Raw genomic sequence first — 57,671 nt, 5'->3', positions numbered from 1 at the left:
TTTAAACTAGCGTTTATAGATTCGTATAGTTTAAGTGTTAAAATACAAAATTCCTCAAAGTTATACAAACAAGGAATTTCCATGTCTAAGCTTTTTGTTTTACTATTTTTTTTCGTATACTGTAATAGCGCTTACTCTGTTAGTATTATTAGAGATAGTGAAGTGGAAGCGGTAGTTAAGGATCTAGCGCAACCTTTATTTTCTGCTGCGGGTATTGATAATGATAAAATAAAAGTTTTTATAGTTGATGATAGATCGATTAATGCTTTTGTAATTAACAATAATAGCATTTTCATTCATTTAGGGCTTTTACAATATTCGACTGAACCTTATGTCTTACTTGGTATATTAGCACATGAAATTGCTCATATATCTGCTGGTCATGTATTACAAATGAGTAGTGCTGTAGGTTATTTTCAATCAATAGCAATGATTAGTTATATGGTAGGATTAGTTTCTAGTATTGTCATTAACCCTCAGGTTGCGAGTGCAATCTTGCTTAGTGGTGTAACGCTTAGTTCAAGGTTGTTTTTTAACTATTCTCAAGAGCAAGAGAGTGTAGCAGATAGCTATGCTTTAAGATACCTAGATGAATCTGGCTATGATAATTTGGGTATGAAAGAGATTTTTGACTATTTTAAGAGTATTGAGCATGAAAACACTGAAGAGTATTTCCGCACTCACCCACTTAGTGATAAGCGTATATTTGCTGTACAGAATTATAAGGTTAAAAACAATATAAAACCAATCCTTGCAGATAAATTGCTGAAGTTTGAGCGTATGGTTGCAAAGCTAGACTCTTTCTTTGCTCCTATTCATGTGTTATCTAATAAATATGAAGGTAGTTCTAAGTATGTAAATGCTGTAATTCATTATAGGCAAGGAAAGATAGAAGAGGCTATTACTAAAGTTAATTCATTGATTCAAGAGTCACGCAATGATCCTTATTTATATGAATTAAAAGCGGAGATGTTATACAAAGCTGGAAATTTAAGTGAAGCAATAAAAATGTATGAAGAATCACTTAGATATTTATCTGAGAAGAATAACTATTTAGTGAAACTTGCGTTATCTCATACTTTATTATTACACGGTGAAATAGAGAAGGCAATTTTTTACCTAGAGCAGGTTGCAAACGTAGAAACAAATAACGCCTTTGTCTGGAAGTATTTAAGTATTGCATATAAACGTAGCGCTGATATGGCAATGTATTATTTTGCTTTGACGAAAAAGGCTTGTATTGAAGGTAATTTAGAGAAATTTATGAAATACGCCGATTTAGCTGTTAAAAGCTTACCAAAAGACAGCTCTTACTTGCTACAAATTGAAGATATGAAACAACAATACACACAAAAACACGCTTACTTTTAGGATTATTTTCCACACTTATCCAACATATCTTTTACTTCAGTACTTATATTGGGTATAATTTTCATTATAATCGTTTTGGCGCCAAAAAATACACCACAAAACATACCTAAGGCAAAGAGAGCTGGCCATGGCATTCTACCAAATATTGCAAGCAAAGCTGCACCTATTATGACTACAGTCATAAGTGGTCCGCCTATTCCCCAAACGTAACCAATAATGTTGCATATTACTTGGGCAGTTGTATCTTCTATGTCGCTAGCAGCACTTGCGTAATCTGAAAAAGAGAGAAACAGCACTATACATAAAGCATTAAAAAATTTTTTTATTATATAGCTCATTCTTTTGCCTCCAAGTAATAAACTAGTGTGAATCTAAATTTATATATATTTATTTTAAGGTAAAACTCATAGTTTGTCCATAAATAAGTGTTGCTACATAAATAGCCCACCATTGATGTTAAGCACATGCCCCGTTATATATCTTGCTTCGTCGCTTGCTAAAAACAATACCCCTGCTGCTATTTCTTCTCCTGTTCCCATTCTTTTCATTGGAATATTATCTAATATTTTTTCTTTTTGTTTTTCATTTAAAACTTCAGTCATCTTAGTATCTATAAACCCAGGAGCAATGCAATTTACTGTTACACCGCGACTTGCAACTTCTTTTGCTATAGATTTGCTCATAGCTATTATTCCAGCTTTTGATGCTGCATAATTTACTTGCCCGGCATTTCCTGTCAATCCTACTATTGAGGAAATATTTATGATTCTTCCCCAGTTGTTTTTAATTAATTTTCTGCATGCTTCTCTATTTAGTTTAAATGTAGAGTTCAAATTAATATCAATTACCTTTTGCCATGCTTCATCTGTCATTCTCAACAATAAGCTGTCTTGTGTAATTCCTGCATTGCATATGAGTCCATCAAAGCCTTTCATCAACTCACTTGCTTTATTTATTAGTTGATTTACCTCTTCAGGATTTGATAAGTCGCAAGGAAGTACGTGAATGTTTTTTTCATATTTTTTAGCAACTTCTTCGAGTACTTCTTTTTTTGTACTAGAAATACATAAAGTTGCTCTGGCCTTATGCATAATTTCTACAATTGCTTGCCCTATCCCGCCTGATGCACCAGTAATCAGAAATTTCCTGTCTTCTAATCCGAACATGATAATTTTTATATTATCCCAGCTCTTAACAGAATATTAAAAGACTTGCAATAGATTTTTTTCATAACTTTCATTTAATAGAAGCTTCTTGACAAATCTTGTGTTTATTGGCGAAATTATGGCGGCTGCATGCCTTTTTTTATTTTTTTCTATTCAGCCTAAACACGCTTCGTTTAAGTGTTAGCACATTATCAATTACAGTAATAAAATCAGCACCATGTGGATTCTTTTGCCTTTTTTTTGATTGGTAAATTTCTTAACACTTATAGCTAAAGTAATTTAAGAGAGCCAGCGCGTGACTAGTTCTTATTACTTGATCAGTCTTCTGGATCCCAGTACTGGAATGACAGGAGTGTGAGATAAGGCTACATTCATACTCCAACAGGTATGACATCATAGAGGTCATTGAGATGACAGGAAAGAATACTTGAATGACAATAGGGACACTAGAATGAAAGGAAAAGAGGCTATTTAATTGTGCTGAATTTTACAAAATTTATTACTCCTGCCTGACAAATTCATTAGAATAGTATGTATAGTATGTTTATTAGTGAAAATCCGAAAAAAATGCAAGAAAAGTTAATATATTACTTTAGCCAAAGCAACTGTGAAGGTAATGCAGCAATGAGAAATCTACTAGGAGGGAAGGGAGCAAATCTGGCAGAGATGTGTAACATTGGCATTCCTGTTCCACCTGGTTTTACAATTTCCACTGCTGTTTGTCAGGCCTATTGTCAAGATAATGAATTGTCTTGTGATCTACGTAACGAGATAAAAAACTACATGGCGATGCTCGAAAGTGACATCGGTTGTAAATTCGGGGATGCAAATAATCCTTTATTAGTTTCCATACGCTCTGGTAGTGTGAATTCAATGCCGGGCATGCTCGATACAGTCCTAAATGTTGGCCTAAATGATGCAACCGTTGTTGGTCTTGCAAAAAAAAGTGGAGAACGTTTTGCCTATGATAGCTACTGTCGTTTCATCATGATGTACTCGAGTGTTGTACTACAGCTTGACCATCACTTATTTCAAGACATTGTTGATAGTGAACAGCAAAAAAGTGGAGCAAAAAGCTTAGCTAATCTTAATGTTGATGTTTTAAAGAAAATTGTTAATGATTTCAAAGAGATAGTATATGAAAAAACTGGAAAGCATTTCCCGCAGAACGTTGAAGAGCAATTGTTAAACTCGGTTAATGCAGTATTTGCCTCTTGGAAAAACGATAGGGCTGTTTCCTATAGAAGAATACATAGTATTTCTGAAAACCTTGGAACTGCAGTTAATGTACAAGCAATGGTTTTTGGCAATCTGAACGATAATTCTGCAACCGGCGTGATATTTACACGTAATCCTTCAACTGGAGAAAAAAAGCTTTTTGGTGAGTTTTTAGTTAATGCTCAGGGTGAGGATGTGGTTTCTGGTGTTTATACTCCTATGCCAGTTAACGGCGAGCAAGAAAACACCATAGAGAAGTTGCTACCAAGCATCTACCGAGAATTATGCGCGGTATGTGAAAAACTTGAAAGGCATAATAAGGACATGCAGGATATCGAATTTACTGTACAAGACGGTAAGTTATGGATTTTGCAGACTAGGTCTGGCAAGCGCACAGCCGAAGCTGCTATTCGCATAATAGTTGATATGGTAAACGAAGGAGTGATTACAAAAGAGGAAGGAATATTGAGAATTGATCCAAAAACCTTTGACAATTTATTACATCCAGTTCTTGATGTTAAAATTGATCAAGAAGTAGTAGGAAGAGGGTTACCAGCTTCTCCAGGTGTTGCTTCTGGATATGTAGTATTCAGTGCAAGTGATGCTGAAAAAGCTGCAGAGCAGGGTAAAAAAGTAATTTTGGTAAGATCAGAGACGAGCCCTGAAGATATTAATGGAATGAATGCTGCAAGTGGAATAGTAACAGCGAGGGGAGGTATGACCTCCCATGCCGCTGTTGTAACTCGTGGGATGGGTAAACCATGCATTTGTAGTCTAAATGGACTTTATATTGATAAAGATGAAAAATTTCTTTCTATGGGGGATATAAAAGTAAATAAAGGTGAATCAATCACCATCAATGGAGGAACAGGAGAGGTTATGCTTGGTATTCTTCCTACAATTTTGCCTGAATTATCTCAAGAATTCAAAACGATAATTAACTGGGTAGATGAAATCAAAACAGTGAAGGTGAGAGCGAATGCTGATACTCCAAAAGATGCAAAAATTGCAAAAGAATTCGGTTCAGAAGGTATAGGATTATGTCGCACAGAACATATGTTTTTTGCTAGTGATAGAATCGAATTCATTCAAAAATTGATAATAGCTGATGATGAAAATGAAAGGGCAAATGCATTAAATAAACTCGAAGAAATGCAAAAGTCTGATTTCAAAGAAATATTTTCTATTATGGAGGGCAGGGAGGTTACTATACGTTTGCTTGATCCACCTCTACATGAGTTTTTGCCCCACAATCAATCTATTATAGAGAAAATTGCCAAATCACTGAATAAGTCAGTTGAATCAGTAAAAAATAAAATAGCACAGTTATCAGAAAAAAATCCAATGCTTGGCCATCGAGGTTGTAGACTTGCCATTTCTCATCCTGAAATATATGGCATGCAAATTAGGGCAATACTCAGTGCTGCAAGTGAATTAAGGAAAGAAAAGAAGATAGAAGTGAAACCTGAAATCATGATTCCTTTTATCATGAGTGAGAAAGAGTTTATTCTGATATGCGAGTTAATAAAGAAAGAAGCCGAAAATTTCGATGTGAACTATTCAATCGGAACGATGATAGAACTGCCACGAGCAGCACTGATTGCTGATAAATTGGCAAAACACGCAGAATTTTTTAGTTTTGGCACTAATGATTTAACACAAACAACTATGGGACTTTCACGAGATGATTCAGTTAATTTCCTCGATTCTTATAAGGAAAGCAACATATTTGAAAACGATCCATTTGAAGTGCTAGATGTTGAAGGGGTAGGGGAATTAATCAGAATAGCTATCGAAAGGGGCAAAAAAACCAGAAAAGAAATTAAACTTGGTATATGTGGAGAGCATGGAGCGAATCCACAGTCCATAGAGTTTTTCATCAAATCAGGGGTTGATTATGTGTCATGCTCGCCCTATAGAGTACCGGTTGCAAAGTTAGTGGCAGCACAGTTTAGCATAAGTTTGTTGGGTAGCACAACTGTACGAACATAGATTTCGCTAACAAGTAGCGGAATGATGATTTTTCAAATTGTCGATAAATCTAAGTCAGTTTAGCTATTTTGCTGCTACTTTTTTTCTTAATATCTTAAGAAAGATTGACTTTTTGTCTAAAATAATATAGGATAAAGTAATAGTGAGTGAGGTAAAAATGTCAATATCAAAAGAACGTAAGGAATATTTACTAGAAAAGTTTAAATATGCTGCCAAAGAATTTGGCAAGTCTGGTACAAAGTCCAATCATCTAGCAGTACCAAAGGAACAGCAACTCTCTATTGATTTAGGTAATAGAAAAGTTTTTGGTATCATAAATAAGATTCTGTATTGGATAGAGAATAATTTTACTTATTTTTTTCCACGATATAATTTGTTTCCAGAAGTTGGAGTTGAAGGAAGAAAAATTCCTGGAACTAATACAAGGGTTAAGTATTTTACTCCAGATGACCAAGCAGAATATACTAAAATTCCTCATGAAGGAAAATTATACGTGGACTTAATGCCAGAAGTGGAAGGTAACAAGTTAAAAGGCTTTAAAGGCAAACTATATGATACAACTGATAAAATTAGTAAGGGTAAAAAAGGTTGTGTAGCTTATGTTATCACGCTTGATGGAAAATTAGTAACTCATGAACATATTAATGTTAACAAAAGCGAATGGGCTTATCGTCATTCAACTCTTGCAGGTGGTAGTCCAGTTTTATGTTCTGGTTTAATGAAAGTGGTAAATGGTAAAATAACTTATATAGACAATAATAGCGGGCATTATAAACCAGAATCAGCAAACTTATACAATGCAGTGAAAAAGTTAGAAGGTCTATTTTCGGAAGATGCAAAAGTTGTTTGCCTACCATATTGGATTAGCTTGAAAAAACAAATTCCGCTTATACGCAAAATTAGTCTAGCCAAACGAGAACCTGTAGAGAAATTCTTGGAAAGGATGAAGAAAAAAGGGAAAGATGGATTGACTCAATATGAAAGACATTTTGAAAAGATAAAGGAATTTAATGAGCAGTATGAACAAAAATTGCTTCTTGCAAACTATAAGTCACCTACAAATGAACTGTCCTACAAACCAACTATACATAAAAAACACAGATTGAAATACTCTGAATATATTAACTTACACCTTAATTTTTTGAAAGAGTTTGATGAAAATCCTGAAGTGCAAAAAATAGCAATAGAACATTCAATAAGAAGGGTTATTGGAGCAAATTATGGCCATAAACCTACAGTTGCGCTTGCTAAGGCACAGGTAATAGATAAAGATGGAAAGCTGCAAGAAACGGACGAAATAGTAGGTATAAATGTTGCTTTTCACCATGAGAATGATCGTGATGGCTTTGCTAAACTTCTAGATTTTAAAAAGTATAGCTATATTTGCGAACCTCATTTGCAAGATAAAAAAAATAGAGCTGATATGGAAAAATTAATGCCCAATAAACATACAGTTTTTATGAGTACAGACCAGGCTAATAAATTTATAAAGGGCACTTTACAAATTAAAATTGATAGTGTTGAACAATTGAGTACCAGTTTGGTGATGGGCTAAAGCTCTGTTTAAATATATATTTAGTTTTGTTACAATATTCTTATTTTCATCATATAATATGATGGAAATTTTATGCACAACTTTTTTATTTGATTAAAAATTGCATTTTTGCAATAAAAACTTATTTATTGTAAGAAAACTTGCTCATATAAAACTATTTATAGAGTGACAATAGCTGTGTTATACTTACACTTCTGATTCGAAAATTTATGCAGTTATTTCTAACAAGATTGGTCAATAAACTTTACTGTTTAAGGATGAGAAACAAAGTAATCATCGTTTCCGGTATTGCTCTTATTCTACTGTTTTTTATCAACAGTACATTTTTAAAAAAAGATCAGGCGGTTCATAGTGATAATCCAATTAGTAGTTTTTCAGTAAAAACTCAGGATTATACTCCACAAAATCGCACTGTATATTTAAATTTTTCTGGTACAGTAAATCCCTTGCATAGGGCAAGCCTTGTCTCAAGAACAAGTGGTCAAGTTATTGCTATTTATTTGTCTGATGGTGAAAAAGTAAAAAGAGGCGATGTAATTTTAAAGATAGAAGATTATGACAGAGTTGCACAAGTTGAGAAAGCCAAAGCTTTGTTAAATCAGCGTGAAATTGAGTATGATTCCTCTAAAAAATTGAATAAAAAAGGCTATGGAGCACAGATAAGAGTGGAAGCAGCTTTTACTGCATTGCAGAGTGCAAAAGCTGACCTAAAAAGGCTAGAGTTGGATTTAGAAAATACTGCGATTAAATCCCCTATTGATGGTTATGTAGATAAGATCAACGTAAATGAAGGGGATTTTGTTAATCTTGGACATAAGATAACTGACATAGTTAATTTTGATCAGGTTCTTGTAGTGTTGTATGTTTCAGAAAATGAAGTAAATAAAATAAAACTGGGTAGTGCAGCGCAAATTAATTTGCTAGACGGAAGGGAATTAGTAGGTGAAGTGAGTTTTATTAGTAAAATTGCTGAGCCTAAAACTGGATCTTATAGAGTGGAGGTCAAGGTAACTGATAATGAAATTATATCCTTGCAAGGACTGACTGCTAGTGTAAGCCTACCTTCAGGTGAAAAATTTGCATATAAAATTCCTTCTTCAGCCTTGAGCTTAAGTGACGATGGTGTTCTTGGAATAAAGATTGTTGATGACAATAATTATGTAGTATTTACACCAATAGAAATTGTTGACCATGAAGAAGATGGGGTTTGGATAGTAGCAAATAACGAAAATAAGCCTATAAATTTAATAACATTGGGTCATCTATCTGTTAAGCCTGGTGATAAGGTATAACTCGAATGTAACATGACAACGAATCCTGTCATCCCAAGGATGTCATTCAAGTAGCTGACACTGAAATCGAGAAAAGAAGGCAGTGTCTGGACACTAACACTATGTTTTTATCTATCTTATTTTGCCACTCTGCTGTGTAAACTTACTCTGCAATAACCTTTTTTTCTTTTAGCAAATTTTGTAACTCACCTTTTTCATACATCTCGCGGGTTATGTCACAGCCACCAACAAACTCTCCCTTTATATATAATTGTGGAATTGTTGGCCAATCAGAGAAACTTTTTATGGACTGACGTATTTCATCATTCTCAAGTACGTTGATGCATTTAAACTTTACATTCAATTTTTTGAGAATTGACACGACGAGTCCAGAGAATCCACATTGAGGAAAGTCAGAGGTGCCTTTCATATACAGCACTACATCGTTTTCTGCTATGTCTTTTTTTATTTGTTCAAAGTTGTTCATAAATATCACCTTAATTTTAAGCTCCAGTTTCTAGTTGCAATGCATGTATAGACTGACCTTCAAGAGCCTTATATACCATTCTGTGTTGTTCTATTTTTGTCTTTCCAGAAAAACACTTGGAAGTTATTTTTAAATGATAATGATCATCATCTCCAGCAAGGTCCTTAATCTTTATATCAGCATCAGGAAATGATTGTTTGATAATTTTCTCTAACTCGTGAATTGTAATAGTCATTGGTTTATTTTAATTATAAGCCTAAAATATGCAATTGATTATTGTGAAGACAATAAATTGAGCGTATTGAGAGCACTAGCAAGACGAGATTTTAGTTGACTTGCATACTCATTCCAGTCCTCTATTTCCTTTCTTGCCACACCTGAGGTAACGGCAGCTTTTGCAACAGCAGGAGATACCATAGAAATTAATCTTGGATCAAATGGAGTAGGTATTATATATTCACGTCCATAGCTCATTTTACGACCGCCATAGGCTGCAGATATCTCATTTGGCACTGATTCGCGGGCAAGCTTTGCTATTGCATCTGCAGCGGCAATTTTCATTTCTTCATTTATTGTCGTTGCATGTACATCAAGTGCTCCTCTGAATATATAAGGAAATCCCATTACGTTATTGACTTGGTTGTTATAGTCTGATCTACCAGTTGCAATTATTGCATCTGGCCTGACAGACTTTGCAAATTCAGGCCTTACTTCTGGATCAGGATTAGCAAGAGCAAAAATGATTGGGTCTTTATCCATGCTTTTTAACATCTCTTCGCTGAGCACATCCTTTGCAGAGAGTCCGATGAATACATCAGCGCCTTTTATGGCATCAAGTAGAGAACGTTCTTTAGTGTCAATTGCATATTTTCCCTTCCACTCATTCATGTCCTCTTTTCTGTCTTTGTGTATTACTCCTTGTTTGTCACATAGTACTATGTTTTTAGCGCCCATGGACTTTAGTATTTCCAAACACGCAATACCAGCTGCTCCAGCTCCATTCATGATGATCTTGACATTCTCTAATTTCTTTTCAGCAATATCGAGGGCATTTTCTATACCAGCTGCAACAACTACTGCAGTTCCATGTTGATCATCGTGAAAAACCGGAATATCCATCAATTCATTTAGACGTTTTTCTATTATGAAACAATCAGGAGATTTTATATCTTCTAAATTTATTCCCCCCCAACTTGGCCCAAGATACCTTACTGCATTGATGAAATTTTCTATATCTTCTGTGTCAACTTCTATATCGACTGCATCAATGTCAGCAAAACGCTTAAATAAAACAGCTTTGCCTTCCATGACGGGTTTGGAAGCAAGAGGACCGATATTGCCAAGTCCCAGCACTGCGGTGCCATTTGAAATGACAGCCACATAATTGCTTTTTGCCGTGTAATCATAAATAGCCTCAGGATTTTTAGCTATTTCAAGGCATGGAGCTGCAACGCCAGGGGAATAAGCAAGTGATAGGTCATGCTGTGTGGATAAGGGTTTTGTTGGTATAACCGATACCTTACCAGGTTTACCACCCCTATTATGATACTTCAGTGCTTCTTGTTTTGTGGTGTTATCTAAATCATTATTCATTCTTATGCTTTGAGCTTATTATTAGTAATTTTTTAAGTATATGGGGTTTTTATGAATGTTCAACTATTAGCTTGTGAACTCTATTGTACTTCTGTATAAATTTATCTACTACGTAGGGTGATGTACATGTTTAAGAAAAACGTGCCTAACTTGCTAACAATTTCTCGTGCGCTCGCAATACCGGCAATAATATCAAGCTTTTATATAGAAAGTAAGTATGCAAGTCTAATAACAATATTGATCTTTATGTTTGCGTGCATTACAGATTTTTTTGATGGTTATTTAGCGCGTGCATGGAAAGTCCAATCGAATTTTGGCAAGTTATTTGATCCAATTGCCGACAAGTTAGTAGTAGCTTCAACAATAATCATGCTAGTTTATAAGCATAAGATAGATGATATTACAATTATACCGTCAGTTATAATTGTTTGTAGGGAGATATTAGTTTCAGGCTTGCGGGAGTTCTTGATAGCTACAAACGTTAGTTTACCTGTGAGTAAGGCTGGGAAAATTAAAACATTTTTGCAGATGGTTGCTATAGTAGCGTTAATAATGAGTGATTATGAAGCAACTAAATATATAGGTGTGGTTTGCTTATGGGCTGCGGCTGTTATGACTATGTGGTCAGGCTATAATTACGTTCTAGCTGGCATCAAACAGATTGACTAAATTGCTTAAGAGTATACAAAGAAAGTTAATAATTTCATAACATTGACTTAGTAATTAAAATCCTATATAATGTATTAGTTCATAAGTTGGTCTGTTCATATGACTAGTATTACAGGCACTAAGTTTTTTTTAAAAAGATCCAAAGGTAAAAAAGGTGCTAAAATGGAAGATTTTTTTCGAGATTTCTGGTCAACAGTTGATGAAGAAGAAAAAAAGAGAAAAAAACTTGAGCAAGAATTATTAATACTTGAAGAAGGAAAAAAAAAGCAGAAGCTGGAACAGGAGTTATTAACGTTAAAAAAAAGAGAGCTAAATAGAAAATGTGTATCATTGGCAACAATGGTTCCATTTGCATTGCTGATGGCAATTGAGCTCGAAAAAACATGTAGCGATCAGGTATTACTTGGCCTTATAAGCGGTGCATTAGGCCATATTATATTACCTTTCACAGTCTTATCTCTTATTTGCACGCTATATTTAATTTATAATAATAGAAAAATAGCAGAAAAAGAACGAGAGTTGGAGAATATTGGAGATGGAGAAAAAGAAAAGAGAGATATTCCTTATACAGTTGATGATTACTTTAACTATGCTGATGCTGCTTTAGTTACATTAGTTATTGTGGCTAACATAGTAAGTGAAGCATTGGAGCAAGGAATAATAGGAGACGTAGCTTTTTCAATTTCTAGTCTATTTTACTTTGTAGCGAGTGCTACTTTCTGCTATCGCGAGTACAAGAAAAGTAAAAAATATGAAGTAGAAAAAGAGCAAGACTTTGATGAGAAATCTGAAAAAAAGATAAGCAATATGTCTTCAGCTAAGTTAATGCTCGCTGGTTCTTCTTTATTACTAATCAGGAAAATAATATTGATTTCTGGAGTAGCATTAGCATCATCTGCTGTTGGGCCTGCTTTAGGTCTGGTAGGTATTGCTCTTTTGATGGTAGGAAGTGGATTGATCACACATTCTTATAGTAGAAAGCTAGAGAACGTAGAAGTGAGTGGAAAGGGTGTTGCAATAGGTGGTGGTGCGAGCAATATAGGTAATGGTGGCCAAGAGCCGCTTTTCGTTCGATGATAATGCCAAAAATTTGTTTATTTAGGTAATATTTAGTCTATACTTTATTTTGATCAAAAAAAATCTTATGTATAAGACTTTAATCATATGCTTTTTTCTTCTGACTTGCCCCTTCACGCAGTTATATGCGAATGATCTTGAACACACTGAAACTGAACTATATGAGGAGGCAGTTAAGCTTTATGATCAGAAAAAATATAAGCAAGCTATTAGAGCATTTCAAAAGATAGAGGATTTGTATCCTTTATCTTATTGGGCAATGAAAGCCAAATTATTGTCTGGGGTTTCTCACTATAATATGGGTAAATACAGCGGTGCTGCAAGTGATATGGATGATTATATATACGTTTATCCAAATGGTGAAGATTTGCCATATGTATATTACTTAAGAGTATTATCTTATTACATGCAAATTAACAAAGTGCAGCTTGGGCAACAAATTGCATATAAAACTTTAGAGCTAGCTACTGAATATATTAATCTTTTTCCGAATAGCGAATATATAGAAGAGATCAAAGAAAAAGAAAAATTAATCACAGAACATATATCAAAAAAAGAGTATTCTATTGGTGAATTTTACCTAAAGCGTGGTGAATATTTAGCAGCAATTAAGCGTTTTCAAGATATGATAAGCAATAAAGATTCTAAATATTCTTCTAGAGTTATTAGTTATTTAATAACAGCTCACTTAGCTCTTGGCCTTGACTTAGAAGCTGAGCAGTATGAAAATATGTTAGTAGAAGGGGTGAATTAGTTTTCTTATGGCTGGTCATTCACAGTTTTCAAATATAAAACATCGAAAAGGTGCTCAGGATGCAAAGCGCTCGCAAAAATTTACGAAGCTCATTAGGGAAATAACAGTTGCTGCAAAACAAGGGCTACCTGATCCCGAGCTTAATCCACGTCTTCGCTCTGCTATCTTTGCTGCGCGAAAGGAAAATCTACCAAAAGATAAAATAGAAACAGCAATAAAAAATGCAGCTGGTAACGTTGCTGGAGAAAGTTATGAAGAAATACAATATGAAGGCTGCGGACCTTCTGGTGCTGCACTTATTGTCCATGCTCTGACAAATAATCGCAACCGAACTGCTTCTGAGATACGTTATATCTTTTCTCGCAAAGGCGGTAATTTGGGAGAAACAGGATGTGTGAGTTACCTTTTCGATCATGTAGGCTTAATTGTCTATAAAGCAGAGGGTATAAATTTTGAAGATTTATTTAACTATGGAATTGAATTAGAAGTATTGAATGTTGAGGAAAATAACAAGGAAGAATTATATGTTATAACTTGTGCAGTAAAAGACTTTGGTAAAGTACGTGACGCTTTCTATACAAAATTTGGAGAACCAGAGCTTGCTCGTCTTTCATGGCAACCAAAGGACCTGATTGAAGTTAGCGACAAAGAATTAATTGATAAATTATCTACATTAGTTGAAGAGCTAGAAGATAATGATGATGTGCAGTATGTTGAAGGTAATTTTATTTTTGCTGATAAACTATGAGGCTGGTAATATTTCTACTGCTTTGTATTTTACCAGCATATGCGACTGAAACATCTGCAGTGCCGCTTCAGCATGGGATCAGGAAAAAAGAGCCAGTGTCAAACAAACAACTGTACGAACATTGTGATATGAGCGCCAAGAAAGATGTCATCCCAGTGCCTAGACACTGGGATCCAGAGAATTCAATTGCAAATGGACACACCAAGCGATTGTATAATAAAGACTGGTCAAGCATTGGAATGACACTAACCCACTCTCCAGTGTTATTCCAAGACGGGATCAGAAAAAAAAAAGCTGCTTTGGTGACAGAAAGTGATAGAAAGTTGTTATTCATATCCAGTGACATAAAATCCTCTTTTTTTGATGCAGGAGGTTTGGCGCCAGATACAATAATGAGATTAATCAGCATATATAAAGATTATGGTGTAGATTTTAAAAAAGACATTGTGCCCAAAAGCAAGTTGGAAGTTCTGTGTGAGAGTGATCAGAAGGCTGAAGAAAAAATTTTATATACTTCACTCACAACAAGCAATAAAGCTATAAGTTTATATTATTATGAGTCACAAAACAGCAAAGAAGAGTATTTTAATAAAGAGGGTGTAAGCTTGAAGAGTAGCGAAATTTTTGTAAGTCCTTTAAACGGAGATTTTCGTATATCCTCGAATTTTGGTAATAGAAATCATCCCATTCATGGTAAAATTGCTTTTCATAAAGGAGTAGATTATGCAGCTAAACTTGGCACTCCTATACACGCCACTGCAGAAGGTATAATAGAATATATAGGAAAGAATGGTGGCTATGGGAATTACATCAAAATAAAGCACAACAATAAATATTCAACTTGTTACGCACATATAAGCAAATTTAGTAGCGATGTAAAGTTAGGCTCTAAAGTAAAGCAGGGACAAATCATTGCTTATGTTGGCAGCACTGGTGTTGCAACAGGACCTCATTTACATTATGAAGTTATATATAATGGTAAACATATTGATCCGCTTACGATAGCTCATGGCAATGAGATAAAGTTGCCTGATCGTGAATTAAGAGAGTTTAAATTATTTGTAAGTAAGGTAGATGAAATAATCAGCAGAGAGGGTGCAAGTGAAAAAGCAATCTGATGAAGACAGTACAGATAAAAATACAATAAATGATAGAAATCTAAGTAAAATTCGGGCTTTTCCTGTACTAATAGCGCTAGGGTTAATTTTATTGGTACTTTTTGTGTATGACAGCACAATTGCACTTGGAGTTGCTGCTGTTTCAATATTGACTTTTTCTCAAGGATTTTTCGTTAATGATCCTAATGAAGCAAGAGTGATAGAGTTTTTTGGTCATTATATTGGAACTTATTTTAAGTCTGGAATATGCGTAACGCTTCCATTTTCGAGTAAATATAGAGTTTCTTTGAAATTTCAGAATATCAATACAGAAAAAATTAAAGTTAATGATGCTAATGGAAGTCCGATAGAGATTTCAGTAGTAATTGTTTGGAGAGTTAGCAGTCCTGCAAAGGCATATTATAATGTTAATAATTATCATGATTTTGTTTTTGTGCAAAGTGACTCGGTAATTAGAGAACTGGCAAGTAATTATCCGTATGATAGCGAAAACGATGAAGAATCTTTGCGTAAAAACTCTGACAAAATTTCAAATGAATTGCGGTCAATGCTACAACAAAGATTGAATATTGCTGGAATTGAAATTGCAGAAGCGAGAATATCGCATTTGGCGTATTCATCTGAGATTGCACAAGCAATGCTGAGACGTCAACAAGCACATGCCATCACCTCTGCAAGAAGGCATATAGTGCAAAATGCAATAGGAATTATCGAAGAAGTAATAGCCCATTTTGAAAAAAATAAAAGCTTACAATTGGATGGAAAACAAAAGGTTCAATTGATAAACAATTTGCTAGTTGCTCTGATCTCTGAGCAGGATGCACAGCCGACTATTAGTTTGGATAATAATTAGCATAGAAGCCGATTGGGTTTCATGAATGCAAGTCACTGTTAATTTCTTGATTAATAGACTAAATGATGTTATAAATTACACGCATTAGGGGTGCTCTAAAAAAGCTGAGAGTACATAAAGTACAACCCTTTGAACCTGATCTTGTTAAAACAAACGTAGGAAAATGTATGTATATAAATATTGAAGAATGCTTTGGCTTCATCGCGTTCATTACATCTCTCATTGGGTTATTGCCTCAAGTATATAGAGCATATATCACAAAACTTACTCGTGACGTATCGATGCTAATGTTGGTGAATTATCTTATTTTTTCATCATCTTGGCTTATTTACGGTATTTGTCAGGGTTTAACTTTTGTGATACTCAGTGATATTGCTGGATTAGTGATCAGTATAATATCAATTGTTCAAAAATGTTACTACGATGCAAAAACTGCACGGAGCGTTTTATAACCATATGCTACATTGTAGCGTGGAGCAAGAATATCGTTCTATTGTAGTACTAAATGGAGAAATACCTGATTCATCGTTTTTTAAACAAGATATACCTGTTATTGCTGTAGATGGAGGAGCAAATAAGCTTCTATCAATTGGCGTAAAACCTGATCTTGTAATAGGAGATTTGGATAGTATAAATCCGAATTTACGTGCTAATTTAAATACAGTATATCTACCTGATCAAGATTATTGCGACTTTTCTAAAGCAATGGTTCACTTAAAAACAGTAAAGTTATTGCCATCAATAGTAACGGGTATTACTGGAGGAGCAATTGATCATATACTACAAAATATCAACATTTTTTCAAGTATAGATAGTATCTTTTATATGCCTTCGCCTCCCATGGTGGGGTACGCCTTACAAAAAGGTATTAGCTATTTTTCCTCTTTGCTAAAAAATACTAAAATATCCTTACTTGGTATACCGAAAGCTCAAATATCAACTAAAGGATTAAAATGGGAACTGTACCTTAGTAACCTTGCTTTTCCAGGAAAGAATTCTTGCTTTAATCGAAGTTTAGGCAATGAGTTATCTATAGAAATACACAGCGGCGTGTGTTTAGCAATGATATATTTAGAAGCAGTAAATGATGATGGTGTGTATTGAGTTAAAACATTAAGAAAAAAAAAGTAGAAAAACCGTGTTAACACTAATTCTAAAAACTGCAGGCGCCTGTTGTTAGCTAAAGTAAAGGTCAAATATCTGGAATTCTGGACATAAAATCCTCCTGTATAAAAAAGATTCAGAATGTACACACAACAGATGTGGCTGAATTTTTATTGAAAAATTGGTTAAAAGGTCTGCAGACCGAGATAGATTTTGAGCTCTCTAAATATCTCTACCATCATTATAATGGCATCTTGAGTATGCGGAAGCAATTTTTTCATTAAAATAAAAAATTTTATTTTACAGCGCGGCTACTTGAATGACAAGAAAAGGCCAGTCGGATGATAAGAAAGGAACCAATGAAAGCAAATAGGTGTTATTCCAGCGTGTGACGATGGAATCCACTCTTTTCGTCATCTCATCAACTTAGGATTACTTTTGTACCTAAAATTTCTGGATCCCAGTGGGCTTTGTTGAATCGCTCAAGTGAAAAGAACTGGCAGTTACTGACAAAATTCATTATAAATAGCCATTTAACTGTTGAAGAAAAAATATGCCACAAAAAATGAAAGTCAGTAACCAAAACGAATATAACAAATTCCTTGAAAAAAGGGGGAATATTTTTCGTTACATCGATGAAGCTATCGAAAATTGGTATGAAAATAGTCCAAAAATGCAGGGCGGCAACTATATTTATAGTGATAAAGTTGTGATTTTAGTGCATATAATCGTTAATCTTTTTAGAATTGGCTTAAGACAAACGGTAGGGTTTGTAAAAGGATATCTGCAACAAATAGGAAGAGATTTGCAGCTATTCACAAGCATCAAAAAAAACTTAATATTAAGATAAATGATTGCAGAAAATAATATAGAAGATATCGAAATTGCTATAGACAGTACAGGAATTAGTATATACAACAACACACAGCAAGGAAAATAGCACTGACAGAGTGGCTATGAGCAAACGAGAAAATTGCACGTAATGTTGAATATAAACAACAAAAAAGCCATAGCTGTAAAATACAGTAACGGTGTCTACTCTGATCACTTGTGATTTGCTAAAAGAAGTTGATTTTCAGCATGCCATAAAAGCACTATATGCAGATAGGGCATACGATAGGCAAAAACTTTATAAATTGTGTAAGAAATACGATATAAAAACAAAAGTTCTACCAAAAAAGGATGCAGCAGAACATCCAGAAATAGATTATATGTCTGACAGGAATGCTGCTATTAGGTTAATAAAATTATACGGTGAAGATGGCATGAAAGAATGGAAAAAGAAGTAAATTATGGGAAAAGATCTTATATTGAAGGGTTTTTCTCAAGATTAAAGCAAATATTCGGATTTAGTTTTAGGAATAAATCTGAGATAAATCGAGAAAAAGAACTAAATGCTATTTGCTTAATAAATTCGCTGATATTGGTATGGCTAAATTTGAGATAGTTACATGAATTTACCATAAATCACCATCTCATAAAGTGATGGGGAGTGTTAAATAAACTGTGTCAAATCGCATTTTTAGTTCAACTCGATTTTTAACCTACCAGGAAAAAAGATATCAAGTTGAGAGATAGTTAAAGCCCAATCATGTATAGGCATAGTCCATTTCTCTCCTGCCTTCTTTATAGCACAATATGCCTGTTTATACAAGGCATTTGTGCTAGTAAATGAGCCCTTGGTTTTAGTAAATTCTCGGCTATTTCTCTACTTGATATGTTTTTTTCAAATCATTCATGAAAACTTTTGCTCGATACATATTTCAGTGAATTTCTTATCTGATGTACTATACATTTCTGCTTTAGGAAATACGCTATTTATAGCTGTAGGAAAGCTTTTTAACACAAAGCTATCAGAATATCATCTACTCCTTTCTCTTTTAAGTCATTTAACATCCCTAGCCAAAAGTTAGCTCCCTCACTTTCTGCTATATAAAAGCCTAAAACTTCTTTTCTGCCATTTTGCTAATATGTTATACATACATTTGCTTACACAATGCCCGTCCTCCTTGACCTTAAAAAACCATGAACACTATTGGATATACAGATTGCAGCGGACGACTGCGCCATTCGTTGATTACCAGTAACAATTTGTCAGTAATACTTGATATCTCTGCTGCAGATATTTTATATTTCTTCTACATGCGATGCTATATCCCATGCCACTGGCATATGTACTTAAAACCTTTGCTTCAAGTTCGGTTGTTTGCCTTTTTCTGACTACTTGTGGCTCGAAACTTCCTTCTCTATCTCCTGGTGTCAATAGTTCAAATACTTGTCCGTAAAGTCTTTGAATTTCTTCGGTTGTTTTCTTCGCTTTCAGCCGACAAATGGTTTTCTATCTCGCCTTCCCTCTAGCAGTTTTTTGATAAATGGTGTTAATGCTCCATCTCTTCCTGTCAATGGTCTTCCTTCTCGTATAGATGATAAGATATTTGTTTCTAATTCTTTATAGTCTACCAAACTGGTAGTTCTGTTTGCTTGACTCATTGTCAAACCTCCATTTTTTTATCAATTTATTACTTTACTTCTCGGTTTGACACAGTTTATTTAACACTCCCCTTTTTGTTTAGTAATGGTTAATGCTTCCTTCTATAATGCAAAACCCATACTCACCCAACCCAATCAATTACTTGTAATCTGGATTCCAGTTTTAAGCTACTCGGATGACAGAGAAAGGGCTACTTGCATGAAATTAAAAGGAGCACCGAGCAGATCACTTCTTCACAAAGATCTTATCAGCAACACGCATATCAATTACGCTCCAATTGCTAAAAGTAAAGTCGGTTGTATTTTGCAAGTGGCTTAAATAATCCCATGCGCTATAAGGATTATCTTCAGGCAATTTTACTGTGGCACTGTTATCGAGTATGATATTCCATCTTCTATTGCCTACATAAACACAAGAAGAAATATGATCACTTAATTGAGTTTTCCTCTCTAGTATATCTTTAATGAATTTTAGGCTTGATAACGAATTTTGTCCTTTGATTATAACGAGGTTATCTATCTGGTAATCATCTACGATTACTTTACCTTCAGAGTCAATTACTGAAGTTCTGTTATCATCTTTCCAAAGAGCAAAAGGTTTGTGTTCATTTACATCAATGCGTAAGGTGTTGGGTAAAATCCTATAAATTCTTACATGTTTTATCCATTCGCTTACAGATTGTATATTATCTGTTAGTTTTGAGAGTGATACATACATGATAGGTTGTGTTCTATCTACTAAACTTAGAATGTCCTGTTCATTTGTAAATTTGTTTCCAGTAACGGTTACTTTGTCGATTGAAAATCCATTGCTAATTAATAAGCTCGATAAGCGATCATTACACCAAGTAAAGTAGTAATTGAATCGATTTGTTATTTTATCAAGTGAACTATAAAGTACTAGTGTAAGGAAAAGTGCAGTTATAATCATGAAAGCACACTTGCGCAAAAAACTCCTTTGGCTTCTAGTAACATTGTTCAACATCGGCTTGATCTTTAATATTCTTGTGGTGTAAACTGTCTTTGACAATAATTTTAATTAATTCATTAAAATCAATTCCTTTTGTCAATTTTGCAATTTCTGGTACTAACGATAATTCAGTAAAGCCAGGATGTGTATTAATCTCAAGCATTTTTAAAGTGTTATTTTGGGGATTATAACGGAAGTCTGAGCGGGAAACAGTTTTGCATCCTAAAAATTGATGAACTTTTAGTGCGTGTTCCAAGGTCATTCTATATATGTTGTCAGGAATTTTAGCAGGAAATATATGTTCTGCAAATCCATCTGTATACTTTGCTTCATAATTATAGAATTTATTTTTTGGTCGTATTTCCATAGTGCCAATTGCTTCATTCAGCAACACAGCAGTATGTAACTCTATACCCGGTATGTATTCTTCTATGATCATCTTTTCCATTATAGTAGAACTGTTATTTTTCAGCTCTAAGTAATCCTCATGTGAGAAAATCATGTGTACTCCAATGCTTGAGCCTTCGTTAATCGGTTTTAAGACGTACGGATAATCAACTTTAATATTATTTTTTAGCACATCTTCTCGACTAATTACATAACCTCTTGGAGTGTCGATATTAAGAGAATGGAATATATGCTTTGACATCACTTTATTCATAGCAACAGCCGAAGCCATAACTTCTGAGTGTGTATATTTTATACCTAAAATCTCCAGTAAACCTTGAATACAGCCATCTTCACCATAAGGTCCATGTAGAGCAATAAAAGCAAGAGCGGGATTAGTTTTTTTAAGCTTTTGAGCAATGTTGCTATCAACATCTATTTCTATTGCATTATATGAAAGGCTATCAAGCGCCTTCTTTACTGCTTTTCCGCTCATAAGCGATATTTCTCTTTCGCAAGAAAATCCACCACTTAAAATTGCTATAGTTGGAACCATAAGCACCCTAATATTTTGCTATATATCATATATAAAAGATACTTTTATCTTCAATAGAAAAAACGCTTTGAAAAATTCCACAGCTGTACAGATATTGCAATTTGCAGGTGGCAAGTAGTTTTATGTAAACTGGTTCCTTTGTGATCAGACACCAGATTGCAAGTAATACATTGGGTTTTGCATTATAGAATAGGGTTATTGCAAAACATATTTCCTTCAAACGCAAATGGTGTCCCTATATCCTATTGTAACGATAGTTACTTCATGTTTTTGGTGTCTGTATAATACACATCGCCAACTCTTAGTCTTCTAAACCCTTTAAAGCTATGGTGCAAGATTCACTGAATCAACTGTAAGACGTTCCTGTATTGCTTTATTTACTTTTGATTCCATATTTAATATAGTATTAATACTTTTATACTATATTAAATATAATATTAATTAAGGAGAATATTATGTCAGAAAAAGATAATAATCAATGTTCATTAAGTGAAGTTTGTATTAAATCAATCACTGGACCGTTATGGGGAGCGCATTATAACTCAAAGAAGACAATTGAAACAATTAAAGAAGATTTCAAGAATCTAAGCAATAATATTCATTTAACCAATACCAAGTTATGGGGAGAGTATGGTAATTTAAAGAAGACAATTGAAACAATTCAAAAAGATTTCGAGAATCTGAACAATGAACTTAAACCAGACAATATTGATAGTAATATATCATCTGCTGATATATTTTCTGATGAAACGCACATTTACGATTCAATGTCTATTTAACCAAAAAGATGTGAGGCTTCTTTTGTACTCTCTATTTATTCTGAACTTTTCAATAAAGTAATAAACGTATCTGAAAAGTAATTATGCTAATATAAATATTACAATTTTATTAACACATAAATGCTACCGTGGAGTTAGTTTTTTAATTTAGGAGTATATTATGGTTATGTCTACACAAAACTCGAATTCATTAACGTTTCAGGCACGCAACCTATCTCATATTTGCCATAAAAACTGTGAAGAGGCGTTCAATGAAACAGACAAACCTCTGTGCAAGGCTAGATGTGATGCTTTCTTTCCAGTGCCTGAACCTCGTTCACAAATTAGTGAGAAATTAATAGACATTGCAAACAATCTCCGTTTTGAGAGTGCACAATTATCGTCTATGGCAGATGAAATAGATGCTTACAGTTCAATGTCTATTTAATCAAAAAAGTGTGAGTCCACTTTCGTACTCTATTACCCTAAATTTTCGTCAAAATAAGCTGTTTTATCCTTTTTTTCTTTATACTCTTCTGCTGTATCTAGGGGTTGCTTTTTAGCTGTGACATTTGGCCACTTTTGCGAATATTCTACATTTATGTTGTAAAATGATTTAAAGATTTTTTGTTCATTGTTCAGTAAGCCTTCATCTAGCTCTAGAATATCTTTTATGGAATCATCAGTTACAATTGCATCTACTGGACATTCAGGTATACAGACTCCACAATCAATACACTCATCTGGGTTAATCACGAGCATATTTTTACCTTCATAAAAGCAGTCAACGGGACATACTTCTACACAGTCCGTATATTTACATTTTATGCATTTATCTGTAACAAAATGCGTCATAAAATACTGTATATTTGCATTATCTTGGGTACACTAAACTGATAAGAAATTCAAGCCTTTTATGAAGATAAATAAATTAAATAACGAAGAATTAGAAATATGGCTAAGCTTGGCTAGAACTGTGGGACCAGTAAAGTTTTTTAGTATACTAAGAGCATGTGGCTCACTAGATGAAGTGCTTAAGTATCTTAATGAATTGGCTAACAAGGATTATGGAATTAAAAATGTACAAGAAGAAATTAAGAATGCAGAAAAAATTGGAGCCAAAATAATACCAGTATGTGATCCAGATTACCCTGACATTTTAAGGAATATACCGAGTTGTCCTCCTGTAATAACTACACTTGGTGATATATCATTGTTAAGCCGTGAGATAATTGCAATAATCGGTGGACGTAATTCTTCAATCAATGGAAGAAATTTTGCCAATAAGTTGGCACTTGATTTAAGCGAAGTTGGTTTCATCGTAATTTCTGGACTTGCAAGAGGGATCGATACTGCAGCAAACAGTGTAATATACAAAAATCACCCAACCATTGCTGTCACAGCAAGCGGAATTGACGTAGTATACCCAAGAGAAAATTTTGATCTATACAAAAGAATCACTGAAAATGGCGGGTTAGTAATTACTGAGCTTCCATTTGCTACTAAACCAAAGCCTCAGTATTTTCCCCAAAGAAACCGAATTATATCTGGCCTTTCACTCGGTGTTGTGGTAATTGAAGCATCAAAAAAGTCTGGTTCTCTCATCACAGCAGATTTTGCTTTGAATCAAGGAAGAGAGGTGTTTGCAGTTTCTGGTTTCCCTTTAGATTCACGCTGTAGTGGTAGTAATTATTTAATTAAGAACGGCGCTAAACTTGTTGAATCCGCTGATGATATAGTAGAGAGCGTGAGATTTAGTTTACCTCTTCAGCAAAAAAATCTATTTGATACCGTTGCTGACCAAAAACAAGAAAAATTACAACAGGCAAAATCTGTTATAGTTGATCATATTAACTCTGTACCTGTTGATATAGATGAACTTATATTAGCAAGCGGACTTTCTACCAACATAGCTCTAATGGCTCTTTTGGAACTAGAGACGGAAAATAAAATAGAGCGTTCGCCGGGGAATAAAATATCATTAATTTTCTAGATTGCTTTAGTTATAAATCCACAACCGTACAAACATTATGATTTGAGTCCACCAAGAAAGATGTCATTCCAGCGTGTGACGCTGGCTTTCCGTAATCTCACTAAAAACGTTGTATTTTTACATAACTTTTATACTTACTAACTTAATATATAATCAGAATTCCTAGATTCCAGACTCATGCATCAATAGACCTGCTGCAAAAGGTAATGATAAAATGATGGAAGAGGAATAAGCAGATAGAGTAAGGTAAAAAAATGAGCTTTAGTTACCACAATATAAAGAAACACCCAAGAAATTTTCGTAATATAACAGGCTTAACTGTAGAAGAATTTGAAAAGGTGATAGAAAAAGTGGGGAACGTTCAAAAAAGTGTGTCAAGCCGAAAAGAAAAGTAATAAATTGATATAAAAAATGGAGGTTTGAAATGAGTCAAGCAAATAGAACTACCGGATTAGTAGACTATAAAGAACTAGAATCAAATATTTTATCATCTATAGCTAACCCAAGAAAGGTTTAGCTATATGGCAAAATTGGTTAGAATGGTATAATAAGTAATGAGAAAGAAGAAGATGCCAAGTCCATATAGTGAGGATCTGAAAGAACGTGTTCTCAAAGGAGTCGATAAAAAAACAATGACGATAAAAAAAATCAGTCAAATATTCAAAGTGAGCATAAAACCAATATATTTGTGGAGGAAAAGGAAAAAAGAAACAGAAACCATCTTCAGGCTATCACAAAGGATATGGCCATAAGATTAAAGATATGGATAGATTTATCAAATTTCTGAATGGAAATCAGGATATTAGAATTGAAAAGATAATTGAAGAATTTGGTAATATGTGTAGAAGCACAGTATATAACTACCTTAGCAAAGTAAACTATACATATAAAAAAACTTTTCTTTATCGAGAAAGAGATAAAGAGAAACGCAAAGAGTTCATAAAAAAAGTAGAAGAAATAAATAAAGGAAACTTGATATACATAGATGAGTCTGGAATAGAGGACAATGAATTTTATGAATATGGGTGGTCTCAAAGAGGCAAGAGGTTATTTGCCCAGGGTTCAAAAGAAAGAAGGTAAGCATAATTGGAGCACTGAATGAAGGAAAAGTTAAAGCACCATGGATAATTGATGGCTACTGCAACAGCGAGATTTTTGATGCTTATGTAGAAAAGGGAACGTTCAAAAAAGTGTGTCAAACCGAAAAAAAAGTAATAAATTGATATAAAAAATGGAGGTTTGATATGGGTCAAGCAAATAGAACTACTGGTTTGGTAGATTATAAAGAATTAGAAACAAATATCCTGTCATCTATACGAGAAGGAAGACCATTGACAGGAAGAGATGGAGCATTAACACCGTTTATAAAAAGGTTGCTAGAGGCAAGTCTGGAAGGTGAAATAGAAAGCCACATGTCAGCTAAAAGTGAAGAAAATAACCGAAGAAATGGAAGGAATGCAAAAACTTTACGTACAAGTTCAGGCTCATTTGAACTATTAACACCAAGAGACAGAGAAGGAAGCTTTGAACCGCAAATAGTCAAAAAAAGGCAAACAAGCCTACATCCAGAACTTGAAGCAAAGGTCTTAAGCACATATGCCAGTGGCATGGGATACAGAGATATAGCTTCACATGTTGAGGAAATATATGACCACAAAATATCAGCAGCAGAGATATCCAGTATTACTGATAAACTGCTACCAGTAATCAATGAATGGCGCAGCCGCCCACTGCAATCAGTGTATCCAATAGTGTTTATGGATGGCATGTTCTTTAAGGTCAAGGAGGACGGACATTGTATAAGTAAATGCATGTATAATATATTGGGCATAAATCAAAATGGCAGAAAAGAAGTATTAGGTTTTTATTTGGCTGAAAGTGAAGGAGCTAACTTCTGGTTGGGAGTTCTAAATGACCTAAAAGAGCGAGGAGTAGAAGATATTCTAATTGCCTGCATTGATGGGCTAAAAAGCTTTCCTGCGGCTATAAATAGTGTGTTTCCTAAGGCAGAAGTACAGCTATGTATAGTGCATCAGATAAGGAATTCACTGAAATATGTATCTAGCAAAGATGTAAAAGTTTTCATGAATGATTTGAAAAAAATATATCGTGCTTCAAGTAAAGAGATCGCTGAGAATTATCTGCTTGAGCTGGAAGAAAAATGGGGAGAGAAGTATCCTTTAGTTATAAAATCCTGGCAGAACAATTGGGAAAACTTATCCAGTTATTTTAAGTATTCTGGGCAAGTTAGGAAGCTGATTTACACCACCAATCCAATTGAGGGGTTGCATAGACAAATCAGGAAATTTACTAAAACTAAGGGTTCATTTACTAGTACAAATGCCTTGTACAAACAGGTATATTGTGCTATAAAAAAGGTAGAGCAAAAGTGGATTATGGCTCTCCCTAATTGGGCTTTAACTATTTCTCAACTTGATATTTTCTTTCCAGATAGATTGAAAATTGAGTTGAACTAAAAATGCGGCTTGACACACTTTTTTGAACGTTCCCGTAGAAAATGTACTTGTCCCTGTATTTAAACCTGGACAGACTATTGTTCTCGACAATGCGATAATCTGCAAGGACGAAAAATTTGATAGAAAATATTGGGTGTAAAATTTTGTTCTTGCCTCCATACTCGCCAGATTTAAATCCGATTGAGAAGTTCTGATCAAGCACGACATAAGAAAGGCTTTACAAACCTTTTGGCCCAATATTAATTCGGCTATTGATTTTGTTTTTTAGTGCTCGGGTAAATCTTACTTCGGTTAGCTATAGCAGCTATAATGTTCTTGCAACAACTAATTCACTACGGCAACTGCACCGTGACAGTGTTTGTATTTTTTTCCAGAGTTACAAGGGCACTTGTCATTTCTTGAAACTTTTGGAAGTCTGCTATTTTTAGTAGAGCGTGACCTATTGCCTATTTCTTGATTGTCTAGCAACTTAAAGTGCGCTAGGCGGTGAATGGTAAGCTCCCCCCACTTTTCAAGCATCGACTCAAACATTAAGAAAGCTTCGCGTTTAAATTCATTCAGTGGGTCTTTTTGCCCCATGGCACGCAAATTTATGCTTTGTCTTAGGCTCTCTAAGACCGAAAGGTGCTCCCTCCATAAATGATCAAGTGTCATGATCATCACTTGTTTCACTATCGTATTCCACAAATCTGTAGTTTGTTGACTATTGAAATATTTTTCTTTCTCAGTAAAAAATTCTTGTATCTTGTCATTTATATAATCCAAGGCTTCTTGTTTATTCAAAAACTCTTCTAGATTAAGCGTTATCCCGTATCTTATGTGGAATTCTTTTGCAATATCTTCAACATAATCTTCGTAATAACCACTTTGTACTATACCTTTTATTATATCCTCATTTACTTCACTATATACTTCAACTAAATCATTGATTTCATTGTTTAAAATATGATTTCTCTGCTTAAAAATAACTTTACGTTGATTGTTGATTACATCATCAAACTTTAGCAAAGACTTCCGCACATCATAATTTCTAACTTCAACTTTCTTCTGTGCTTTTTCAAGTGCTTTATTAATCCATGGATGATGAATAGCCTCGTTGTTCTTTAGTCCCACTCTTTGCAAAAAATTCCTCATTCTATCAGAACCAAATATCCTCATTAAATCATCTTCAAGTGATAGAAAGAACTTAGAAAGTCCAGGGTCACCTTGACGGCCAGAACGGCCACGCAGTTGATCATCTATTCTCCTGCTTTCATGCCTTTCGGTTCCAATAACACATAAGCCACCAGCTTTTATAGCAATTTCCTTATCTTTTTTTACTCTTTCGACTATTTCTTGATATTTTTTTTCTCTTTCATCAGCATTTTTTATTTTCTCGAGCTCTATTTTTGCAATCATTTCAACATTTCCACCAAGCTGAATATCAGTTCCACGTCCTGCCATGTTTGTTGCTATAGTAATGCTGCCTGGTATTCCGGCTTGCGCTATTATATACGCTTCTTGTTCATGATAACGAGCATTCAATACTGAATGCTTAAGAGAATGGCTTTTCAAAAGATCGGAAAGTTTTTCAGAATTTTCAATACTCACAGTGCCAACAAGCACTGGTTGAAGGCGTTTGTGGCATTCTTCTATGAACTTCAATACAGCATTAAATTTTTCTTTTTCTGTGCCATAAATTTCATCATCAACATCTATTCTCTTAACAGGCACATTAGTTGGAATTTTTACTACATTTAATCTATATATATCACGAAACTCCTCTGCCTCTGTTGCTGCTGTTCCTGTCATACCAGAAAGTTTGTTGTACATACGAAAGTAGTTCTGAAATGTGACTGATGCTAAAGTTTGACTTTCATGCTGAATTTCAAGATTCTCCTTTGCCTCCAGTGCCTGGTGAAGACCATCAGAATATCTCCTACCTTCCATCATGCGCCCAGTAAACTCATCAATAATTACCACCTTACCGTTTTTCACTATATAATCTTTATCAGCAGTAAACAGCTTATGTGCACGAAGTGCTTGATCTATATAATGAGTCAGTATAATATTGCTAGTATCATAGAGCGAGGAATTTTCAGGAATGAGGTTATACGATTTTAGTAATTCCTCCACTCGTGAAATGCCATTTTCAGTGAGGAACACTGCTCTACTCTTTTCATCGACTTCATAGTCAGAATCAACTAATTTGATTACTATTTTATTGATATGCTTATATATCTGATTATTTTCCTCAAGTGGGCCAGAAATAATGAGCGGAGTACGCGCTTCATCAATCAGTATGGAGTCTACTTCGTCTACTATTGCATAATTGAAGCCTCTCTGAACCATATCTTCTTGAGAAAATTTCATATTATCTCGTAGATAATCAAAGGCAAGTTCATTATTTGTTGAGTATACTATATCTGCGCTATAAGCCTTTTTTCTCTCGTCGTCTTTCAAATTATTTGTAATAAATGCAACAGAAACTCTAAGAGAATTATATAATTTACTCATCCACTCTGTATCTCGTTTTGCAAGATAGTCGTTAACAGTGACGACGTGCACACCTTTTTCTTCTAAGGAATTTAAGTATGCAGCTAAAGTTGCAACAAGTGTCTTCCCCTCTCCTGTTTTCATTTCTGATATCATGCCGTTATGGAGCACCATTCCACCAATTAGCTGAACGTCGAAATGCCTCATGTTAAGGAATCTTCGCGATGCTTCGCGTACAACCGCAAATGCAGGTACAAGAAGGTCATTGAGTGTTTTTCCGTTTTTCAGTTCTCGTTTAAATTTCGCGGTTTTACCAGCAAGCTCCTCATCAGATAAGCTCTGCATTTCTGGCTCTAGCGCATTAATCTGCTGAGCAATTTTTCTGAAGGATTTTATTATCTTCTTGTTCGTTGATCCAAATATCCTTTTTATAAAAAAAAGTGACAACGTAAAGATGAAGAATATAAGAATAGTTGTTAAAACTAACGTAGAGTCTGGCATAAACTTAGGTAAAGTTTTATTTAATATGAGATTATATTACTAAACGTAACCTGCGGCAATTAGATTCAGAAAATCTTTATTTACAAACTAAGGAAAAGATTCTTGCAGATGAAATGTAAAAGAGTCTATTTATTTTATTAAATATTATAATTAATAATTAAACTTTCTTGATAAATTATTAAAATAGTGTTAAGCTACATTTATAAAACGGTTAGTGGAGTTACAATATCAAGCAATATTATAAAAGTAAAATTAGAGAAAAATAGTTGTCCTTTTGAAGAATTAGAAGAATTTTTTGCTTCATTAAAATTTGGTACAAAAGGGTTTAAAGATTCTTCAATAAAATTAGTTTGCCAAGGATGGTGTGTGCCGTAGAGACACAAAGAATGATCAGAAATGAGCAAACTAAGTGCTTAAGCTGCACAATAGATGAGGGAAGGTCCCTCAAAGTCGGCTTGCAAGAGCAGGCTTTAAACAACCATAAGCTGCTTTGATAAAGAGTCAAGGTAGTGAGCGTTATGGAAAAGGCACAAATACGTGTCATGTACGAAATAGAGAGGCGAATGAAAATGAACCACTGATGAAGTGTCGAAAGGGCTGAGACGACGTCAAAACCAGGAGCTCCCATCTCTCCTGGGATAGATCTACAAGGAACTTGCTTACTGGGTAGGTGGCGTCCGGCATATAGGTGGCGTGAAACTATTATAGGCTATTGTGTAGAACTGCGGGAACCTGTCGTTTCGATGACAAGGGAGAAATCCAAGAAGCTAAACTTCAAGGATGAGAGTACCGATGCGAAGAACAGGGGCGGATCAGCTTGTAGTAGTGAAGAAGTTTCTGTAATGGAAAGGGAGCGAAGGAGCTGAGTTATTCAGTTTTAATTATGTATCAACCGAAAGGGAGGAGTTAATGAATAAAACAAAGTCTTTTGATATACCAAAGCAACTTATTTGGAGGGCTTATAAACAAGTATCGAAAAATAAAGGTGCGGCTGGTGTGGATGAGGTATCGATAACAAAGTTTGAAGAGAACCTGAAGGATAATCTGTACAAACTATGGAATCGGATGTCATCAGGAAGTTATTTTCCAGAGCCTGTAAAAGCTGTAGCAATACCGAAAGATACGGGAGGGGGACAAAGAATTTTAGGTGTTCCTTCAGTATTCGACAGGATAGGGCAAACGGCTGCTTCTATGTATCTTGAGCTGCTAGTAGAGCCAAAATTCCATGAAGATTCATATGGTTATAGACCAAATAAATCAGCACTGGATGCGGTAGATACTGCAAGGAAAAGATGCTGGAGGTATGATTGGACGATAGATCTAGATATATCCGGGTTTTTCGACAATTTGGATCACGAGTTGGCATTGCAAGCTATCAAGAAGCATACAAACTGCAAATGGATCATACTGTATGTTGAAAGGTGGATGAAAGCCGCTATTCAGCTAGAAGATGGCAGTAAGGTAGTTAGGGAAAAGGGAGTTCCGCAAGGAGGTTCAGTTAGCCCAATCATTTCGAATATATTCATGCATCACGTATTTGATATATGGATGAAACAGAACTACCCTACAGTACCATTTGAGAGGTATGTAGATGATGCAATAGTGCACTGCAAGACGCAAAAACAGGCAGAATTTATGAGAGTAATGATCAAAGAAAGATTAGCTAAATATAAGCTAAAGTTACATCCTGATAAAACACAAATTGTGTATTGTAAGGATGGCAACAGGAAGAATATGTTTCCTACACAAAGCTTTGATTACCTAGGATATACTTTTAGACCTAGAAAAGCAAAGAGCAAGATAGGGAAATATTTCGTTGCATTTCTTCCAGCAATTAGCAATAAGGTTAAGAAAAAGATTACTACAACCATAAGGTCATGGAAAATACTACGAAAAACACACATAACATTAGAGGAGATATCAAAGAAAGTAAATCCAATAGTCAGAGGCTGGTATCAGTACTATGGCAGGTTTTACCAATCGGAGGTGTATAAACCTCTTAACAATGTAGAGCAACATCTAGAAAAGTGGACAAGAAAGAAATATCCGAAACTTGGAAAAAGACTAGCAAGGCAACTTCTAGGAAAAATAAAAGAAGAGAATCCAAAGACTTTCTACCACTGGACAGTAGGGTTAGGTCAAAAGGCTGAATAATGGAAGCTGTATAAATCGAGAGATTTACGTACAGTTTTGCGAGAGACTGGCTGGGGAAGTTCCGCCGTTCTACTCTCCAAGATTTCACCTTAATTCTACCAAGAGAAGCAGTACCTTAATTCTTTCGCTTTGAAGCTTTTATCTTTGCTTAGTAAGGGAAATGAGCTGGCTTTACCTATTATATTAAAATACCTTTCTTGCAGAACTGTATTTAAAGATTTTGGTCAAAAACTACAGGCTAAAATGGATCAAGATATAAAAGAACAAAACGATTCTAAAATTTTTCAGGAGATTGAGTTATGCAAAAAAAGACATTTTAAATCTTCTAAATGGTGGTAAATCAGTATTAGACGTTCAATTGAAGCAGCGGTATAAAAAATACTATTCGTCAATAGATAATGAGATTGAAGAGTTAAAGACTAAAATTTTAAAAGAACTAGAAGATTATATTAGCAATACTAACGTTAATAAAATGTATCGAAGCCTTAATAGTAAAAAGAAAAACGAAGAATCATTAAAAGAAGTAGCGTTAGGATCTTGTTCATTGGGTGGAATTTGCGTGTTAATATTTTTTTCACTTGGTTTTTTTATTTTTTTAGCAACAACCATTGATCCACCTGCTCATATGAGTATGTATAAAGTAAAGGTTTTTAGGTGTATAGGAGCTTCACCTTTAGTTTTTGCAGCATTAGCACTAACAGTAGCAGGTGTAGCTTACTTAACAAGTTGTTATCTAAATCATAGTTTTACAAAAGAAATACAAGACTATATAGAGCAACCAATAAAATGTATGGATAAGGCAACTAATAATAAAGAATTAGACAATTTTCCTTCTGACAATTATGAAAAAGTACAACCTTCAGCACCGCTTGAGGAACTACTACCTTCATACGAAGAATCGTGTTACAGTAGTTTAGGTTATATTCAACCATCTAATCCAATACAGCAAAATAAGTTGTTGTAGTGAAGGTATAAAGAGAACAAGCAAAATTATATTTATAATTTTGCTTCCTTTATCATGACTTAGAACATGCAGCAACATGACGATTTGTCTATGCTTTATCAAGTATATTAATGGGTAAATGAATTTTAATACAATCTTATTATACTTATAAATACGTTATATGTGAGAAGATATGGAAGATTTTATAACTGCAAGAAGGAAAGATGATGCTGTGATATCTGTTTGTCAGGATAATGAGAAAAAGAACGTATTAATCTCGGGACTCAATCAAGCTGCAAGGAATTTATTAAAATGTGAGGAAGGGAATTTACTTAATAAGCCGTTAATCAATATTTTAAGTAAAAGAGCAGCTGAAGATATGAAAAGCTATTTGGAGTATACTGAAGATGGGCGCGATTTACCCGATATATTGCCAAAAGTGATAGGCTTTTCTCTAATTGATGCTAAAGGAGAAGATATAAAAACAAAGGTAAAAGTTTTTCGCACCACGCAATTTACTAATAGCAAGATTAATTATGAGCTATTGATACGTGACATTAGCCTGTTTCATAAGCTAGCAATGTTTAGGGATAAATATCTGATGGGTAAGAAATATAAAAAACACAACTTGTTTGATATACCAGACAATGAGTCTACTATTTTGGAGTTATATGTTGTATTGAATTTTGCCTTTGAATATCAAATTAATGCAGTTATAGGGATAATAGGTTTTAATAGTAAATTGAATGAGACAAACAATGCATTGAGTGTGATCATAGAGCATTTTTATAAAAATTGCCGTAGTGATGATTTTCTAGGATGTATTGATGAGAATAAGGTACTTTTTATTTTGATGAACTGTGATGCAAATAACACATCTAAAATAGTTAATCGTATACATTCTTCCATTAACAAGCAGTTATTAAAGCGAAAACTATCAAGTATATCAATTATTTATGGAAATATAATTCAAAAACATAGTGTGAAGAATGCTTAAACGCTTTTGTCATTAATTGCTTTGTAGTATCTAAGTTCTACACAATATAAGGATTGTTTTTTATTTCTGTTAAGCTTATATTAAAAATTTAAGCTTGCCTATGAGGTTACTGATCACACTATTTTCATTATTATTCGTGGTAGGGAGTGCTAACGCTAGGGTAATTCTAGATAAGGAGATATTTTATGCAGAACTAGATGGAAAAATAGATTTAAGATTTGGCTACGCTTTCAACAGAGATTCTTTTAGCTCTACAAAAGACAAGACCTCAAGCTATTCAGACCTGCGCTTTCTTTATTTGCAGCAAGTTTATCCAAATACACAAATGGGGTTTAATGTTAAGGTAGGAGTTTCTGGTATTGCAAACTTAAAGGCACTAGACATAGAAAAGTTAGAAATGGAGAAGTGGTATTTTATCATAAAGAACCAGGAATTTGGATCAATTGAATATGGTAAAGGAAGTTTAGTTAGTCAGAGTATGTTAATTAACACTTCAAAAATTTACACAGCTGCCGGAGGAATAAATGGTCATTGGACAAATTACTCAAATTTGCGCGGTAATGAAAAAAAAGATAATGATCCTGGGTATGATAAAGATGAGGTATTTTGGGTAAAACCCAATATTTACAGCGACTATAATGGACTAGAGCTGAAGTTAAAACAACCAACGATAAACTATCTTTCTCCTGAAATCTATAACTTTCAACTTGGACTCAGTTATGTTCCAGGAAAAAATAATTTGCAATATAACAATCTAATAGCCGCTGGTCTTTCCTATAAAAATGGCTTATCAGATGAAATAAATTTTACTACTGCTTTTACTGGTGAGTTTGCAAGAGAAAATTTAACTGATTGCTCGGATGGTACTTCTGAAAATTATAAATGCCGTAATCAATTGCTACACTGGAATTTTGGCTTGAAGCTAAAACTTTTTGAACTTGATTGCATTTTTTCGTACGGTAATGGCGGTAAATCTGGTGAGAAACGTAGTCCTGAAACAAGTAATATGAATTATATAAATGCAGGTGTTGCTTATCATTCTGATTCTCGTAAAGTGAGCTTAACATATTTTAGTAGTAGCAGGGATATTGTAGGCAAAGGTACAAACGAATTAACATCACAGGCTTTCAGTCTTGAATATCCATTAGCTCTTGGCACTTCATACTACTTCGATATTGTAAAATTTAGTACCAAAGAACCTGAAATCGAAAGTAATAACTCCGGGTATGTGCTTTTGGCTGGGCTGAAGCTAAGTTTTTAATGAAATAACCGGTTTGTAAGTGTTGTAATGTGGTAAATAGTAAGCAATGAGAGTAAAATCGAGTTGTTAATATATGTGCTATTTGATATGATAAAAATAACTATTATATAAGATTTTTAATAAAAAGACATTATGTCACTAATCCAAGTGTAGGCGATTATTAATTAGTAAACCAAATCCTTCACAAAAGAGTACCTCATTTGATTCTCTTTTTTCTTTTTTATATATAGAAAAATTAGATAGTATTGTGAGTGCGGTTTTTTCTGTATTCTGATGCTTCTCAATTCTATAGTTCTCGGGTTAAATTTTCTTTTTTTACTGTTATTTCTCTTTTTCGTCGTAAAAAAGAATAGAAAGCTAAGTGAGGAGAAAGCAAATCTTGAACTTAAATTAGAGCGTGAGCTTCAAGAGGCAAAGCGAACTTTACTGAATAAGGATGAAGAGATAGTTGGGTTGAAAGTCAAAAAAGCAGAGCTTGAAGTAATTCTACAAAAAGAGCGTGAGGAAAAGAAAAAGGAAATAGAATTACTGACAAAAGCAGAGGAGAGGCTTACAAATACTTTTAAAGCGCTTTCTCTTGATGCTTTGCAGGTAAACAACAATAATTTTCTGAATTTAGCGAAGGAAGTAATCGATAGTAAACTAAAAGAAACAGAAAGTGATTTCAAAAAAAGGCAAGCAACGATCAACGAAGTTGTCACTCCAATAAAAGAAAAGTTAGAAAAATTCGATAGTGAAATACGTGACCTAGAGAAGGAGAGGGTAGGGGCCTATGAAGGTTTAAGGGAGCAAATTGGAGCATTAATGAGTCAAACTTCTAGCCTTGCTAACGCCCTGAGGAAGCCTCACATTAGGGGAAAATGGGGTGAAATGCAGCTAAAAAGAGTAGTAGAAATGGCGGGAATGATTGAATATTGCGATTTTTTGACTCAAGCCTCAGTAATTGATAAAAATGAGGACAATTTGTTGCGTCCTGATTTGATAATAAAAATGCCATCAGGAAAGCAAATAATAATAGATGCTAAAGTACCACTTGATTCTTATATGGATGCTATGTCGCAAAATGATTTGCAGATACAAAGGGAAAAATTGAAGAATCATTCTCTGGCAATAAAAAAACATATAAACGATCTAGGCAGAAAGGAATATTGGAATCAGTTTGAAAATACGCCAGAACTTGTAGTACTTTTCTTAACAGGAGAAGGAGTTTTCAGCGCAGCACTGGAGTGTGAACCAGCTTTGATAGAAATTGGAATAGAAAAAAAAGTTATTATTGCAACACCGATAACTTTAATTGCGCTGCTTAGGGCAGTAGCCTATGGATGGAAGCAAGAGGTGATAGCAGAAAATGCAAAGAAAATAAGTAAACTAGGCCATATTTTATATGAGCGAATCTGCACAATGGGCGAAAACTTTGACAATTTACGCAGGAGCTTAAAAAGCGCTGTCGACCATTACAATAAAACTGCTGGCTCGCTTGAGGCAAGAGTATTTCCCGCTGCTCGAGAATTCAATAAGCTTGGTATACATGCAAAAAATAAAGAACTCACTGCTGCAAAAGAGTTGGAATCTTTACCACGCAGTTTACATGCTGAGGGGTTGAAAGTAGATTAGTATTTCAGGTCTACTTAACTTACATTTGCTGATTAAAACAACTTTCTAAAAATTTTTTTTATGTAGCTCAATTCCTGCACATCATTTGCTGCATAAACAGGTATAGTTTGTTGCTCAGTACCAGGTATTTCTACAAAAATTTTGCCCACTTCTTGACCTTTTTTAATTGGTGCGGGTACCATATCTTTATACTCAATACGCACTTTAATTTTATCATGTAATCTGCGGTTATAAGTTATGGTAACATCGTTTGCAACTGTAACGGGCACTTTTTTATCTTTTCCATAAACAATATTTATTTCTTCAACTACGCTATCCTTAGCAAATATTTTCTTGGTATTAAAATGATTTAAGGAATATTGTATTAGTCTTTTTGCTTCCTCTATTCGCTCTTTCTCGGTGTCCAAACCATTCACAACAGCAAAAATTCTCCTATCGTTCCGTTTTGCAGATGCTATAATGCCATAACCACCAGCACTTGTATGACCTGTCTTTAGACCATCAACTCCAATATCATGGAAAAGTAAAAGATTTTTATTTTTTTGTACAATATCGTTATATGTCAAATATTGTTCAGAGAATAGATCATAGTATTCAGGAAAATCAGTAAAAATCCTTTTTGCCAGTGTTACCAAGTCTTTTGCGCTCATAAAATGGTTTTCATCTGGCCAACCGCTTGAGTTAACAAAATGACTATCATTAAGATTTAAATCTTGTGCAACTTCATTCATTTCAGCAACAAAATTCTCTTCCGATCCTGCAATACCCTCGGCTAGCACTATGCATGCATCATTACCTGAGGCGATTGTAACTCCTTCAAGTAATTCTTTTACCGTAACAAATTGACCTTCTTTCAAAAACATAGAAGAGCCTTTCCTTTCCCATGCTTTTCTACTTACTCGAAATTTATCTTCCATTTTTATTATTCCAGCTTTTAGATAGTCAAAAGCTACATATAAAGTCATTAACTTACTCATTGAAGATGGGGCCATTTTTTCACTGGAATTATGGTCAAAAATGAAAGAGTCTGAAGCTAAATCTAAAACAACTGCTTGCTTTGCTTTAGTTCTAAACTGATATGAGTACGAATTAAAAGGGAGTATAAAAATTAATAGCAAAGTTACTAATTTGCTTAACATATTTATAATTTTAAATTTATAGTGTACTAATTAATAGTATGATTTTGCACGAGCATTTCAATAGATCTCTCGCATAAAACTTCCTTGACAAACTGCGCCAGCCCCCTTATTATGACAATAAGAGTATTTATCCTTGTTTTCGATCCGCGCGGGTTCAACAACAAAAATTCAGTAAAAAACTCAGATATTTATTGGCAAATTACATAAAAATTATAGCGGCTGCATGTCTTTTTTATTTTTTCTACATTCAGCCAAAACGCGCTTATTTTAAGCGTTAGCACATTATTACAGCGCCAATTTACATTATTAAACTCGTTACATGGGGATTTTTTTGCCTTTTTTTCGCTTGGTAAATTTATTAATATTTGCAACAAAGCCCACTGGGATAGAGGCTACTTGAATGACAAGAAGGAGGGAGCAGGAGATGACAATAGAGGGGCTACTTTCATTTGCTGTCTTCAAAAATTTACAATTATGCTTCATGTGTTTTATTAAATATTTTACTTAAAAATTCAATTTCTTATTATAAGAGATAAGCAATTCATGAATAATGAAAGATTACAAAAAAGGTCATAGAAAGCGCCTAAGAGAGAGAATTATTTTAGATAACGGACAATCATTGCTTGATTATGAGATTTTAGAACACATTTTATATTCAGCATATAGTAGAATCGATGTAAAGCCAGTAGCAAAGAGTTTGATAGAAAATTTGGGCAGTTTAAATAAAGTTTTTAATGCCGATTTAGAAGCACTGCAAAATATTGAAGGAGTTAATAATGCAGCCATATCTGCTATCTTTTGTGTGAAACAGGCTTTTGTTCGTTCTGCACGAGAAGAAATAAAGGACCTACCTATAATCAATAACTGGGAAAATTTGCTTGATTATTTAAAAGTAAGTATAGGAAGCCTTAATAAAGAAAATTTTCGCGTCATCTATATGAATAAAAGATATCGTCTAATAGCGGAAGATCTGCAGAACTTTGGTACAGTAGATCAAACTCCTATTTACGTTAGAGAGATCATAAGACGCGCTCTTTTGATTGGCTCAACATCGATTGTAATATCCCACAATCACCCAAGTGGAGATATACAGCCTTCAAGTAGCGATATGTTTCTCACTAGACAGCTTGCAGAAGCTTGCAAAAGCATAGGAATAGAATTAATAGATCATATTATTATCACATTTAGTAGCTATTTTAGTTTCAAGGAAAATAGGCTTTTATTAGAGTAGATCTAAAATTGCTTTTGCCATTTTTCTTATTATGAAAGTAAAGCTATACATGAGGTGGTTGCCAGTGGAACAAAAATTTTCCTTCTGGAAGACAATGTGTGATTTAGGTAGTGGCAAATTGAAAGAAATACATGGTATTTGCCACTATTAGAAATCTCCTGTTTTGATAAGACTTATGAGGTCTTTATTGGTTTTTGAATTTTGTTGAAGCACTCACATGCTTACTCTAATATTTTGTTCACAGAGCCTAGTTAGCTCAATTTCAACGTTAATTTGTGAAGCTCTGAGTTCTGTTAGGGGATTTTCTGGTTGAATATCTAGCTTATTCTGTATGTTCGGTAAACAAATTAAAGCCGAATCAAAAATTTCATCATACTGCTCTGCTTCATGCACACAATTGATTATTTCCTTAAATTCTTCCACATCTTGCGGCGTATCTTTTAATATTGCTCTTATTTGGTTTAGGTTTTGACGAATTTTTTCCTGATATCCAGCAATTCTCTCTTGATATATATCAATCATTTTTTGACATGAGGTACCTCTAAATGGATGTTCTTTTTTCTCTTTTATGTAAGAACTTTGAAAATCTTTACAGTTAAGGATTGCTTCTCTATGTTTTTTTATGTCATTAATTGCACTGACTATCGACTTATCTATTTTCTCCAAGTTTCCTTCCTGTTCTTTTCTTCCAATTATACTTTTGGATTCATTCTTCGCCTGGTTCATTTTATCAAATAGGTTTTTGCATTCTTTATAAGATACCATTGGTTGTAACATTCCTTCTTCTATACATTTATTGTAAAAATTCTTCAACTCATCGCTTGATAGTATTCGTATAGCATCTTCCCTTTTACCTTGTGATTTAGGATACTTTTTGTTCAGTGAACTAATATAATTTAATAGGAAACTCTTAGTTAAATCTTCCTTTTTAACTTCTGATAATTTTTCTAGTGTTTCTATATATTTCAAAGTTTCCGCAAAAAGCTGTGCACCAGATGTAGCAAATCCTGGCAGTGGTTTGCTCTGCGCCTTATAAAAATCGGTTTGTAAAAAATCTTCGGCTTGTTTTTTTATTACTGAAAGTTCATTGAAGGCTTTTTCTGGATTGATTTTTTTTAAAATACTAGTAGCTTTTTTAATCGCTCTTTCTCTCTTTTTATTATCTTGTTTTTCGTTTAAGATTAAGCTTTCAGCTTCAGTAAAAGCATTCCCTTGGGCACTTTTGGCAATATTACAAACAACGTTTTTTACAACTTGCTTAGTTGCTACATAATCTATTTCCTTTGTAAAGCAATCAATAAATAGCTGCCAAATTTTTTTGTTAACGGACTTACTTGTCTTATGTTCTAAATCTTCTACATCTTTGAATCCTAAAATAGTATAGAGATTTTTTTCAATTATTGGTTCAGCATGTTGTTTTGCCACTTTACCTTTTATATTGAATAGAAATTCACTAATCTTAGTTGTGCCCATAATATTACCTCACAATATTAATGTTATATAATATAAAGTATAAAAGCTTAATGCTTAATTTTTACTTACTATTAATATAATTGAAGATTAACTTTGTTCCTATATTAAAACTTTAACTCCCAATTTATTATTAGTAATATCATTATATGAATCTTATGCCTGAATTTGGGAATATATTGTTATTGGTAGCCTGTTTGTTATCTTTAACGTATTTGTTTCTACCGTTTAGTTCTTACCGATTCGTCTCCTCTGCCATATTTTTTTGTGTGTCAGCATCAATGGCTATTTTGATCTACTGCCACATTAAAAATGATTTCTCACTTGAAAACGTATATTACCACTCACACACAACAAAACCTTTAATCTATAAGATTTGTGGTGTTTGGGGAAATAAAGAAGGGTCTATGTTGCTTTGGACCTTAGTGCTTGTCATGTATTTATTACTAATGGATATTTATATACCTTCTGTCATCCCAGTGCCCAGACACTGGAATTTAATTGCAAATGAGTACATCAAATGGCAGTGTAATAAAAACTGGATTCCAGTGTCAGCTACTTGCATGACACCAGAACGAACTAATAGTAGTAAATTAAAAAAAATATCTCTTATCACCCAAGGCTTGATTTGCTTTTGTTTTTTACTGTTCACTTTACTTGAATCCAGCCCCTTCACTAAAATGCCAGGCATTGAAACAGATGGACTGGGTTTTAATCCGATATTGCAGGATATAGGCCTTGCTATTCATCCACCGATATTATATTTGGGGTACCTTGGATTTAGCGTTCCTTTTTCGCTCTCTATAGCTGGATTAATTGCAAATACTGAAGGAAATGTTTGGGCTAAAATTGTCAGGCCTTGGGTACTTATTTCTTGGTCGCTGCTCACTTTGGGCATCAGCTTGGGTAGCTGGTGGGCATATCGTGAACTCGGTTGGGGTGGATTTTGGTTCTGGGATCCAGTGGAAAACGTTTCTTTGATGCCGTGGCTAATTGCAGTGGCGCTGACACATTTGTTGCTCGTTGTACGAAATTTCAATACTTTAAGGAACTTTACTATTTTACTTACGCTCACAACTTTTATATTGAGTGTGACTGGAACATTTCTAGTCCGCTCAGGAATACTTACCTCAGTGCACACGTTTGCAGATGACCCAAGATATGGACTGTATATATTAGCTCTACTTGGTGTAATTACAGTCAGTAGCTTAGTAATATTTGTAGTGTTTACGAGAAAGAATCACACATCTTTCCAGTATTCGATATTGGAATCTGAAAAGAAATCTGCTACTCAAGTGACAGAGGGTAGAAGATTCTTTTCACGCCTTACGATGATGCTGATGAACAATTTATTATTCATCACTGCCTTTTTCATCGTGTTCGTTGGCACTTTATACCCTACAGTGCTTGAGTATTTAACCGGTGAATTAATTTCAGTTGGAGCACCATATTACAATTCTTTATTTAACTCTATTGCACTAGCTATTCTAGTGCTCACCATGATAGGGCAATACTGCAGTTGGCAGGGAAATAGTCTATTGCCAATATTCCGTGAATATAGATTTTCATTTTGTAGTGCTGCAGCTATTTTGCCGTTTATCTTTTACATGGAGCTAATGATTGTGCTATCAATTACCATCTCCATAGCATTATTAATCTTTGTTTTAGAAGCATATAGTAAAAGAATTTGTTTGTTTAAGGTAGCGTTTGGTGAATCAATTTTACTCGCAAGAAGAGTTTCTAAGTCCTACTATGCAATGATGCTTGCTCATGCTGGAGTGGCAATTCTAGTGCTTGGTATATCTTATTCAGTTGGTTGGCAGGAGAAAAAAGAAAACTACTTGGGAATAGGAGACAGCATAACAGTCAATAAATTTAAAGTTACTTTACGAAATATTGAGCTAATAAAAGAAAAAAATTTCCATGCAGTGAGGGGTACAATGGATATCAGGAATTTGCTTAATAGTAAGGTAATAGGTGATGTAACTCCTGAATATAGATTTTACCTTGCGGAAGGTCAGAAAAATGTTGAAAGCAGTATCTACCACAATTTATTTTCTGATATTTATGTTGTAATTGGAGAGATTGATAAGAGTAAGAGCAAAATCGCAGCTAAAGTGCACTATAAACCTGGAATGTCTATAATCTGGCTTGGATCCTTTCTTATTGCTTTTGGTTCGCTCCTTGCTGCTTTGCCTTCTAGCAAAAAAGTAGTTCCTTCAGTATCATAAAGTTTGCATTTTTTGGCAATTTAAACTTAAGCTAAGCAACACTAACCTTGCTAGCGAATTTTCTCTATGTTCTGTTGTACAATAGGCAATAAAGATATATTTTCTAATGAAGAACTTACATGATATATGGAATCTACTTCCTCAGGCCTTTTAAAATATCCCTGCTTAATAGCGTCGTAGACAGAAGAACCACCAAGCAAGCAGTTCTCACCTAACTCTTCTTTATAATTTTTAAACTTTTCCAATATTTCCTCCTTGTTACTCACTTCTACTATAATTTTTCCTTCATCTTGCACATCAGAATACAATCTAGCATCTACTTTTCCCAAATCAGTATGAAAAGTCAGTACTATATTACCTATAAGGTCAGTATAATTTCTTACCCCACCTTCCGTTAAAATTTCTATCTCGCTTTCACCGATTGCTATCACGTCTCTTCGAAATTCTGTGCTTTCATCTGTTCCATTTATGATTTTTGCAACCTCGACTATACTATTCTTTGAATATTTCAAGTAGAAAGTGAAGTTGTCCATTTTTGCCTCTTTTACCTTACCAGTAGTTGCGTTTTTTGCAGCTTCCAAAAACCTTAGAGAATAATGTATATAGCTTTTACGTGCTTCTTTCAGATTAGCTTTGTGGTCTTTAAACTTCTCTAGTTTATCAATTACAATTATACTACTTAAAGTTTCAAATACTGCACCTCTTTTTACCAAATTACATACTATGCGACTAGCAACTTCTATGTCCCTTTCAACTTGAAAAATCTTTAATTCACTAATTCTTCTTATTACATAATCTGTAAAATTATACTTATTCTCATAAGTATTTTCATATATATTTCCCTCACAAGTAAGATTGAACCTTACCCTAGATTTTATAGCTTCATTTACAACCTGTTCTAGCTGATTTATGTCTTGAACTTCATCTAATTTACAAAAATATTTATCTGGATCTTGCTCATCTAGTAGAAAATCCTCTCCCCATAGATTTACACTTTTGCACAAATACTTTTTTCCATTATAGTCAACTTGTGTTTTTTTACGAAAAGTTCCATAAATAACATCATCAGTTAAAAAGTACTCTTTAATATTAAGGTTGGGATTATTAACTGCAAATTCTATTGGGGTTTTACCTTTTTTATCCTTTATATCAAGATTAGCTCCTTTCCTTAGAAGCAATTTGATAATTGTATCACAATGACCAGAACGAGTAGCATAATGTAAAGGTGTTCTTCCTGTGTCGTCCTTTTCATTAGGATCAGCACCTGAATTCAACAGTAAATCTATGAATTCTCCCGCATTGCTACATTCCATACTTGATAGAATATGCAGTATTGTCAGTTTAGATTCTCCTCTTTTAAGGTTGAGGATGGTTTTTAGATCTTGATTACTTTTATGATCCAGTAAAAATTTTTTAATTTTTTCAACATCGTTCTTATAATCCTTATAAGTAACATGTGGAAAGTCTTTAAAAGTACTTAAGAATTTTTTATTCAACTCCTTCTGACTCTCTGTTAAGTTGGACATGTCAACAAGCCACGTAGATATCAGCTTACCAAATGCACCTCTTTCAGCAATATCAGTTAAAGAACAGTCATTGCGAAGTACCAGTGAGTATTTAAGGGAACGTTCAAAAAAGTGTGTCAAACCGAAAAAAAAGTAATAAATTGATATAAAAAATGGAGGTTTGATATGGGTCAAGCAAATAGAACTACTGGTTTGGTAGATTATAAAGAATTAGAAACAAATATCCTGTCATCTATACGAGAAGGAAGACCATTGACAGGAAGAGATGGAGCATTAACACCGTTTATAAAAAGGTTGCTAGAGGCAAGTCTGGAAGGTGAAATAGAAAGCCACATGTCAGCTAAAAGTGAAGAAAATAACCGAAGAAATGGAAGGAATGCAAAAACTTTACGTACAAGTTCAGGCTCATTTGAACTATTAACACCAAGAGACAGAGAAGGAAGCTTTGAACCGCAAATAGTCAAAAAAAGGCAAACAAGCCTACATCCAGAACTTGAAGCAAAGGTCTTAAGCACATATGCCAGTGGCATGGGATACAGAGATATAGCTTCACATGTTGAGGAAATATATGACCACAAAATATCAGCAGCAGAGATATCCAGTATTACTGATAAACTGCTACCAGTAATCAATGAATGGCGCAGCCGCCCACTGCAATCAGTGTATCCAATAGTGTTTATGGATGGCATGTTCTTTAAGGTCAAGGAGGACGGACATTGTATAAGTAAATGCATGTATAATATATTGGGCATAAATCAAAATGGCAGAAAAGAAGTATTAGGTTTTTATTTGGCTGAAAGTGAAGGAGCTAACTTCTGGTTGGGAGTTCTAAATGACCTAAAAGAGCGAGGAGTAGAAGATATTCTAATTGCCTGCATTGATGGGCTAAAAAGCTTTCCTGCGGCTATAAATAGTGTGTTTCCTAAGGCAGAAGTACAGCTATGTATAGTGCATCAGATAAGGAATTCACTGAAATATGTATCTAGCAAAGATGTAAAAGTTTTCATGAATGATTTGAAAAAAATATATCGTGCTTCAAGTAAAGAGATCGCGGGAACGTTCAAAAAAGTGTGTCAAGCCGCATTTTTAGTTCAACTCAATTTTCAATCTATCTGGAAAGAAAATATCAAGTTGAGACATAGTTAAAGCCCAATTAGGGAGAGCCATAATCCACGATGGAGTAAAAGAACAAATATTACATAGTCCTTGCAGGTGGTCATATCGCACTAAAAATGTTAATGTAGGAAGAGTAACATCTTTAGCTAACGGCATTGAGTGTATGAAGTTAGGGCCTAACACTGAAGCGTGTCCAGGCCCTAGTACTAAAGAGCCTAATACTCACCTCTCTATGATCGAGAAACTATCATTGTTACCACTTTACTCAGCTGTAGGAAAATATGAAGCTGTTATAAATAGTTAAATAATCCTCTAAATTCCAGCACGTAGCACTCGATGCAAGTAGCTGAAACTGAGGAGTACATTAGCTATGTTAGATTTTAGTTTACACAATAAAATTTTTATAAGTAAGATGTCAGAAGGTATCAAAACTATATTAGTAGAAGACAATAACGTTAGGCTCGATAGGTACATCAGAAGAATTTTTCCCAATTTGAAACAATCTGCAATTGAGAAGTCTTTAAGGAAAGGATTAATCAAGGTTGATAATTGCACGGCAAAATCCAGAGATAGGGTAAGCTCTGGGCAAACTATAACGATAAGATACTTAGATTATATTGAAAACACTAATTCTGATCGTAAATATAATGAAAAGTTAGTGAATCTACTAAGAGAGAACATATTATATGAAGACGAATATATACTAGCTATAAACAAACCCGCAGGGGTCATCGTTCAAGGTGGTATAAAAGTAAAAATTAGTATTAGTGATTTGCTTGATCAAATAATAGAAGGGGAAGTATTTAAAATTGTCCATAGACTCGATAGAGATACAAGCGGAGTAATAATATTCGCGCGCAATGCCAATGTTGCAAGATACCTTATGGAAGAATTTAAAGGACGTAGGGTAAAAAAAACTTACCTAGCATTAACTTCTGGTATACCGAGCAAAGATAGTGGAACAATAGACTATCCATTGGCAAAAAAATATGTTTCAGGGCAAGAAAAAGTGGTTATTGATGAAGACTCACCTCAAAATGCCACTACGCATTTTTCAATCATATCAAGGTTAAAACATAATGTTGCTTATTTAAAATTACAACCAATTACCGGTAGAACCCATCAGTTACGTGTACATTTAACTCATATAAATTGTCCTATTCTTGGTGATGGTAAATATGGTGGTAAAAAAGCTTTTATTGATGGAGTAGCAAATCAGATTCATCTTCATTCGCATTCTTTATCTTTAAAACTGCCAAATAATAAAGAAATCACTATTACTGCTCCTGTCCCTGGGCATATCGAAAAATCTATTGAAGTGCTGTCTTTCAACTGAAACGACTTCACCAATCAACTTTTCTGTCTTTGGCTTTAATTTGAAGCACAGATATTAGGCTAATTAATGCGCAGGCAGTAAGATAAATCCCTGCTGCAAGTTTTGTTTCGGTTTTTTCTATAAGCCACATGCATATCGATGGAGAAAGACCACCAAAAATACCTGCAGATATGTTATGTGCTAAGCTAAAGCCAGTGCATCTAACTTTCGTTGGAAACAATTCGCAGGCAAGAGAATTATATATTCCAAAAGATGCACCTATCGGCACACTTATTAATAGGAAAGTGAGCGTTACAATATAGTGGTTATCATGTGATAATAGCGAAAGTGCTGGCAAACTGATGCAAGCTAAAGCTACTAATGTGGGAATTATCACGTTTTTTCTTCCAACTTTATCAGACAGTATTGCAAACAGCACTGCAGACGTTCCAAATGTAATTTCAACCATAATCCTTACTACATTTTTAATATCGATGCCTGAGAGAATAAGTTCTTTTACAGATATGTTGTAAAACATGATTGCTGAATAAACAATTGCATTTTGGGCAATGCCAAGTCCAATTGCTAGCACAAATGCCTTTTTATAGTCCCTGATTAATTCTAAAAAGGGAGAATTAGATAAGCTTTTATTTTGGTCATGAGTTTTATATGCTAGACTCTCTTCCATTATGTACCTTATTAAAAAGCCTATTACACCCATAACAGAGCAGAAATAGAAGAGCAACCTCCAGCCCCAAATTTCATAATTTTCACCTGTAAACTTTTTGCAAACAGCTATCATTACAAAGCATGTAATAGAACCAAGAGCACCACTAAAAGCTTTCATGCTACCTAAAAAGCCTAGATTTTTTTTGTCGCTTGAATGCTCTATTAAAAAAGCTGAATTGATACTTGTTTCTCCACCTGCTGCCATTCCTTGTGTTATTCTACAAAGCAGAAGCAGTATAGGAGAAAATATTCCTATTTCTTTAAAGCTTGGTATAATCGCAATTGCAGTAGATGATATCGAAGCTAATATTACGGAAGTCAGCAAAATTTTCCTTCTGCCGTATTTATCTCCAATGTAACCAAAAATAAATGCACCAAGTGGTCTAAATCCAAATCCAATTGCAAAACTGCCAAGAAATTTGATTGTGCTTAAATAATCACTTTCTGAAGGAAAAAAAACGTTGCTTATTATATGCGTTAAAACTCCAAACAGAGTTACTTCATACCATATAATCATATTGCAGATTATGCTTGATAGTATTGCTTTTTGAATATTGTTCATAACTTCCAGTTTACCACACTCCGCTATAAAAATTTTTATTCAACAACCTTTAAAGACAACTCACGTAAATGCTTATCCTCTACTTTAGAAGGAGCACCCATTAGAACATCTTCACCTTGCTGATTCATAGGAAAACAGATTACTTCACGAATGTTCGGCTCATCAGCAAGCAGCATAACCATTCTATCAACCCCTGGTGCTATTCCACCATGAGGTGGCACTCCAAACCTAAATGCACGCACGAGCGCACCGAATTTTGTATCAACTTCCTCTTTACTGTAGCCTGCAATGGCAAAAGCTCTGTACATAATATCTAGTTTGTTATTACGAATTGCTCCACTTGACAGCTCTATTCCATTGCAAACAAGATCATATTGGTAAGCAAGGATATCCAGTGGATTCTTTTCTTCTAAATCTTTCAAGCCACCATGTGGCATAGAAAATGGATTATGAAAGAAATCAATTTTTTTACTTTTATCGTCATACGCAAAGTAAGGAAAATCAATTACCCAACAGAATTTGAAGATATTGTCATCTATAAGACCTAGTTCTGATCCCAAAAGAATACGCACTTTCCCTGCAATTGTTGCTGCCTCATTCTCTTTGTCAGAAGCAAAAAACACACTATCTCCAGGTTCTATATTTGTTATTTCTTTTATGGAATTTAACCTATTTTCATCAAGGAATTTAGCAATTGGTCCTTTTGCAATTCCATCTTTATCGAACGTTATATATCCAAGACCTTTAGCACCGAATTCTCTTTGCGCATGTTCTATCTTTTTATCAAAGAAGCTGCGTGGTTCCTCTGCTGTTTTAGGAGCAGGAATGGCTCTCACTACCATACCGCGTTCAATATTGCTTTTGAAAATATTAAACTCTGAATCACGGAAAATTTCTGTTACATCGCTAATTAATAATGGATTACGCAAATCTGGCTTATCAGAGCCATATTTGAGCATTGCATCTTTGTATGTAATGCGTGGAAAATCTTTATCGACAGACTTGCGAGAAAATTTCGCGAACACTTTATATAAAGTAGATTCAATAACCTGAAATATATCTTCTTGAGTCACAAAAGACATTTCAAGGTCGAGCTGATAAAACTCCCCAGGAGAACGGTCAGCCCTTGCGTCCTCATCACGAAAACAAGGTGCAATTTGAAAATATTTATCAAACCCTGAAACCATAAGCAACTGCTTAAAAATCTGTGGAGCTTGTGGTAATGCATAGAATTTACCAGGATTTAGTCTGCTTGGCACTAAGTAGTCACGTGCACCTTCAGGAGAAGAGGCAGTAAGTATTGGAGTTTGAATTTCCAAAAATCCTTGCTCTATCATGAGCCTCCTGAGCTCTGAAATGATCTGTGAACGCAGAATAATGTTGTTACGGGCTTTTTCACGTCTTAAGTCAAGAAAACGATATTTAAATCTCATGTTTTCTGGGTATTCTTGCTCACCGGCGATACTTGCTAATATACTCCTTTCTTCTTTTGCTATTTCTTCATCACAGTGGAACTCAACTTCCGATTCAACTTGTAAATTACTAACTATAACTTCAATTTCTCCTGTGGAAATAGAGCTATTTACCGTGTCTTCAGTTCTAGCTTTGACTATTCCTGTGACAGTAATCACACTTTCTGATTTTAAATTTGAAATTTCATCAAAAAAGTCTTTGTCATTATTAAATACCAGTTGAGTAATTCCATAAAAATCTCTTAAATCAACAAAGATTAGGTTACCATGGTCACGTTTACGGTACAGCCACCCAGAGAGAGTAACTTCCTTTTCTACATCATTCTTCCTTAATTCATTACACGCGTGAGTTTTATAGCAGTTCATTTAATTGAAATTTCTAGAATACAGAAAGATTATAAAATAAATTAACCTTTGGGCAAGCTAATATCTAAAAATCCTTTATAAGCAATTCTGATTTAGATATACTTTTTTATTATGTGTGTTGAGGTGTATTTATGAACCCTAAAGAATTAAAAGAAATTTTAGCTAAAAAAGAGAGGGTGAATGCTGTAATAAAAGATCTTGTTGATACTGTCACCAAAAATGATTTAGAAAAAGTAAAGTCAATTTTTGAGGAAAATAGTTCCATTATTCGAGATGTTGTCACTGAGGTTAATTCCCAAAGCGGTACAAATTTATTAAAGTGTTCTACTAATAACAAAATGGCCGAATATCTAATAGAAAAGGGTATAAGCTTTAGCGCTGCAGTCACAAAGGCAGTTAAAAGAAGAGATTTAGAGTCAGTAAAATCAATCTGTCAGATTAACAGCTTAATAGATAAAGATGAGTTATCGCAAAATCCTGAGCCACTAGAATCTGCAACTTATGATCACAAATTTAATGATAAAATTGCAAGGTATTTGATTGAACAAGGTGCAAATCCTAATGCAACTGATCATCTTGGTCGTTACTTACTTCATCTGCAAACTGCACAAGGCAATTTCGAAGGAGCTAAGGCTTTAATAGAAAACGGTGCGGATGTTAACTTAATAAATCAAGAGGTAAAAAGCTATCAGAACTTAATTATTGGTGGTAGTGCGTTAAAGGGTCAAACTGCGTTGAATTTTGCAATTAGAATATATTACAGACATAAAGACATAGACGATCAAAAATCTGATAAAACCTTAAAATTTATAAGTTATTTAATAGAACACAAAGCAAACTTAAATATCAAAGATTGTAATGAGATGGTCCCTTTAGATATTGCTATATTTCATAATTCTCCAAAGATAGTAGAATTATTGATAAAAGCTGGTGCTGATCTTAATGTTGGAAGGGAAAAAGCAGAAGGTGTTTTAAAGTATGCAATTACTGAAGGGCATATAGATATAGGGAAAGCTACAATTCGATATATTTTGAAACATGACTCACACTGGTTAACAACTTCAAATAAACCAGATCTTCTCAATGACCAACAAGAGTTATCAGTCTACTGGGACGAATATAAAGCTCAAGTTAAAGAACTTCATGATATAGTGGAAGATAGAATTAACTTGACTGGTGACGGCTCTACCCGTCCTATAATGAGAACAGTGAGTGGCTTTTTAGATCATGAAAGTAGAAAAAATCTAGTAAAATCATCATTCATATCTAGTGCTGAGGCACCAGAAAATTTTTGTCCGAGAAAGCTGGCTGTTATAAGTGTAGCTGCAATAACCTGTGCTTTAGCGATATACTTTCTTGCTCCATTAATAATGGGTTCCTCTATTGGGGTTGGCACTCAATTGGCATTAGGAGCTGTAGGTGCAGTTGTAGGTGGTGGAATTGGAATCTTGACCAATGTGGCAATAGATCAATGCTACGTTAATTTAGCTGCTCAGAAAGCTGACTAAAATTAAAGCGTCATAGATTGCTAAAACTCCATGATTGTGTAGTAATATAATATTACTTTCCTCAAGCCTTTAGCTCCTCAAATACTTCTCTTGCTCTGTTTAAAACAGAATCAGGAAAACCGGCAAGTTTTGCTACATGTATTCCATATGACTCATCTGCAACGCCCTCAATTACTTCATGTAAAAAGATGACTTCTCCTTTCCATTCTTTTATTTTCATACAAAAACATTTCACATTTTCTAAGTATTCACCTACTTTAGTTAATTCATGATAATGAGTTGCAAAAATGGCGCGGCACTTATTTACATTGTGAATATGTTCAATCACCGCCTGTGCAATAGATAATCCATCATACACCCCTGTGCCCCTACCAATTTCATCAAGTATCACCAAGGAACGGTCCGTTGCCTGATTTACTATCGTTGCTGTTTCGATCATCTCTACCATGAAGGTAGAATAACCAGCTGTTATATTATCTGTTGCACCAACCCTGCTAAATATCTTGTCAATCACTCCTACATGCGCACTCTCTGCTGGCACAAATGACCCCATGTGAGCTAAAACTGCAATGAGAGCGTTTTGCCTCAAGAAAGTGCTTTTTCCAGCCATATTAGGACCAGTAATTAGATGTATACCAGCTAAATTGATGCTATTTGCAATGAATTTATCGTTAACTTCAACCACTGGATGTCTTCCGCTACAGATATTGAACTCTTTGCTGTCATCAATGATGGGTTTTACGTAATTATTTTGCACTGCAAGCTCTGCAAACGCGGTTCTAATATCAAGTTTTGCCAAAGCATTTGCAGCAAGAGCAATTTTTTCAGATTCTTTAGCGACTTCACTACACAGTTCACTAAAAATTTTCATTTCTAAGCCGATTGCAGCATCACGTGCCGTAAGAATTTTATTTTCTAGTTCTTTCAACTCATTAGTAGTGTAGCGCATGCTATTTGCTAAGCTTTGTCTATGAATAAATATATCCGAAGTTATTTTGTGATTTGCCGACACTTCAACGTAATAACCGAGTATGTTGTTATGTAATATTTTAAGTGCGGCAATACCAGTTAGGTCGCGATAAGATTCACGGAGTTTGGTTATTAGTTTATTACTATTATTTAATATGTAGGATAACTCAGATAATTCTGAGTTGTATTTTGAGTGAATAAATCCTCCTTCTTTCACGAAACTGAGGTTATTATCAAGTATAGCACTATTTAACAGTTCAAATAGGTCTTTATGATTGCCAAGGCTTTTATGTATTGTGCTTAGTTCACTTTCGTCACTACTTATCACCTGAGTAGTAGACACTGGTTCCTTTTCTCTGGTCAAGCACTGGAATGACATCTGAGAGTTAATTTCTGATTTTTCACTTAAACAATAATTATGCAAGGTAGACAGAAACTCAGACAACTCTAAAGTTTTTCCTAGGCCTATTTTTAATAGGTTCATATCCTTTGGTGAACCACGCCCTAGTATTAAGCGCGATAAAGACCTCTCAATATCTGGAATGTTAGATAATATCTCTCGTATTTTTCTGCGTGGCTCATGATTATTTACAAAAAATTGAGCGGTGCTGAGCCTCAAATTAATTGCCTTAGAGCAAGCAAGGGGTGAAGCGAGCATTTGTTTGAGCAGGCGTCCACCAGAGGCTGTTACTGTGTGATCAATAACTGAAATTAGTGAACCTTTCTTTTCACCAAATTGAGTTGAAAACAACTCAAGGTTTCTCCTTGCTGAAGCATCAATAAGCATGAAATTTTGTTGCTTATAGGTTTTTGGGAATTCAAGCCTTGGAATGGAGCCCCTTTGTGTTACTCTGACATATTCAAGCAGTGCACCACACGCCATGATTTCTACTTTGCTGAAATTTCCTATACTCCCAAGTTCCCTGATTTTATAAAACTCGCATAACGTTCTGTGAGATTTACTATACTCAAAAAAGCTCTGTGCGTGTTGCGTAATTGATATTTTATAATTTTTTAAAATCGATCTAATTTTTTCGTCCTCAGTGAATTTTTCAGAAATTAATAATTCTCTTGGTGATATACGCAATAAATCACTATCTAGAGCTTTCAAACTCGTTAAAATGTGAAAAAATTTTCCCGTCGATAATTCAAGCCAACTAATAGCATATTCGTCATTTTGTCCAACTATGGATGCGAGATAATTATTGCTTTTATCCTCCAGTAGTGAATCTTCTATAATTGTACCTGGAGTTACAACTCGCACTACATCACGTTTTACTATGGATTTATATCCCCTCTTTTTTGCTTCATCAGCAGTTTCTAATTGGTCACAGATTGCTACTTTGAATCCTAAATCTATTAGCTTGTGCAGGTAAGACTCACTACTGTGTGCTGGCACTCCACACATTGGTATTTCTTGCCCATTTGAATTGCCTTTCTTGGTTAGCACTATATTCAGCAATTTCGCAGCTTTAATAGCATCATCGAAAAACAATTCATAAAAATCGCCCAGTCTATAAAACAATAGATGATCCGTGTATTGAGCTTTCAAATTTAAATATTGCTCCATTACAGGGGTATTTTTTTCTCTTATTAAGTTCATAACATTTTTAAACATGTTAGCAGCAAACCACTTACTCTGGTGTTGGTTATTTTATTATGGATCAATAATTTTTTTTAGCTATAGTACAAAAACAAATAGTTTGAGGTAGAATTATGGAATATGAACGGTTGTTAAAAATATTAAGGACAATAAGTGACTTAAATGAGAACAATATAATCGAAAGGATAAAAGAGGAATTGGAAAAAGAAGATCCAGACACGTATAAAAAGTGGCAAGATAATGGATTTAACATAAATTATACATTCGATGATCAAAGTACATTGTTACATATAGCTGCTAGAAATGATCTTGTAAAGATAGCAGAGCTTTTAATAAAAAAAGGGGGTAATGTTAATACAGCAGATCAAGATGGATGGAATCCTTTACACTTTGCTGCTGCAAGTGGTAGTATAGGAGTGGTAGAGATTCTCATAGCAAACGGGGCTAATGTTAATGCAGCAGATCAAGATGGGTGTACTCCTTTGCATTGTGCTGCTCACAATGGACATAAAGAGATAGTAGAACTCCTATTAGACACGGGGGCTAATGTTGATGCAGTAGATAAAGTTAAGATAACTCCTTTACACGCTGCTGTTCGCTTTGGTTATACAGAGATAATAAAAGTTCTCATAGCAAACGGGGCTAATGTTAATACAGCAGATCAAAATGGGTGTACTCCTTTGCATTGTGCTGCTCACAATGCAAATAAAGAGATAGTAGAACTCCTATTAGACACGGGAGCTAATGTTGATGCAGTAAGTCAGGCTGAGAGTACTGCATTACATCATGCTGTTTCTGCTGAAAATTGCCAAGTGGAAATAGTAAAAGCTATCATAGAAAAGGAAGCTGCTGTTGACATAGCGGATAAATACGGGCGTACTCCGTTATGCTGGGCTATTAGAAATGGCTATTCAGAAATAGCAAGAATTCTACTTGAAAACAAAGCAGATCCTTTATTGGGACATAAAAGTTTTAACACATTAAAGCTCTTGATTGAATTAATAAAAAATGATTTTAAGCACTCTAAGAAAGCAGAAGAAACACAGCAACAAGAGGATGATGAATATGAATTGATTAAATACGGGAACGTTCAAAAAAGTGTGTCAAGCCGCATTTTTAGTTCAACTCAATTTTCAATCTATCTGGAAAGAAAATATCAAGTTGAGACATAGTTAAAGCCCAATTAGGGAGAGCCATAATCCACTTTTGCTCTACCTTTTTTATAGCACAATATACCTGTTTGTACAAGGCATTTGTACTAGTAAATGAACCCTTAGTTTTAGTAAATTTCCTGATTTGTCTATGCAACCCCTCAATTGGATTGGTGGTGTAAATCAGCTTCCTAACTTGCCCAGAATACTTAAAATAACTGGATAAGTTTTCCCAATTGTTCTGCCAGGATTTTATAACTAAAGGATACTTCTCTCCCCATTTTTCTTCCAGCTCAAGCAGATAATTCTCAGCGATCTCGGGAACGTTCAAAAAAGTGTGTCAAACCGAAAAAAAAGTAATAAATTGATATAAAAAATGGAGGTTTGATATGGGTCAAGCAAATAGAACTACTGGTTTGGTAGATTATAAAGAATTAGAAACAAATATCCTGTCATCTATACGAGAAGGAAGACCATTGACAGGAAGAGATGGAGCATTAACACCGTTTATAAAAAGGTTGCTAGAGGCAAGTCTGGAAGGTGAAATAGAAAGCCACATGTCAGCTAAAAGTGAAGAAAATAACCGAAGAAATGGAAGGAATGCAAAAACTTTACGTACAAGTTCAGGCTCATTTGAACTATTAACACCAAGAGACAGAGAAGGAAGCTTTGAACCGCAAATAGTCAAAAAAAGGCAAACAAGCCTACATCCAGAACTTGAAGCAAAGGTCTTAAGCACATATGCCAGTGGCATGGGATACAGAGATATAGCTTCACATGTTGAGGAAATATATGACCACAAAATATCAGCAGCAGAGATATCCAGTATTACTGATAAACTGCTACCAGTAATCAATGAATGGCGCAGCCGCCCACTGCAATCAGTGTATCCAATAGTGTTTATGGATGGCATGTTCTTTAAGGTCAAGGAGGACGGACATTGTATAAGTAAATGCATGTATAATATATTGGGCATAAATCAAAATGGCAGAAAAGAAGTATTAGGTTTTTATTTGGCTGAAAGTGAAGGAGCTAACTTCTGGTTGGGAGTTCTAAATGACCTAAAAGAGCGAGGAGTAGAAGATATTCTAATTGCCTGCATTGATGGGCTAAAAAGCTTTCCTGCGGCTATAAATAGTGTGTTTCCTAAGGCAGAAGTACAGCTATGTATAGTGCATCAGATAAGGAATTCACTGAAATATGTATCTAGCAAAGATGTAAAAGTTTTCATGAATGATTTGAAAAAAATATATCGTGCTTCAAGTAAAGAGATCGCTGAGAATTATCTGCTTGAGCTGGAAGAAAAATGGGGAGAGAAGTATCCTTTAGTTATAAAATCCTGGCAGAACAATTGGGAAAACTTATCCAGTTATTTTAAGTATTCTGGGCAAGTTAGGAAGCTGATTTACACCACCAATCCAATTGAGGGGTTGCATAGACAAATCAGGAAATTTACTAAAACTAAGGGTTCATTTACTAGTACAAATGCCTTGTACAAACAGGTATATTGTGCTATAAAAAAGGTAGAGCAAAAGTGGGATTAGGGAACGTTCAAAAAAGTGTGTCAAACCGAAAAAAAAGTAATAAATTGATATAAAAAATGGAGGTTTGATATGGGTCAAGCAAATAGAACTACTGGTTTGGTAGATTATAAAGAATTAGAAACAAATATCCTGTCATCTATACGAGAAGGAAGACCATTGACAGGAAGAGATGGAGCATTAACACCGTTTATAAAAAGGTTGCTAGAGGCAAGTCTGGAAGGTGAAATAGAAAGCCACATGTCAGCTAAAAGTGAAGAAAATAACCGAAGAAATGGAAGGAATGCAAAAACTTTACGTACAAGTTCAGGCTCATTTGAACTATTAACACCAAGAGACAGAGAAGGAAGCTTTGAACCGCAAATAGTCAAAAAAAGGCAAACAAGCCTACATCCAGAACTTGAAGCAAAGGTCTTAAGCACATATGCCAGTGGCATGGGATACAGAGATATAGCTTCACATGTTGAGGAAATATATGACCACAAAATATCAGCAGCAGAGATATCCAGTATTACTGATAAACTGCTACCAGTAATCAATGAATGGCGCAGCCGCCCACTGCAATCAGTGTATCCAATAGTGTTTATGGATGGCATGTTCTTTAAGGTCAAGGAGGACGGACATTGTATAAGTAAATGCATGTATAATATATTGGGCATAAATCAAAATGGCAGAAAAGAAGTATTAGGTTTTTATTTGGCTGAAAGTGAAGGAGCTAACTTCTGGTTGGGAGTTCTAAATGACCTAAAAGAGCGAGGAGTAGAAGATATTCTAATTGCCTGCATTGATGGGCTAAAAAGCTTTCCTGCGGCTATAAATAGTGTGTTTCCTAAGGCAGAAGTACAGCTATGTATAGTGCATCAGATAAGGAATTCACTGAAATATGTATCTAGCAAAGATGTAAAAGTTTTCATGAATGATTTGAAAAAAATATATCGTGCTTCAAGTAAAGAGATCGCTGAGAATTATCTGCTTGAGCTGGAAGAAAAATGGGGAGAGAAGTATCCTTTAGTTATAAAATCCTGGCAGAACAATTGGGAAAACTTATCCAGTTATTTTAAGTATTCTGGGCAAGTTAGGAAGCTGATTTACACCACCAATCCAATTGAGGGGTTGCATAGACAAATCAGGAAATTTACTAAAACTAAGGGTTCATTTACTAGTACAAATGCCTTGTACAAACAGGTATA

50 protein-coding genes, 5 pseudogenes and 1 riboswitch (2 of these 56 only partly in view) are annotated in these 57,671 nt (G+C 34.5%); of the genes and pseudogenes, 36 read left to right on the top strand and 19 right to left on the bottom strand.

The features are described 5' to 3' along the window. Both ribB and OOT12_RS05520 read left to right on the top strand, forming a co-directional pair. On the top strand, positions 1-10 hold the 3' portion of the coding sequence (ribB, locus tag OOT12_RS05525) for a 3,4-dihydroxy-2-butanone-4-phosphate synthase (protein WP_007302560.1). It extends 635 nt beyond the left edge of the window; the window shows 10 of its 645 coding nt (coding positions 636-645); its start codon lies beyond the left edge, outside the window; the stop codon is at positions 8-10. A gap of 71 nt (positions 11-81) precedes the next feature. Continuing rightward, positions 82-1,371: a M48 family metalloprotease gene (locus tag OOT12_RS05520; protein WP_264374638.1), complete on the top strand. Its 1,290-nt coding sequence runs from the start codon at positions 82-84 to the stop codon at positions 1,369-1,371. 2 nt (positions 1,372-1,373) lie between these two features. On the opposite strand, the gene OOT12_RS05515 is transcribed toward OOT12_RS05520, so the two are convergent. Continuing rightward, the gene (locus OOT12_RS05515; RefSeq protein WP_264374639.1) at positions 1,374-1,709 is read right to left on the bottom strand and encodes a TrbC/VirB2 family protein; all 336 of its coding nucleotides are present in this window, start codon (positions 1,707-1,709) and stop codon (positions 1,374-1,376) included. Between the two features lie 93 nt (positions 1,710-1,802). After that, positions 1,803-2,537: a 3-oxoacyl-[acyl-carrier-protein] reductase gene (gene fabG, locus OOT12_RS05510; protein ID WP_264374640.1), complete on the bottom strand. Its 735-nt coding sequence runs from the start codon at positions 2,535-2,537 to the stop codon at positions 1,803-1,805. Positions 2,538-3,077: 540 nt separating this feature from the next. Here fabG and ppdK point away from each other — a divergent pair. From ppdK to OOT12_RS05495, 3 genes are all read left to right on the top strand, one after another. Then, positions 3,078-5,747, top strand: a complete 2,670-nt coding sequence (gene ppdK / locus OOT12_RS05505) for a pyruvate, phosphate dikinase (RefSeq protein WP_264685249.1) — start codon at positions 3,078-3,080, stop codon at positions 5,745-5,747. A 157-nt stretch (positions 5,748-5,904) separates the two neighbouring features. Further along, positions 5,905-7,302 (top strand): hypothetical protein, encoded by a 1,398-nt coding sequence (locus tag OOT12_RS05500; RefSeq protein WP_264374642.1) that lies wholly within the window; start codon positions 5,905-5,907, stop codon positions 7,300-7,302. 257 nt (positions 7,303-7,559) lie between these two features. Further along, positions 7,560-8,594 (top strand): efflux RND transporter periplasmic adaptor subunit, encoded by a 1,035-nt coding sequence (locus OOT12_RS05495; protein WP_264374643.1) that lies wholly within the window; start codon positions 7,560-7,562, stop codon positions 8,592-8,594. Between the two features lie 142 nt (positions 8,595-8,736). Here the strand turns inward: OOT12_RS05495 and grxD are convergent, their stop codons facing one another. From grxD to OOT12_RS05480, 3 genes are read right to left on the bottom strand one after another with little or no spacing between them, the layout of a single operon-like run. Further along, positions 8,737-9,060 carry a Grx4 family monothiol glutaredoxin gene (gene grxD / locus OOT12_RS05490; protein WP_264374644.1) on the bottom strand — a complete coding sequence of 108 codons (324 nt, stop codon included), beginning with the start codon at positions 9,058-9,060 and terminating at the stop codon, positions 8,737-8,739. A gap of 16 nt (positions 9,061-9,076) precedes the next feature. Continuing rightward, complete coding sequence (locus OOT12_RS05485; protein ID WP_006012412.1) at positions 9,077-9,295, bottom strand: BolA/IbaG family iron-sulfur metabolism protein; 219 nt, start codon at positions 9,293-9,295, stop codon at positions 9,077-9,079. 38 nt (positions 9,296-9,333) lie between these two features. Next, positions 9,334-10,653 carry a malic enzyme-like NAD(P)-binding protein gene (locus OOT12_RS05480; protein WP_264374645.1) on the bottom strand — a complete coding sequence of 440 codons (1,320 nt, stop codon included), beginning with the start codon at positions 10,651-10,653 and terminating at the stop codon, positions 9,334-9,336. A gap of 126 nt (positions 10,654-10,779) precedes the next feature. Here OOT12_RS05480 and pgsA point away from each other — a divergent pair, with 126 nt between their 5' ends. The 9 genes and pseudogenes from pgsA (at position 10,780) to OOT12_RS07490 (ending at position 18,431) form a co-directional block, all read left to right on the top strand. Continuing rightward, the gene (gene pgsA / locus OOT12_RS05475; protein ID WP_264374646.1) at positions 10,780-11,322 is read left to right on the top strand and encodes a CDP-diacylglycerol--glycerol-3-phosphate 3-phosphatidyltransferase; all 543 of its coding nucleotides are present in this window, start codon (positions 10,780-10,782) and stop codon (positions 11,320-11,322) included. A 99-nt stretch (positions 11,323-11,421) separates the two neighbouring features. Further along, positions 11,422-12,399, top strand: a complete 978-nt coding sequence (locus tag OOT12_RS05470; protein WP_264374647.1) for a hypothetical protein — start codon at positions 11,422-11,424, stop codon at positions 12,397-12,399. A 67-nt stretch (positions 12,400-12,466) separates the two neighbouring features. After that, positions 12,467-13,153 carry an outer membrane protein assembly factor BamD gene (gene bamD, locus OOT12_RS05465; protein WP_264374648.1) on the top strand — a complete coding sequence of 229 codons (687 nt, stop codon included), beginning with the start codon at positions 12,467-12,469 and terminating at the stop codon, positions 13,151-13,153. A gap of 7 nt (positions 13,154-13,160) precedes the next feature. Next, positions 13,161-13,901 carry a YebC/PmpR family DNA-binding transcriptional regulator gene (locus OOT12_RS05460; protein ID WP_264374649.1) on the top strand — a complete coding sequence of 247 codons (741 nt, stop codon included), beginning with the start codon at positions 13,161-13,163 and terminating at the stop codon, positions 13,899-13,901. Next, a complete protein-coding gene (locus tag OOT12_RS05455; RefSeq protein WP_264685248.1) occupies positions 13,898-15,019 on the top strand; it encodes a peptidoglycan DD-metalloendopeptidase family protein in 1,122 nt (373 codons plus the stop codon). Before OOT12_RS05460 ends, OOT12_RS05455 begins: the two co-directional genes overlap by 4 nt. Then, positions 15,003-15,872 (top strand): SPFH domain-containing protein, encoded by an 870-nt coding sequence (locus OOT12_RS05450; protein WP_264374651.1) that lies wholly within the window; start codon positions 15,003-15,005, stop codon positions 15,870-15,872. The genes OOT12_RS05455 and OOT12_RS05450 overlap by 17 nt, the downstream gene beginning before the upstream one ends. A 76-nt stretch (positions 15,873-15,948) precedes the next feature. Next, positions 15,949-16,051: riboswitch (TPP riboswitch) on the top strand. Continuing rightward, positions 16,040-16,324, top strand: a complete 285-nt coding sequence (locus OOT12_RS05445; RefSeq protein WP_264374652.1) for a SemiSWEET family sugar transporter — start codon at positions 16,040-16,042, stop codon at positions 16,322-16,324. It overlaps the preceding riboswitch by 12 nt. After that, positions 16,296-16,976 carry a thiamine diphosphokinase gene (locus OOT12_RS05440; protein WP_264377247.1) on the top strand — a complete coding sequence of 227 codons (681 nt, stop codon included), beginning with the start codon at positions 16,296-16,298 and terminating at the stop codon, positions 16,974-16,976. Before OOT12_RS05445 ends, OOT12_RS05440 begins: the two co-directional genes overlap by 29 nt. Before the next feature lie 553 nt (positions 16,977-17,529). Then, positions 17,530-18,431, top strand: a pseudogene (locus OOT12_RS07490) (IS5 family transposase). A 67-nt stretch (positions 18,432-18,498) separates the two neighbouring features. Here OOT12_RS07490 and OOT12_RS05425 read toward each other — a convergent pair. The 3 genes and pseudogenes from OOT12_RS05425 to OOT12_RS05415 all read right to left on the bottom strand — a co-directional run bounded on the left by OOT12_RS05425 (position 18,499) and on the right by OOT12_RS05415 (position 21,385). Next, a pseudogene (locus OOT12_RS05425) lies at positions 18,499-19,466 on the bottom strand (IS256 family transposase). 226 nt (positions 19,467-19,692) lie between these two features. Beyond that, positions 19,693-20,451, bottom strand: a complete 759-nt coding sequence (locus tag OOT12_RS05420) for a cell division protein FtsQ/DivIB (protein ID WP_264374656.1) — start codon at positions 20,449-20,451, stop codon at positions 19,693-19,695. Beyond that, entirely contained in the window at positions 20,432-21,385 is a 954-nt protein-coding gene (locus tag OOT12_RS05415) for a D-alanine--D-alanine ligase (protein WP_264374657.1), read from the bottom strand. Before OOT12_RS05415 ends, OOT12_RS05420 begins: the two co-directional genes overlap by 20 nt. A gap of 449 nt (positions 21,386-21,834) precedes the next feature. Between OOT12_RS05415 and OOT12_RS05410 the strand changes: the two genes are divergently transcribed. Together OOT12_RS05410 and OOT12_RS05405 are read left to right on the top strand one after the other, a co-directional pair. Then, entirely contained in the window at positions 21,835-22,158 is a 324-nt protein-coding gene (locus tag OOT12_RS05410; RefSeq protein ID WP_139686411.1) for a hypothetical protein, read from the top strand. A gap of 160 nt (positions 22,159-22,318) precedes the next feature. Further along, a complete protein-coding gene (locus tag OOT12_RS05405) occupies positions 22,319-22,585 on the top strand; it encodes a hypothetical protein (protein ID WP_264374658.1) in 267 nt (88 codons plus the stop codon). Positions 22,586-22,617: 32 nt separating this feature from the next. On the opposite strand, the gene OOT12_RS05400 is transcribed toward OOT12_RS05405, so the two are convergent. Continuing rightward, complete coding sequence (locus OOT12_RS05400) at positions 22,618-22,992, bottom strand: ferredoxin family protein (RefSeq protein ID WP_010405211.1); 375 nt, start codon at positions 22,990-22,992, stop codon at positions 22,618-22,620. A gap of 61 nt (positions 22,993-23,053) precedes the next feature. Between OOT12_RS05400 and dprA the strand changes: the two genes are divergently transcribed. From dprA to OOT12_RS07485, 6 genes are all read left to right on the top strand, one after another. Further along, complete coding sequence (gene dprA / locus OOT12_RS05395; protein ID WP_264374659.1) at positions 23,054-24,130, top strand: DNA-processing protein DprA; 1,077 nt, start codon at positions 23,054-23,056, stop codon at positions 24,128-24,130. A 254-nt stretch (positions 24,131-24,384) separates the two neighbouring features. Beyond that, on the top strand, positions 24,385-24,525 hold the full coding sequence (locus OOT12_RS05390) for a hypothetical protein (protein WP_264374660.1): 141 nt from the start codon (positions 24,385-24,387) through the stop codon (positions 24,523-24,525). 159 nt (positions 24,526-24,684) lie between these two features. Next, entirely contained in the window at positions 24,685-24,882 is a 198-nt protein-coding gene (locus OOT12_RS07390; protein ID WP_264375904.1) for an IS630 transposase-related protein, read from the top strand. A 10-nt stretch (positions 24,883-24,892) separates the two neighbouring features. Further along, entirely contained in the window at positions 24,893-25,210 is a 318-nt protein-coding gene (locus OOT12_RS05385) for a hypothetical protein (protein ID WP_234301848.1), read from the top strand. 164 nt (positions 25,211-25,374) lie between these two features. Continuing rightward, positions 25,375-26,607, top strand: coding sequence for an IS256 family transposase (locus OOT12_RS05380; protein WP_264685173.1), 1,233 nt, complete (start codon positions 25,375-25,377; stop codon positions 26,605-26,607). Positions 26,608-26,723: 116 nt separating this feature from the next. Then, complete coding sequence (locus OOT12_RS07485; protein WP_458694712.1) at positions 26,724-26,801, top strand: transposase; 78 nt, start codon at positions 26,724-26,726, stop codon at positions 26,799-26,801. A gap of 130 nt (positions 26,802-26,931) precedes the next feature. On the opposite strand, the gene secA is transcribed toward OOT12_RS07485, so the two are convergent. After that, a complete protein-coding gene (secA, locus tag OOT12_RS05370) occupies positions 26,932-29,583 on the bottom strand; it encodes a preprotein translocase subunit SecA (RefSeq protein WP_264376494.1) in 2,652 nt (883 codons plus the stop codon). Between the two features lie 186 nt (positions 29,584-29,769). On the opposite strand from secA, the gene OOT12_RS05365 reads away from it, so the two are divergent. The 6 genes from OOT12_RS05365 (at position 29,770) to OOT12_RS05340 (ending at position 36,552) form a co-directional block, all read left to right on the top strand. Beyond that, entirely contained in the window at positions 29,770-29,958 is a 189-nt protein-coding gene (locus OOT12_RS05365; protein WP_264377249.1) for a hypothetical protein, read from the top strand. Between the two features lie 534 nt (positions 29,959-30,492). Continuing rightward, entirely contained in the window at positions 30,493-31,737 is a 1,245-nt protein-coding gene (ltrA, locus tag OOT12_RS05360; protein ID WP_264374663.1) for a group II intron reverse transcriptase/maturase, read from the top strand. Positions 31,738-32,029: 292 nt separating this feature from the next. After that, the gene (locus tag OOT12_RS05355) at positions 32,030-32,701 is read left to right on the top strand and encodes a hypothetical protein (protein WP_264376493.1); all 672 of its coding nucleotides are present in this window, start codon (positions 32,030-32,032) and stop codon (positions 32,699-32,701) included. A 172-nt stretch (positions 32,702-32,873) separates the two neighbouring features. Next, entirely contained in the window at positions 32,874-33,677 is an 804-nt protein-coding gene (locus tag OOT12_RS05350) for a hypothetical protein (RefSeq protein WP_264376492.1), read from the top strand. Between the two features lie 100 nt (positions 33,678-33,777). Next, positions 33,778-34,938 (top strand): porin, encoded by a 1,161-nt coding sequence (locus tag OOT12_RS05345; RefSeq protein WP_264374666.1) that lies wholly within the window; start codon positions 33,778-33,780, stop codon positions 34,936-34,938. A gap of 273 nt (positions 34,939-35,211) precedes the next feature. Further along, the gene (locus tag OOT12_RS05340) at positions 35,212-36,552 is read left to right on the top strand and encodes a DNA recombination protein RmuC (RefSeq protein ID WP_264374667.1); all 1,341 of its coding nucleotides are present in this window, start codon (positions 35,212-35,214) and stop codon (positions 36,550-36,552) included. A gap of 32 nt (positions 36,553-36,584) precedes the next feature. Here the strand turns inward: OOT12_RS05340 and OOT12_RS05335 are convergent, their stop codons facing one another. Further along, the gene (locus OOT12_RS05335; RefSeq protein WP_264374668.1) at positions 36,585-37,691 is read right to left on the bottom strand and encodes a D-alanyl-D-alanine carboxypeptidase family protein; all 1,107 of its coding nucleotides are present in this window, start codon (positions 37,689-37,691) and stop codon (positions 36,585-36,587) included. Positions 37,692-38,006: 315 nt separating this feature from the next. Next, complete coding sequence (locus OOT12_RS05330; protein ID WP_264685246.1) at positions 38,007-38,153, bottom strand: hypothetical protein; 147 nt, start codon at positions 38,151-38,153, stop codon at positions 38,007-38,009. A gap of 88 nt (positions 38,154-38,241) precedes the next feature. Between OOT12_RS05330 and radC the strand changes: the two genes are divergently transcribed. Further along, complete coding sequence (gene radC / locus OOT12_RS05325; RefSeq protein WP_019078756.1) at positions 38,242-38,922, top strand: RadC family protein; 681 nt, start codon at positions 38,242-38,244, stop codon at positions 38,920-38,922. 213 nt (positions 38,923-39,135) lie between these two features. Here the strand turns inward: radC and OOT12_RS05320 are convergent, their stop codons facing one another. Next, positions 39,136-40,395 (bottom strand): hypothetical protein, encoded by a 1,260-nt coding sequence (locus OOT12_RS05320; RefSeq protein ID WP_264376491.1) that lies wholly within the window; start codon positions 40,393-40,395, stop codon positions 39,136-39,138. A gap of 155 nt (positions 40,396-40,550) precedes the next feature. Here OOT12_RS05320 and OOT12_RS05315 point away from each other — a divergent pair, with 155 nt between their 5' ends. After that, positions 40,551-42,623 carry a heme lyase CcmF/NrfE family subunit gene (locus OOT12_RS05315; protein WP_458694288.1) on the top strand — a complete coding sequence of 691 codons (2,073 nt, stop codon included), beginning with the start codon at positions 40,551-40,553 and terminating at the stop codon, positions 42,621-42,623. Positions 42,624-42,673: 50 nt separating this feature from the next. Here OOT12_RS05315 and OOT12_RS05310 read toward each other — a convergent pair whose 3' ends face one another. Further along, complete coding sequence (locus OOT12_RS05310; protein WP_264685245.1) at positions 42,674-44,269, bottom strand: ankyrin repeat domain-containing protein; 1,596 nt, start codon at positions 44,267-44,269, stop codon at positions 42,674-42,676. Between the two features lie 45 nt (positions 44,270-44,314). Between OOT12_RS05310 and OOT12_RS05305 the strand changes: the two are divergent. Further along, positions 44,315-45,211: pseudogene (locus OOT12_RS05305) on the top strand (IS256 family transposase); the annotation flags it as partial. A gap of 24 nt (positions 45,212-45,235) precedes the next feature. On the opposite strand, the gene OOT12_RS05300 reads toward OOT12_RS05305, so the two are convergent. Continuing rightward, entirely contained in the window at positions 45,236-45,421 is a 186-nt protein-coding gene (locus OOT12_RS05300) for a hypothetical protein (protein ID WP_264685244.1), read from the bottom strand. A gap of 256 nt (positions 45,422-45,677) precedes the next feature. Between OOT12_RS05300 and OOT12_RS05295 the strand changes: the two genes are divergently transcribed. After that, positions 45,678-46,601, top strand: a complete 924-nt coding sequence (locus tag OOT12_RS05295; protein WP_264374810.1) for an RluA family pseudouridine synthase — start codon at positions 45,678-45,680, stop codon at positions 46,599-46,601. A 7-nt stretch (positions 46,602-46,608) separates the two neighbouring features. Here the strand turns inward: OOT12_RS05295 and OOT12_RS05290 are convergent, their stop codons facing one another. Beyond that, a complete protein-coding gene (locus tag OOT12_RS05290) occupies positions 46,609-47,871 on the bottom strand; it encodes an MFS transporter (protein ID WP_264374675.1) in 1,263 nt (420 codons plus the stop codon). A 35-nt stretch (positions 47,872-47,906) separates the two neighbouring features. Then, positions 47,907-49,709, bottom strand: coding sequence for an aspartate--tRNA ligase (gene aspS, locus OOT12_RS05285; RefSeq protein WP_264374674.1), 1,803 nt, complete (start codon positions 49,707-49,709; stop codon positions 47,907-47,909). A gap of 131 nt (positions 49,710-49,840) precedes the next feature. Between aspS and OOT12_RS05280 the strand changes: the two genes are divergently transcribed. Further along, positions 49,841-51,217 (top strand): ankyrin repeat domain-containing protein, encoded by a 1,377-nt coding sequence (locus OOT12_RS05280; RefSeq protein ID WP_264685243.1) that lies wholly within the window; start codon positions 49,841-49,843, stop codon positions 51,215-51,217. A gap of 61 nt (positions 51,218-51,278) precedes the next feature. Here OOT12_RS05280 and mutS read toward each other — a convergent pair whose 3' ends face one another. Beyond that, positions 51,279-53,789, bottom strand: a complete 2,511-nt coding sequence (mutS, locus tag OOT12_RS05275; protein WP_264374672.1) for a DNA mismatch repair protein MutS — start codon at positions 53,787-53,789, stop codon at positions 51,279-51,281. A 113-nt stretch (positions 53,790-53,902) separates the two neighbouring features. Between mutS and OOT12_RS05270 the strand changes: the two genes are divergently transcribed. Beyond that, positions 53,903-54,961, top strand: coding sequence for an ankyrin repeat domain-containing protein (locus tag OOT12_RS05270; protein ID WP_264685242.1), 1,059 nt, complete (start codon positions 53,903-53,905; stop codon positions 54,959-54,961). Here OOT12_RS05270 and OOT12_RS05265 read toward each other — a convergent pair. Beyond that, a pseudogene (locus OOT12_RS05265) lies at positions 54,906-55,259 on the bottom strand (transposase); the annotation flags it as partial. The gene OOT12_RS05270 and the pseudogene OOT12_RS05265 sit on opposite strands and share 56 nt — an antisense overlap. 70 nt (positions 55,260-55,329) lie before the next feature. On the opposite strand from OOT12_RS05265, the pseudogene OOT12_RS05260 reads away from it, so the two are divergent. Both OOT12_RS05260 and OOT12_RS05255 read left to right on the top strand, forming a co-directional pair. Beyond that, positions 55,330-56,475: pseudogene (locus tag OOT12_RS05260) on the top strand (IS256 family transposase); the annotation flags it as partial. A gap of 78 nt (positions 56,476-56,553) precedes the next feature. Further along, positions 56,554-57,671, top strand: the 5' portion of a protein-coding gene (locus tag OOT12_RS05255; protein WP_096097236.1) for an IS256 family transposase. Its footprint extends 115 nt past the window's final position; the window shows 1,118 of its 1,233 coding nt (coding positions 1-1,118); its start codon is at positions 56,554-56,556; its stop codon lies beyond the right edge, outside the window.

It is taken from the genome of Wolbachia endosymbiont (group B) of Parapoynx stratiotata, from assembly GCF_947250635.1.
GTDB lineage: Bacteria > Pseudomonadota > Alphaproteobacteria > Rickettsiales > Anaplasmataceae > Wolbachia.
This window is presented reverse-complemented; position numbering and strand designations above follow the sequence as displayed.

Bases quoted from the DNA above. Each gene is read 5' to 3' on its own strand.
- OOT12_RS05520 (WP_264374638.1), top strand. From the start codon at position 82: ATGTCTAAGCTTTTTGTTTTACTATTTTTTTTCGTATACTGTAATAGC.
- OOT12_RS05515 (WP_264374639.1), bottom strand. From the start codon at position 1,709: ATGAGCTATATAATAAAAAAATTTTTTAATGCTTTATGTATAGTGCTG.
- fabG (WP_264374640.1), bottom strand. From the start codon at position 2,537: ATGTTCGGATTAGAAGACAGGAAATTTCTGATTACTGGTGCATCAGGC.
- ppdK (WP_264685249.1), top strand. From the start codon at position 3,078: ATGTTTATTAGTGAAAATCCGAAAAAAATGCAAGAAAAGTTAATATAT.
- OOT12_RS05500 (WP_264374642.1), top strand. From the start codon at position 5,905: ATGTCAATATCAAAAGAACGTAAGGAATATTTACTAGAAAAGTTTAAA.
- OOT12_RS05495 (WP_264374643.1), top strand. From the start codon at position 7,560: ATGAGAAACAAAGTAATCATCGTTTCCGGTATTGCTCTTATTCTACTG.
- grxD (WP_264374644.1), bottom strand. From the start codon at position 9,060: ATGAACAACTTTGAACAAATAAAAAAAGACATAGCAGAAAACGATGTA.
- OOT12_RS05485 (WP_006012412.1), bottom strand. From the start codon at position 9,295: ATGACTATTACAATTCACGAGTTAGAGAAAATTATCAAACAATCATTT.
- OOT12_RS05480 (WP_264374645.1), bottom strand. From the start codon at position 10,653: ATGAATAATGATTTAGATAACACCACAAAACAAGAAGCACTGAAGTAT.
- pgsA (WP_264374646.1), top strand. From the start codon at position 10,780: ATGTTTAAGAAAAACGTGCCTAACTTGCTAACAATTTCTCGTGCGCTC.
- OOT12_RS05470 (WP_264374647.1), top strand. From the start codon at position 11,422: ATGACTAGTATTACAGGCACTAAGTTTTTTTTAAAAAGATCCAAAGGT.
- bamD (WP_264374648.1), top strand. From the start codon at position 12,467: ATGTATAAGACTTTAATCATATGCTTTTTTCTTCTGACTTGCCCCTTC.
- OOT12_RS05460 (WP_264374649.1), top strand. From the start codon at position 13,161: ATGGCTGGTCATTCACAGTTTTCAAATATAAAACATCGAAAAGGTGCT.
- OOT12_RS05455 (WP_264685248.1), top strand. From the start codon at position 13,898: ATGAGGCTGGTAATATTTCTACTGCTTTGTATTTTACCAGCATATGCG.
- OOT12_RS05445 (WP_264374652.1), top strand. From the start codon at position 16,040: ATGTATATAAATATTGAAGAATGCTTTGGCTTCATCGCGTTCATTACA.
- OOT12_RS05440 (WP_264377247.1), top strand. From the start codon at position 16,296: ATGCAAAAACTGCACGGAGCGTTTTATAACCATATGCTACATTGTAGC.
- OOT12_RS05420 (WP_264374656.1), bottom strand. From the start codon at position 20,451: ATGTTGAACAATGTTACTAGAAGCCAAAGGAGTTTTTTGCGCAAGTGT.
- OOT12_RS05410 (WP_139686411.1), top strand. From the start codon at position 21,835: ATGTCAGAAAAAGATAATAATCAATGTTCATTAAGTGAAGTTTGTATT.
- OOT12_RS05405 (WP_264374658.1), top strand. From the start codon at position 22,319: ATGGTTATGTCTACACAAAACTCGAATTCATTAACGTTTCAGGCACGC.
- OOT12_RS05400 (WP_010405211.1), bottom strand. From the start codon at position 22,992: ATGACGCATTTTGTTACAGATAAATGCATAAAATGTAAATATACGGAC.
- dprA (WP_264374659.1), top strand. From the start codon at position 23,054: ATGAAGATAAATAAATTAAATAACGAAGAATTAGAAATATGGCTAAGC.
- OOT12_RS05390 (WP_264374660.1), top strand. From the start codon at position 24,385: ATGAGCTTTAGTTACCACAATATAAAGAAACACCCAAGAAATTTTCGT.
- OOT12_RS07390 (WP_264375904.1), top strand. From the start codon at position 24,685: ATGAGAAAGAAGAAGATGCCAAGTCCATATAGTGAGGATCTGAAAGAA.
- OOT12_RS05385 (WP_234301848.1), top strand. From the start codon at position 24,893: ATGGATAGATTTATCAAATTTCTGAATGGAAATCAGGATATTAGAATT.
- OOT12_RS05380 (WP_264685173.1), top strand. From the start codon at position 25,375: ATGGGTCAAGCAAATAGAACTACTGGTTTGGTAGATTATAAAGAATTA.
- secA (WP_264376494.1), bottom strand. From the start codon at position 29,583: ATGCCAGACTCTACGTTAGTTTTAACAACTATTCTTATATTCTTCATC.
- ltrA (WP_264374663.1), top strand. From the start codon at position 30,493: ATGAATAAAACAAAGTCTTTTGATATACCAAAGCAACTTATTTGGAGG.
- OOT12_RS05350 (WP_264376492.1), top strand. From the start codon at position 32,874: ATGGAAGATTTTATAACTGCAAGAAGGAAAGATGATGCTGTGATATCT.
- OOT12_RS05345 (WP_264374666.1), top strand. From the start codon at position 33,778: ATGAGGTTACTGATCACACTATTTTCATTATTATTCGTGGTAGGGAGT.
- OOT12_RS05340 (WP_264374667.1), top strand. From the start codon at position 35,212: ATGCTTCTCAATTCTATAGTTCTCGGGTTAAATTTTCTTTTTTTACTG.
- OOT12_RS05335 (WP_264374668.1), bottom strand. From the start codon at position 37,691: ATGTTAAGCAAATTAGTAACTTTGCTATTAATTTTTATACTCCCTTTT.
- radC (WP_019078756.1), top strand. From the start codon at position 38,242: ATGAAAGATTACAAAAAAGGTCATAGAAAGCGCCTAAGAGAGAGAATT.
- OOT12_RS05320 (WP_264376491.1), bottom strand. From the start codon at position 40,395: ATGGGCACAACTAAGATTAGTGAATTTCTATTCAATATAAAAGGTAAA.
- OOT12_RS05315 (WP_458694288.1), top strand. From the start codon at position 40,551: ATGCCTGAATTTGGGAATATATTGTTATTGGTAGCCTGTTTGTTATCT.
- OOT12_RS05300 (WP_264685244.1), bottom strand. From the start codon at position 45,421: ATGCCGTTAGCTAAAGATGTTACTCTTCCTACATTAACATTTTTAGTG.
- OOT12_RS05295 (WP_264374810.1), top strand. From the start codon at position 45,678: ATGTCAGAAGGTATCAAAACTATATTAGTAGAAGACAATAACGTTAGG.
- OOT12_RS05290 (WP_264374675.1), bottom strand. From the start codon at position 47,871: ATGAACAATATTCAAAAAGCAATACTATCAAGCATAATCTGCAATATG.
- aspS (WP_264374674.1), bottom strand. From the start codon at position 49,709: ATGAACTGCTATAAAACTCACGCGTGTAATGAATTAAGGAAGAATGAT.
- OOT12_RS05280 (WP_264685243.1), top strand. From the start codon at position 49,841: ATGAACCCTAAAGAATTAAAAGAAATTTTAGCTAAAAAAGAGAGGGTG.
- mutS (WP_264374672.1), bottom strand. From the start codon at position 53,789: ATGAACTTAATAAGAGAAAAAAATACCCCTGTAATGGAGCAATATTTA.
- OOT12_RS05270 (WP_264685242.1), top strand. From the start codon at position 53,903: ATGGAATATGAACGGTTGTTAAAAATATTAAGGACAATAAGTGACTTA.